Source organism: Ligilactobacillus aviarius subsp. aviarius DSM 20655, assembly GCF_001436315.1.
Classification (GTDB): domain Bacteria; phylum Bacillota; class Bacilli; order Lactobacillales; family Lactobacillaceae; genus Ligilactobacillus; species Ligilactobacillus aviarius.
In genome coordinates this window covers 1-56612 of the sequence record NZ_AYZA01000021.1, presented here as the reverse complement: position 1 = coordinate 56612, position 56612 = coordinate 1, and the positions used below count along the sequence as shown (strand labels likewise).

Annotated in this window: 55 protein-coding genes and 2 pseudogenes; 40 read left to right on the top strand and 17 right to left on the bottom strand. The window is 41.2% G+C overall.

Features of this window, described 5'->3' with window-relative positions; translation table 11 throughout:
* A partial coding sequence (locus FC33_RS05380; RefSeq protein ID WP_235803874.1) for a glyceraldehyde 3-phosphate dehydrogenase NAD-binding domain-containing protein occupies window positions 1-464 on the bottom strand: 464 nt, incomplete at its 3' end.
* A 243-nt stretch (window positions 465-707) separates the two neighbouring features.
* On the opposite strand from FC33_RS05380, the gene FC33_RS05375 reads away from it, so the two are divergent.
* The 5 genes from FC33_RS05375 to FC33_RS05355 all read left to right on the top strand — a co-directional run bounded on the left by FC33_RS05375 (window position 708) and on the right by FC33_RS05355 (window position 6825).
* Complete coding sequence (locus FC33_RS05375; protein ID WP_057827599.1) at window positions 708-950, top strand: hypothetical protein; 243 nt, start codon at window positions 708-710, stop codon at window positions 948-950.
* A 124-nt stretch (window positions 951-1074) separates the two neighbouring features.
* Window positions 1075-3246, top strand: a complete 2172-nt coding sequence (locus FC33_RS05370) for an AAA family ATPase (RefSeq protein WP_081037063.1) — start codon at window positions 1075-1077, stop codon at window positions 3244-3246.
* 113 nt (window positions 3247-3359) lie between these two features.
* Window positions 3360-4541, top strand: coding sequence for a hypothetical protein (locus FC33_RS05365; protein WP_057827598.1), 1182 nt, complete (start codon window positions 3360-3362; stop codon window positions 4539-4541).
* Window positions 4531-4965, top strand: a complete 435-nt coding sequence (locus FC33_RS05360; protein WP_057827597.1) for a zinc-ribbon domain-containing protein — start codon at window positions 4531-4533, stop codon at window positions 4963-4965. Before FC33_RS05365 ends, FC33_RS05360 begins: the two co-directional genes overlap by 11 nt.
* A 24-nt stretch (window positions 4966-4989) precedes the next feature.
* A complete protein-coding gene (locus FC33_RS05355; protein ID WP_057827596.1) occupies window positions 4990-6825 on the top strand; it encodes a DUF2207 domain-containing protein in 1836 nt (611 codons plus the stop codon).
* 51 nt (window positions 6826-6876) lie between these two features.
* On the opposite strand, the gene FC33_RS05350 is transcribed toward FC33_RS05355, so the two are convergent.
* On the bottom strand, window positions 6877-7542 hold the full coding sequence (locus tag FC33_RS05350; RefSeq protein WP_057827595.1) for an NAD(P)H-dependent oxidoreductase: 666 nt from the start codon (window positions 7540-7542) through the stop codon (window positions 6877-6879).
* 288 nt (window positions 7543-7830) lie between these two features.
* Between FC33_RS05350 and FC33_RS05345 the strand changes: the two genes are divergently transcribed.
* The 3 genes from FC33_RS05345 to yjeM all read left to right on the top strand — a co-directional run bounded on the left by FC33_RS05345 (window position 7831) and on the right by yjeM (window position 10983).
* Window positions 7831-8574 (top strand): deoxynucleoside kinase, encoded by a 744-nt coding sequence (locus tag FC33_RS05345; protein WP_057827594.1) that lies wholly within the window; start codon window positions 7831-7833, stop codon window positions 8572-8574.
* A 243-nt stretch (window positions 8575-8817) separates the two neighbouring features.
* Window positions 8818-9324, top strand: a complete 507-nt coding sequence (locus tag FC33_RS05340; protein WP_057827593.1) for a universal stress protein — start codon at window positions 8818-8820, stop codon at window positions 9322-9324.
* A 156-nt stretch (window positions 9325-9480) separates the two neighbouring features.
* Window positions 9481-10983, top strand: a complete 1503-nt coding sequence (gene yjeM, locus FC33_RS05335) for a glutamate/gamma-aminobutyrate family transporter YjeM (protein ID WP_268888911.1) — start codon at window positions 9481-9483, stop codon at window positions 10981-10983.
* Between the two features lie 52 nt (window positions 10984-11035).
* Here yjeM and FC33_RS05330 read toward each other — a convergent pair whose 3' ends face one another.
* Window positions 11036-11275: a hypothetical protein gene (locus tag FC33_RS05330; RefSeq protein WP_057827592.1), complete on the bottom strand. Its 240-nt coding sequence runs from the start codon at window positions 11273-11275 to the stop codon at window positions 11036-11038.
* A gap of 15 nt (window positions 11276-11290) precedes the next feature.
* Window positions 11291-11632: a hypothetical protein gene (locus FC33_RS05325; protein ID WP_057827591.1), complete on the bottom strand. Its 342-nt coding sequence runs from the start codon at window positions 11630-11632 to the stop codon at window positions 11291-11293.
* Between the two features lie 121 nt (window positions 11633-11753).
* On the opposite strand from FC33_RS05325, the gene FC33_RS05320 reads away from it, so the two are divergent.
* The 4 genes from FC33_RS05320 to FC33_RS05305 all read left to right on the top strand — a co-directional run bounded on the left by FC33_RS05320 (window position 11754) and on the right by FC33_RS05305 (window position 16496).
* Window positions 11754-12569, top strand: coding sequence for a Cof-type HAD-IIB family hydrolase (locus FC33_RS05320; RefSeq protein WP_235803895.1), 816 nt, complete (start codon window positions 11754-11756; stop codon window positions 12567-12569).
* Between the two features lie 282 nt (window positions 12570-12851).
* Window positions 12852-13604, top strand: a complete 753-nt coding sequence (locus FC33_RS05315; RefSeq protein WP_186806292.1) for a DeoR/GlpR family DNA-binding transcription regulator — start codon at window positions 12852-12854, stop codon at window positions 13602-13604.
* Window positions 13601-14512, top strand: coding sequence for a 1-phosphofructokinase (gene pfkB, locus FC33_RS05310; RefSeq protein ID WP_057827589.1), 912 nt, complete (start codon window positions 13601-13603; stop codon window positions 14510-14512). The genes FC33_RS05315 and pfkB overlap by 4 nt, the downstream gene beginning before the upstream one ends.
* 19 nt (window positions 14513-14531) lie before the next feature.
* A complete protein-coding gene (locus FC33_RS05305; protein ID WP_057827588.1) occupies window positions 14532-16496 on the top strand; it encodes a PTS fructose transporter subunit IIABC in 1965 nt (654 codons plus the stop codon).
* 145 nt (window positions 16497-16641) lie between these two features.
* Here the strand turns inward: FC33_RS05305 and FC33_RS05300 are convergent, their stop codons facing one another.
* Window positions 16642-17685: a DUF1002 domain-containing protein gene (locus FC33_RS05300; protein WP_057827587.1), complete on the bottom strand. Its 1044-nt coding sequence runs from the start codon at window positions 17683-17685 to the stop codon at window positions 16642-16644.
* A gap of 200 nt (window positions 17686-17885) precedes the next feature.
* On the opposite strand from FC33_RS05300, the gene pnuC reads away from it, so the two are divergent.
* The 6 genes from pnuC (at window position 17886) to FC33_RS05270 (ending at window position 24739) form a co-directional block, all read left to right on the top strand.
* Window positions 17886-18656, top strand: a complete 771-nt coding sequence (gene pnuC / locus FC33_RS05295; protein WP_057827586.1) for a nicotinamide riboside transporter PnuC — start codon at window positions 17886-17888, stop codon at window positions 18654-18656.
* A gap of 220 nt (window positions 18657-18876) precedes the next feature.
* A complete protein-coding gene (locus tag FC33_RS05290; protein ID WP_057827585.1) occupies window positions 18877-20901 on the top strand; it encodes a DHH family phosphoesterase in 2025 nt (674 codons plus the stop codon).
* An 11-nt stretch (window positions 20902-20912) separates the two neighbouring features.
* A complete protein-coding gene (gene rplI / locus FC33_RS05285; protein WP_057827584.1) occupies window positions 20913-21362 on the top strand; it encodes a 50S ribosomal protein L9 in 450 nt (149 codons plus the stop codon).
* Between the two features lie 137 nt (window positions 21363-21499).
* A complete protein-coding gene (gene dnaB, locus FC33_RS05280; protein ID WP_057827583.1) occupies window positions 21500-22891 on the top strand; it encodes a replicative DNA helicase in 1392 nt (463 codons plus the stop codon).
* Between the two features lie 584 nt (window positions 22892-23475).
* The gene (gene jag, locus FC33_RS05275; RefSeq protein ID WP_057827582.1) at window positions 23476-24222 is read left to right on the top strand and encodes an RNA-binding cell elongation regulator Jag/EloR; all 747 of its coding nucleotides are present in this window, start codon (window positions 23476-23478) and stop codon (window positions 24220-24222) included.
* Between the two features lie 52 nt (window positions 24223-24274).
* Window positions 24275-24739 (top strand): MarR family winged helix-turn-helix transcriptional regulator, encoded by a 465-nt coding sequence (locus tag FC33_RS05270; protein ID WP_057827581.1) that lies wholly within the window; start codon window positions 24275-24277, stop codon window positions 24737-24739.
* 31 nt (window positions 24740-24770) lie between these two features.
* On the opposite strand, the gene FC33_RS05265 is transcribed toward FC33_RS05270, so the two are convergent.
* On the bottom strand, window positions 24771-25025 hold the full coding sequence (locus FC33_RS05265; protein WP_057827580.1) for a hypothetical protein: 255 nt from the start codon (window positions 25023-25025) through the stop codon (window positions 24771-24773).
* A 204-nt stretch (window positions 25026-25229) separates the two neighbouring features.
* Between FC33_RS05265 and FC33_RS05260 the strand changes: the two genes are divergently transcribed.
* Complete coding sequence (locus tag FC33_RS05260; protein ID WP_057827579.1) at window positions 25230-25472, top strand: PspC domain-containing protein; 243 nt, start codon at window positions 25230-25232, stop codon at window positions 25470-25472.
* Between the two features lie 60 nt (window positions 25473-25532).
* Window positions 25533-26024, top strand: a complete 492-nt coding sequence (locus FC33_RS05255; protein WP_057827578.1) for a hypothetical protein — start codon at window positions 25533-25535, stop codon at window positions 26022-26024.
* 40 nt (window positions 26025-26064) lie between these two features.
* Here FC33_RS05255 and FC33_RS05250 read toward each other — a convergent pair whose 3' ends face one another.
* The 3 genes from FC33_RS05250 to FC33_RS05240 form a co-directional block, all read right to left on the bottom strand.
* Window positions 26065-26313 (bottom strand): hypothetical protein, encoded by a 249-nt coding sequence (locus FC33_RS05250; protein ID WP_057827577.1) that lies wholly within the window; start codon window positions 26311-26313, stop codon window positions 26065-26067.
* Between the two features lie 229 nt (window positions 26314-26542).
* Window positions 26543-27310 carry a DUF4811 domain-containing protein gene (locus FC33_RS05245; protein ID WP_057827576.1) on the bottom strand — a complete coding sequence of 256 codons (768 nt, stop codon included), beginning with the start codon at window positions 27308-27310 and terminating at the stop codon, window positions 26543-26545.
* A 3-nt stretch (window positions 27311-27313) separates the two neighbouring features.
* On the bottom strand, window positions 27314-28810 hold the full coding sequence (locus FC33_RS05240) for an MDR family MFS transporter (RefSeq protein WP_057827575.1): 1497 nt from the start codon (window positions 28808-28810) through the stop codon (window positions 27314-27316).
* 219 nt (window positions 28811-29029) lie between these two features.
* Between FC33_RS05240 and FC33_RS05235 the strand changes: the two genes are divergently transcribed.
* Window positions 29030-29572, top strand: coding sequence for a TetR/AcrR family transcriptional regulator (locus FC33_RS05235; protein WP_057827574.1), 543 nt, complete (start codon window positions 29030-29032; stop codon window positions 29570-29572).
* A 21-nt stretch (window positions 29573-29593) separates the two neighbouring features.
* On the opposite strand, the gene greA is transcribed toward FC33_RS05235, so the two are convergent.
* A complete protein-coding gene (greA, locus tag FC33_RS05230; RefSeq protein WP_057827573.1) occupies window positions 29594-30070 on the bottom strand; it encodes a transcription elongation factor GreA in 477 nt (158 codons plus the stop codon).
* Window positions 30071-30075: 5 nt separating this feature from the next.
* Window positions 30076-30456 carry a type II toxin-antitoxin system RelE/ParE family toxin gene (locus FC33_RS05225; RefSeq protein ID WP_057827572.1) on the bottom strand — a complete coding sequence of 127 codons (381 nt, stop codon included), beginning with the start codon at window positions 30454-30456 and terminating at the stop codon, window positions 30076-30078.
* Window positions 30457-30561: 105 nt separating this feature from the next.
* On the opposite strand from FC33_RS05225, the gene FC33_RS05220 reads away from it, so the two are divergent.
* The 10 genes and pseudogenes from FC33_RS05220 (at window position 30562) to FC33_RS05180 (ending at window position 38824) form a co-directional block, all read left to right on the top strand.
* Window positions 30562-31899 (top strand): MATE family efflux transporter, encoded by a 1338-nt coding sequence (locus FC33_RS05220; protein WP_057827571.1) that lies wholly within the window; start codon window positions 30562-30564, stop codon window positions 31897-31899.
* An 80-nt stretch (window positions 31900-31979) separates the two neighbouring features.
* Window positions 31980-33098 (top strand): DUF805 domain-containing protein, encoded by a 1119-nt coding sequence (locus FC33_RS05215; protein WP_057827570.1) that lies wholly within the window; start codon window positions 31980-31982, stop codon window positions 33096-33098.
* An 18-nt stretch (window positions 33099-33116) separates the two neighbouring features.
* A complete protein-coding gene (locus tag FC33_RS05210) occupies window positions 33117-33683 on the top strand; it encodes a DUF805 domain-containing protein (RefSeq protein WP_057827569.1) in 567 nt (188 codons plus the stop codon).
* 116 nt (window positions 33684-33799) lie between these two features.
* The gene (locus FC33_RS05205) at window positions 33800-34285 is read left to right on the top strand and encodes a DUF805 domain-containing protein (RefSeq protein WP_057827568.1); all 486 of its coding nucleotides are present in this window, start codon (window positions 33800-33802) and stop codon (window positions 34283-34285) included.
* A 20-nt stretch (window positions 34286-34305) separates the two neighbouring features.
* Window positions 34306-34722 (top strand): annotated as a pseudogene (locus FC33_RS08475) (DUF805 domain-containing protein); the annotation flags it as partial.
* Window positions 34723-34815: 93 nt separating this feature from the next.
* Window positions 34816-35397: a DJ-1 family glyoxalase III gene (locus FC33_RS08470; protein WP_057827600.1), complete on the top strand. Its 582-nt coding sequence runs from the start codon at window positions 34816-34818 to the stop codon at window positions 35395-35397.
* 96 nt (window positions 35398-35493) lie between these two features.
* A complete protein-coding gene (locus tag FC33_RS05195; RefSeq protein WP_057827567.1) occupies window positions 35494-36198 on the top strand; it encodes a YoaK family protein in 705 nt (234 codons plus the stop codon).
* A 51-nt stretch (window positions 36199-36249) separates the two neighbouring features.
* Complete coding sequence (locus tag FC33_RS05190) at window positions 36250-36927, top strand: hypothetical protein (protein ID WP_057827566.1); 678 nt, start codon at window positions 36250-36252, stop codon at window positions 36925-36927.
* 108 nt (window positions 36928-37035) lie between these two features.
* Window positions 37036-38423 (top strand): annotated as a pseudogene (locus FC33_RS05185) (MFS transporter).
* A 38-nt stretch (window positions 38424-38461) separates the two neighbouring features.
* Complete coding sequence (locus FC33_RS05180; protein ID WP_057827565.1) at window positions 38462-38824, top strand: iron-sulfur cluster biosynthesis family protein; 363 nt, start codon at window positions 38462-38464, stop codon at window positions 38822-38824.
* 40 nt (window positions 38825-38864) lie between these two features.
* On the opposite strand, the gene FC33_RS05175 is transcribed toward FC33_RS05180, so the two are convergent.
* Together FC33_RS05175 and FC33_RS05170 are read right to left on the bottom strand one after the other, a co-directional pair.
* Entirely contained in the window at window positions 38865-39533 is a 669-nt protein-coding gene (locus FC33_RS05175; protein ID WP_057827564.1) for a class A sortase, read from the bottom strand.
* Between the two features lie 196 nt (window positions 39534-39729).
* Window positions 39730-41334, bottom strand: coding sequence for a S8 family serine peptidase (locus FC33_RS05170; protein ID WP_057827563.1), 1605 nt, complete (start codon window positions 41332-41334; stop codon window positions 39730-39732).
* A 182-nt stretch (window positions 41335-41516) separates the two neighbouring features.
* Here FC33_RS05170 and FC33_RS05165 point away from each other — a divergent pair, with 182 nt between their 5' ends.
* The gene (locus FC33_RS05165; RefSeq protein ID WP_057827562.1) at window positions 41517-42401 is read left to right on the top strand and encodes an Rgg family transcriptional regulator; all 885 of its coding nucleotides are present in this window, start codon (window positions 41517-41519) and stop codon (window positions 42399-42401) included.
* A gap of 46 nt (window positions 42402-42447) precedes the next feature.
* Here FC33_RS05165 and FC33_RS05160 read toward each other — a convergent pair whose 3' ends face one another.
* Window positions 42448-43446 (bottom strand): D-2-hydroxyacid dehydrogenase, encoded by a 999-nt coding sequence (locus FC33_RS05160; protein ID WP_057827561.1) that lies wholly within the window; start codon window positions 43444-43446, stop codon window positions 42448-42450.
* A 175-nt stretch (window positions 43447-43621) separates the two neighbouring features.
* Here FC33_RS05160 and FC33_RS05155 point away from each other — a divergent pair, with 175 nt between their 5' ends.
* Both FC33_RS05155 and FC33_RS05150 read left to right on the top strand, forming a co-directional pair.
* On the top strand, window positions 43622-44413 hold the full coding sequence (locus FC33_RS05155) for a sulfite exporter TauE/SafE family protein (RefSeq protein ID WP_057827560.1): 792 nt from the start codon (window positions 43622-43624) through the stop codon (window positions 44411-44413).
* Between the two features lie 16 nt (window positions 44414-44429).
* The gene (locus FC33_RS05150) at window positions 44430-44777 is read left to right on the top strand and encodes a DsrE family protein (RefSeq protein WP_057827559.1); all 348 of its coding nucleotides are present in this window, start codon (window positions 44430-44432) and stop codon (window positions 44775-44777) included.
* 586 nt (window positions 44778-45363) lie between these two features.
* Here FC33_RS05150 and FC33_RS05145 read toward each other — a convergent pair.
* The 3 genes from FC33_RS05145 to FC33_RS05135 all read right to left on the bottom strand — a co-directional run bounded on the left by FC33_RS05145 (window position 45364) and on the right by FC33_RS05135 (window position 49415).
* Window positions 45364-46896, bottom strand: coding sequence for an MFS transporter (locus FC33_RS05145; protein ID WP_057827558.1), 1533 nt, complete (start codon window positions 46894-46896; stop codon window positions 45364-45366).
* A 235-nt stretch (window positions 46897-47131) separates the two neighbouring features.
* Window positions 47132-47563, bottom strand: coding sequence for an Hsp20/alpha crystallin family protein (locus FC33_RS05140; RefSeq protein ID WP_057827557.1), 432 nt, complete (start codon window positions 47561-47563; stop codon window positions 47132-47134).
* Window positions 47564-47651: 88 nt separating this feature from the next.
* Entirely contained in the window at window positions 47652-49415 is a 1764-nt protein-coding gene (locus tag FC33_RS05135; protein ID WP_057827556.1) for an ABC1 kinase family protein, read from the bottom strand.
* A gap of 204 nt (window positions 49416-49619) precedes the next feature.
* Here FC33_RS05135 and FC33_RS05130 point away from each other — a divergent pair, with 204 nt between their 5' ends.
* The 6 genes from FC33_RS05130 (at window position 49620) to FC33_RS05105 (ending at window position 56352) form a co-directional block, all read left to right on the top strand.
* The gene (locus FC33_RS05130) at window positions 49620-52439 is read left to right on the top strand and encodes a sigma-54-dependent transcriptional regulator (RefSeq protein ID WP_057827555.1); all 2820 of its coding nucleotides are present in this window, start codon (window positions 49620-49622) and stop codon (window positions 52437-52439) included.
* 205 nt (window positions 52440-52644) lie between these two features.
* Window positions 52645-53145, top strand: coding sequence for a PTS sugar transporter subunit IIB (locus FC33_RS05125; RefSeq protein WP_057827554.1), 501 nt, complete (start codon window positions 52645-52647; stop codon window positions 53143-53145).
* A 39-nt stretch (window positions 53146-53184) separates the two neighbouring features.
* Window positions 53185-54180, top strand: a complete 996-nt coding sequence (locus FC33_RS05120) for a PTS sugar transporter subunit IIB (RefSeq protein WP_057827553.1) — start codon at window positions 53185-53187, stop codon at window positions 54178-54180.
* Between the two features lie 15 nt (window positions 54181-54195).
* Window positions 54196-55002 (top strand): PTS mannose/fructose/sorbose transporter subunit IIC, encoded by an 807-nt coding sequence (locus FC33_RS05115; protein WP_057827552.1) that lies wholly within the window; start codon window positions 54196-54198, stop codon window positions 55000-55002.
* A gap of 20 nt (window positions 55003-55022) precedes the next feature.
* Entirely contained in the window at window positions 55023-55949 is a 927-nt protein-coding gene (locus tag FC33_RS05110) for a PTS system mannose/fructose/sorbose family transporter subunit IID (protein ID WP_057827551.1), read from the top strand.
* 28 nt (window positions 55950-55977) lie between these two features.
* Entirely contained in the window at window positions 55978-56352 is a 375-nt protein-coding gene (locus tag FC33_RS05105) for a DUF956 family protein (RefSeq protein ID WP_057827550.1), read from the top strand.
* The last annotated feature ends 260 nt before the right edge of the window (window positions 56353-56612 follow it).

Sequence of the window (56612 nt, the reverse complement as noted above, 5' to 3'; positions counted from 1 at the left end):
TTTGTTGTACATGAAGCAGCTGAGATGATGTCTGCATCTGGTGTGATGATGTCATCGTTTACGCCGTATACAACTGTTGGCATGTCACCAGCTGGTGCTGATACAAGTACCTTCTTTGCGCCAGCCTTTAAGTGAGCTGATGCCTTTTCTTCTGATGTGTAGAAACCTGTTGATTCAAGTACTAATTCAACACCATCGTTCTTAACCCAAGGAATGTTTGTTGCATCTGCTTCTGCGTATACAGGGATTTCCTTACCGTTAACGATAAGTGAATGATCTGTTGCAGAAACTTCTGCATCAAATTGACCATGAGCTGTGTCGTACTTCAATAAGTGAGCCAACATAGCTGGTGATGTTAAATCGTTGATAGCAACGATTTCCAAGTCATCTGAAACTTCAGCAATCCGACGGAATGCTAAACGGCCGATACGACCAAAACCATTAATACCTACTTTTGTAGTCATATTAATATTCCTCCTAAAAGGTAAATTTGAATGATGTAAACATCATCCTTAACACGTTTTTAATTATAACTCTTTGTTAAAAAATTTAAAAAGAAAAACGCTTTGAATCTTGAAAATAAATTTGGACCATCGTCTATATATAGGAAGAAAAAATAAAATCAAAAATATTTCACTTTTGTGAAGTTCCACACTTGTAATATATTACATATGTGATATACTAATAAACGTAGGGATGTGATAGAGATGAAAATCGATATTAAAAGTTACCTCGATCACCAAGATTTGACGATCTACCGCGTAGCTAAAATATCGGGCTACGGTTACACAACTCTACACAAGTCATTCAATAAGGAGCAGTCGAAGGCAACGTCGATGAATCTTCGCGACTTGGATGCGCTGGCACAGGCGCAGCACAAGATGATGTGGGAGGTTCTCAAGGAGCTGGAAGAAGGCTACTTACTGAATGACGAAGAAAATGACGAATAGTAAGGTTTTGTAACCGCGGAAAGTCTTGGTTGAGTCACTTTAGGTTTGTGTATCAGTCGGACTTTTTTGTTGGAAAATCTCACTGACAGAATATGTTAAGAAAGAATTTTTGGAGGGATAGACTATGGCTAACATGGGACCATTTGATAATATGGATGATATTTTTAATGAATTAATGGGTGGCATGAACGGATTTAACTCAGAAAATAAACGTTATTTAATTAACGGCCGGGAAGTTACCCCTGAAGAATTTGCAGAATACCGGAAGACTGGCAAGTTACCAAAGGGCGTCAATGCTCAACAAGGTAAAATGGCTGGCAAAGGTAAAAAAGATGGCATTCTTGAAAAATTAGGCCGGAACTTAACGCAAGAAGCACGTGACGGTAAACTTGATCCGGTAATCGGCAGAAATAAGGAAATTCAAGAAACCGCTGAAATTTTATCACGGCGGACAAAGAATAACCCTGTTTTAGTCGGTGATGCGGGTGTTGGGAAGACTGCCGTTGTTGAAGGCTTAGCTCAAGCAATCGTTAATGGCGATGTTCCCGCAGCAATCAAGAACAAGGAAATTATCAGTATTGATATTTCAGGCCTTGAAGCCGGAACACAATTCCGGGGCAGTTTTGAAGAAAACATTCAAAACTTGATCAAGGAAGTTAAGGAACGTGGCAACGTGATCTTATTCTTTGACGAAATCCACCAAATCTTAGGTGCCGGTGGAATGGGTGACGGCAGCGGTTCAAAGGGAATGGCTGACATTTTGAAACCTGCATTGTCACGTGGTGAAGTCACGGTCATTGGGGCAACGACTCAAGATGAATACCACAATACGATCATGAAGAACGCGGCATTAGCACGGCGGTTTAACGAAGTAACGGTGAACGCGCCATCTGCTGAAGATACATTCAAGATCTTGCAAGGAATTCGGCCATTATATGAAAAACACCACAACGTTGAATTACCAGATAAGGTTTTAAAGGCTGCTGTGGATTATTCAATTCAATACATTCCGCAACGCAGCTTACCAGATAAGGCAATCGATTTGATCGATATGACCGCTGCTCACTTGGCAGCTCAACATCCGGTAACTGACGTGAAGGAAATTGAAAAGGAAATTGCTGCTCAAAAAGAAAAGCAAGAAAAGGCTGCTGAAAAAGAAGACTACGAAGCAGCTTTGAATGCGAAGACCAAGATCAAAGAGTTGCAAAAACAAATTGATGATCACGCTGAAGAACAAAAGGTAACGGCAACGGTCAATGATGTGGCCGAAGCAGTTGAACGGTTAACTGGAATTCCGGTTTCAAAGATGGGCGCAAGCGACATTGAACGCTTAAAGGAAATCGGAACGCGGTTGAAAGGCAAGGTAATTGGCCAAGACGAAGCGGTCGACGCAGTTGCACGGGCAATTCGGCGAAACCGGGCCGGCTTTGATGAAGGCAACCGTCCAATCGGAAGCTTCTTGTTCGTTGGACCAACAGGAGTCGGAAAGACAGAATTGGCTAAACAATTAGCCTTGGACATGTTCGGTTCAAAGGATGCCATCATTCGGTTGGATATGTCAGAATATTCAGACCGGACAGCGGTATCGAAATTGATCGGAACATCTGCCGGATACGTTGGCTATGATGATAATAACAACACCTTAACCGAACGCGTACGGCGGAACCCATACTCAATCATCTTGCTTGATGAAATTGAAAAGGCTGATCCGCAAGTAATTACGTTATTACTTCAAGTGTTAGACGATGGTCGGTTGACAGACGGTCAAGGGAACACCGTTAACTTCAAGAATACTGTAATTATTGCAACTTCAAATGCTGGATTCGGCAACGAAGAACCAAACGGCAATGAAAAGAAGGACGAAGACATTATGAAACGGATCGCTCCATACTTCCGTCCAGAATTTTTGAACCGGTTCAACGCCGTAATCGAATTCTCACATTTGACAAAGGACGACTTGAAGAAGATCGTTAACTTAATGCTTGACGAAGTTAACCAAACATTAGCCAAGAAGAACATTGATTTAACGGTTTCAGACAAGGCAAAGGATTACTTGATCGAACAAGGTTACGATGAAGCAATGGGCGCACGTCCATTACGGCGCGTAATTGAACAACAGATTCGTGACAAGGTAACTGATTTCTACTTGGACAACCCCGATGTTAAACACTTAGCTGCTGACATGCAGGATGGTCAATTAGTGATCAGCGAACGGTCAGCCGAAAAAGCCGATGATTCAACAAAGGATTCAAAGGCAGAACCATCAAAGAACGATGATGAAAAAGCTGATAAATAGTTAAGAATGAGAATAGCAGTGTCATTTCAGACACTGCTATTTTTTTGTCCCGAATTCTCAAAATGAATCTGTTATAATGAAAAACAGATACATTTCAGAAAGGAAACCTTAAAATGGCGAAAATCAAGATTTCAGTGCCTGATGAACTGGTAAAGAAATATGACTTGCATAACGATGATGATTTTAAAATTACGGCGCGAAATGGCGAAATTCGGTTAAAAAAGAAAAATCATGACAGCAACAAGCGGCAATTTAATGTGATTTGGATCTTAATTGCTTCAATTTTAACGAGCATTGCGTTCTGGATCTTCATTAACGCGATGCATTTGCACCAGGTCCCATTGGTTGGAACAAATTCGATTGCCAGTGGACTGATCGTTTTTGGCGGACTGTCAGGGATGATCCTCTTTAGTGCGTATTTCATTTCCAACCGGAAGAAAATCACGGTCGCGTATTCGGCAAAGACCTTTTGGCGAACGTTCCCGGTCATTGTAATTTCATTTGTGTTGATTTTATCCTTGGCATTAATGGGAATTGCGTGGGGCTTAAGCCGGTTATTTACCGGGATCACCTTTGGCCACGTGGTCGCAATGATGCTGTTTTTTGTTTTTGTAACGGCAATCAACTACATCATGGTCCGGATCGGGTTGGCAGTTAATTATGGCATGCTGACAACGATCATGATCTTAGTGATCACCAGTGGCGCAGTCATGTCGATGGCGTCAAACGGCCGGAATTGGTGGCAGCACAATCTTAGTTTTTTAGGGACCAAACATGCTAATAATAGCTGGCAATTTAACTTAACACTGGTCTTCTCATCATTATTGATGGTTGCACTGGTTGATTATATTTTCGTTTCGTTGCGGGCAGTTGTGAAAAATACATGGCGGACGATCACTTTACGGATCATTTTAACCGTTACGGCCCTTGACGTTGGCGCAGTCGGCTTATTCCCAAACAATGCTAATTTCCACGTTTTACACGACAAGGTTGCCGGCTATTTGGTTTACTTGATTATTATTTTGATTATTGGAATTCGCTGGTTATTGCCGGAAGTCGGTAAACGGTTCTTGGCGTTGTCATACGGAATGTGCGTTGGCCTGGTGGTTATTGATTTAATGTTTAAACCGTTGCATATCATTTCGCTGACGGCCTTTGAATTGATCGCATTTATCTTGGCATTTGGCTGGATCTTGATCCTTTTTGATACGATGATTGGGATCGTTGAGGACGAAGATGATAAGTATAACGTCAAAATTGAAATTGATGAGCAGGTGAAGAAGAATGCTGATTAATCAAATCGCCAGCGTTTTAAGAATCCTTGCGTTTATTAACCTTTTTGGCTGGATGCTGTATTTGGGAGTGGTAATGAACGCCCAATCAAAAGCCGTCAAGGTATGGCTGAAGTGCAGGCATTGCGGTCAAGAATTTTCAAAAACGAAAAGGGAAATTGAAGAGTTCCAATACCAGTTAGTTGATAACCAGCTGGCATATCAGTGCGAATGCCCGCATTGCCACCAAACAGAAAGGCAAACGGTCGTTCAACATCACCCGGGAAATGATCAGGAAGCGATGGCAAAGGCTAACCAGAAAATGTGGCAGCGAGCATTATGGATCGCAATTTTACCCGCTATCTTTGCGGTGCTGCTACCAATCATTTTGATTGGTTATGCGCCGTTGTTGGTGATCGTGTTAATAATTAAAAAGGTTCGAAAATAACTTGGAAAGCAAGGAGTAAGTTAGTTGAAAAAGAAGAGTAAGCGATGGCTCACGATTTTGATCGTGGCCTTTTTAGGAATAATCGGATTGAATTTTGGACACGTTCATGCCGATGACGATGATGATTATAAGATCAATCAGATGGACGTTGACGTTATAATTCTACCCAATGGGGATGCTGAAGTGACCCGTTCGGTTTTGTATGATTTTGAAAATGACTTTCATGGTGTTTATTATCGTCAGGAATTGCCAGGTAAAGGAGCATCAGGTATCAGCGTTGATTTGAATTATAATGATGACGATTCAAAACCTCACCATTTGAACGTTCCGATTAATGACTCTGGTAAAAATAATACTTGTAAAGTTGTCCAAAATAATAATCTTTTAAAATTCAGGGTTTATCATGAAGTTTCGGATAATGATCTTACCGTTACTTATCATTATATAATTCATGGAGCAGTAACAAATTATAAGGATGCCGCTCGGTTGAATTGGAAAGTAATTGGTAATCACTGGGATGTTCCGTTGCATAATGTAACAATCAATATTTGGCTTCCAGGAAAACTTCCTCGAAAATGGGCAGCAAATTATGTATGGTATCACGGACCAATGTTTGACTATCATGCAACGGTTAATTCGGATTTCAACGGGGTACAGATTCAAAATACAAAGATTCCTGAAAATGATTTTGTTGAAGCTGATATGTTGATTCCGCTAAGTTTGATGAAGGATAATTCAAACAAGAAAGACTCATTCATAATAAAGAAAGTTGTTAAACAGGAAAAGAAAATTAGTCAAAATGAGGCATTTCGAAAATACGGCGGATTGTATGGAATTCCGTTATTAATGGCCTTGTTTATGATTGGCGAGATTATTTTCTTAAACTGGAAAGGACGAAAAAAGAAAGTTGTTAGTTGGCCACATTTAAGTCGGATTCCGCACAACTTTGAAATCCCAGCGGTTTCAGTTCCGCTTGCACAAATGATTTGGCGCAAAGGCGATCGCCCAGACGGAAAAGCTTTTTCAGGATATTTGTTGTCATTGGTTGCTGAACATCGAATTAGTTTTGACGAGCAAAATGGGGATTATCGAATTAGTATTCACGATGATGAATGGATACAAAATTACTATCAGACGAATACAGCTGATGCCAAGCTGCTTAAGAGTTTATTTGAAGATGTTGGCGATGGAACATCATTTACTTTAAAAGCAATCAAGGATTATGATGATATTAGTAACTTAGCGGAAAAATTCAGTGATTGGCAGCAGGATAAGATTGATCAACTACAAGCGTTAGATGTCTTTAGTGAAGATGAAAATAAGATTGAATATAGTTTGCGGCTGACTTTGCTGCATGCAATCGGTATTGCAATTTTAGTTGCATGGGTATTTGAACCATTTAAAATCGAGTGGGTTACGTTGGCAATCCCAATCGTTGTGCTTGGAATTTATTATTTATATTTTAAATTCTTGAAATGGCGGTTAACGGCTAACGGAAAAGAGTTATACGTTAAAGTTGTTGGATTTAAAAAGATGATTGACGACATTACTCATTTTGATACTGCTCAAATGGGGGATTTAACGTTATGGGCGGATGTTTTACCATACGCAACGGCATTTGGAAACGCAAAAGAATTATCACGAAAATTAAGAATTGATTTTGGCGAAGATCTTGGTACGTCAGCGTTGTACAATTATTTCTACTTTACAACCATGTACATTGATGTTTTTTCAAGTGCTTTCCATAATGTAAGTGTTAATAGTGGAAGTTCTTGGAGTGCTTTTGATGCTTGGGGCGATTCCTTTGGTGGAGGCAGTTCCGGCGGCTTCGGCGGTGGCTCTGGTGGCGGAGCGTTTTAACAAAAAAGATTGGATTTCAAAACGAAACCCAATCTTTTTTTATCAATAAAACTATTTAATGACTTCCAGTACTTCATCCATTGGTTGCCGGGTCTTCTTTGGTTGTTCCTGATCACGGTAGCCAAGGCCAAGCATTACTGAAACGCCGAATTTATTTGGATCAATGATTCCCTTATCAGCTAAATACTTGTCGACCTTTGCCCGGTTGAAGCCTTCAATTGGACAACTGTCAATTCCAAGTTCAGCGGCGACCGTCATCATGTTGGTCAACGGAATGTAAGTTTGTTTGCTTGCCCAGTCAAATAATGCCCGGTCGCTGTTTAAATCAAAGTCGTTTTCTTGGAAACTCTTGAATTTTTCACTGCGGGGTGAGTGAACGTCGAAATTAACGCCCATCACGTCTTCAATCATGTGTTTAACGTGCGGGCTATTGATCGTAACGTTCTTCCGGGCAAGGATGATTACAAAGTGACTGGCCCCGTTCAGACTGTTAACTGCGCCCCAGCAGATTTTTTTCAAATCTTCCTTGATTTTAGGATTTTCAATTAAAAGAAATTTCCATGGTTCATAGCCAAAGGAACTTGGGGATAACCGTCCAGCCTCAGTGATCGTTTGCCAATCCGCGTCACTGATTTTCTTATTTGGATCGAACTTTTTGGTTGCATACCGCCGGTGAAAAACATCGATAATATGTTGGCGTTCTTCTTGTGTACTCATAATAATTACCTCACTTACTTTTTGTTAGAGCTATTTTACCATATTGAATCAGCAATGAATGCAAAAAAACTGCGAATAAATTTTTAAAATTTGCTAACGGGATTTCCGAAAAATCCGCTTTCTTACTTACCATATCTAGTGATTGGATGAATTGCGACCCCCAAAATGTAGCTTTATTTTTCATGGGAATCGGCGTATGATTAAGAGTGCTTGTTAACGGAATTATGAATCGCAAACAAGAAAATCAAGGGAGACAATGAACCCGGAAGAAAGGATGCATCTATCATTTTGATTACACTTTCAGGAATTATTGGGTCTGGTAAATCAAGTTTAACGGAAATTTTATCAGATGAATTAGAGACTAAGGCATTTTATGAACCGGTAAAGGACAATCCGGTCTTACCGCTTTTTTATAAGGGAAACGAAATTGCCGCTAAGAAACGGGCAGCCGGCGATGAAGAAGCAACTAACCCATATGCATATTTGTTGCAAACATTCTTCTTAAATCGGCGGTTTGCAATGATCAAGCAAGCAATGCAAGAAGATAACAATATTCTTGACCGTTCAATTTACGAAGACGAAATCTTCATGCGGATGAACACCGAAATGGGCAATGCGACGGAAGTTGAATACGATATTTATAAGAGCTTGCTTGCAAACATGATGGAAGAACTTCCATTTGCTTCGCACAAAAAATCACCGGACTTGATGATTACGATCAAGGTTTCATATGATACGATGCTCAAACGAATCGAAAAGCGCGGCCGGGAATATGAATTGGTTGAAAACGATCCGTCATTGGTTGACTACTATCACCGGTTGCTTAAGCAATACGATATTTGGCGTGATGAATATGATGCATCACCAATGTTAGTGATCGACGGTGACAAGTATGACTTTGTTACGAACATGGAAGACCGGGTCGAAGTCTTAGAAATGATCGAAGACAAGTTAGTTGAACTTGGCAATTTAACGGCAGAAAAGGCTGCTGAATTGAAAGAAAAGCATAAGATTTTGCTGGATGAAGAATAGAAGGTGTGACAAAACATCGAAAACGAGCGTGGTGGAAGCAGAAAAGCGAACGAATCGCGCAGCATAGATTCGGAGGTTTGCGCCCTTCCACGTAGTTCGTTTGTTTTGGAACCCGATTATGATAAAGAGGTTGAGCATTTACTCAACCTCTTTTACCATATTTAAATAAATGAAAACCTTTACTTGAAAACTCAATATGATAAAGTTATCATAAAAATAGATAAGTGGATGGGAGTGTTGGTCATGGCATTAGGCTACAAAAATATTTTAGTTGGAATCGACGGCTCAAAGGGATCAGAAATTGCATTGATGGATGCGTTAAACATTGCTAAGCGGAATGATGCTCACCTTGATGTTTTATGGGTGCTTGACATGAATTCGTTAGAATACGGTAATGCAGGAATCACCCTTGATGGCGAACGCATCTATAAAGAAGAACAAGAATGTGAACAATACATCAATGATTTGAAAGAGCACCTGATCGAAGAAGGGTTGCCAAAGGACAAAGTTTCCGTTCACTTGCGGTTCGGAAATCCGAAAACCGTTATTGTTGAAGATTTTCAACCGGAATATAAGAACGATTTGATCATCGTTGGGGAAACCGGGAAGAACTTCTTTAAGCGGATCATTGTTGGTTCCGTTGCATCATACGTAATGCGGACCGCGAAGTGCGATGTCATGATTGCGCGGACACCGGAATCAACGGCTAAAGAAATCCAAGCAGATATGGAAGATATTGAAGACGAATAACATTAAAAAGTAATAAGCATTTGAGCGAGACTGGATCATAAGCTCCAGCCTCGCTTTTTTATCAATAAAAATTAAAATTGTCAATGAATTTTGTCATCTTTTCTTAGAGTGCTATAATTTTACCTGTATATTTTAATTTGAAGGGAATTTTAATTCGTGGAATCATCATCGAAAACGAAAAAAATCGGTTTGGCGACCCTGGTAATGATGATTATTTCATCAATCTACGGGTTTGCCAACACGCCCCGGGCATTTATGCAGATGGGGTACGCAAGTATTATTTGGTACATTTTAGCTGCTCTGGTCTTCTTCTTACCGGTCAGTTTGATGTTAGCCGAATACGGATCATCTTTTAAAGAAGCAAAAGGTGGAATTTATTCATGGCTTGAAGGGTCGATTGGTGAAAAATGGGCCTTTGTTGGGACTTTCATTTGGTTGGCAGCCTGGATCGTTTGGCTTGTTCAAACGGCTTCAAGTTTCTGTATCCCATTGTCATCAGTGATCTTCGGGAAAGATACAACTTCATCATGGCACTTATTCGGATTATCTTCAGTTGAAACTTTAGGGGTAATCGGAATTGTTGGGGTCTTGATCGTAACGTTCTTCTCATCCCGCGGAATGGATGCGATCGCCAAGGTCTCAACGGTCGGCGGCGCCTTTAACCTTGCTGTTAACGGTCTGTTTTTGATCATTAGTATTTTAATTTTGGTCTTCAACCACGGCCACTTAGCACAACCGGTTAGCGGAATGAGTTCATTCATTCACTCACCAAACGCCCAATTTACAACGCCAATCGCGATGATTTCATTCATCGTTTATGCAATCTTCGCATACGGCGGAATGGAAACCATGGGCGGAATCATGGATAGCTTGGATGAACCGGAAAAGACATTCCCACGCGGAATTTTGTTTGCAACGGCGATCATTGCAGTTGGTTACGCCTTAACGATCTTCATGTGGGGCTTTAGTACAAACTGGCGGCACGTCTTTGGTGGCGGTCAAGTAACCCTTGGAAATGTTACATATGTTTTGATGGGGAACTTAGGGATTGCATTCGGAAATGCAATCGGCGTTTCACATCACACTGCATTGCTATTTGGAAGTTTAATGACCCGGTTTACTGGTTTCAGCATTTTACTTGCCGTTATCGGAAGCTTTTTCATTATGACTTACTCACCGATCAAGTCATTCATTATGGGTTCAGACCCAGACTTATGGCCTGAAAAGGTTACGAAGTTGAACAAGGCTGGAATGCCGGCATTTGCAATGTGGATCCAAGCAATCGTTGTTTGCGTCTTTATCTTCTTTATTTCATTTGGGGGTTCAGCTGCAAGCAAATTCTTTACGATTTTGACAAATATGTCAAACGTCTCAACAACGTTCCCATACTTGTTCTTAGTTGGGGCCTTCCCATTCTTTAAGAAGTTGAAGGACATTGACCGTCCATTTGAATTCTTCAAGAATAAATTCTGGACAAACCTGATCGTTGCATTGTGCTTGATCGTTCTTTCGGGTGGAATTTTATTTACGATTATCCAACCAATTCTTGTTCATCAGTACAGTACAGCGTTCTGGACTGCAATCGGACCGATCTTCTTCGGGGCCGTTGCGTTGATCTTCTATGAAGTTTCAAGCCGGAAAAGGGAAAAGAAAAATTAGAAAATAGATGAAAGAAAAACGGTTATGGCTTTCAAACCATAACCGTTTTTTTCTATTGTTCTTCTTTTTGCTTTTTCCGTGCTTTGATTTTGCGAATAATGTACTGAACAGCAATCGTTAACAACGAGCAGAACGTACTTAACACGATAAAATCAAAGATCAGTAAAATGATCAGTTCCAGCGACATTTGCGGATGGTGAATGAATTTTTGAACCGTAAATGCGAGGCAAGCAATCAATAACAGGGTATCAGCAATGAAAACCAGGATTAAATTACGTTTAAGATGTTTCATTATTGCACCTGCTTTTTATTCGCTGCCGACGATGCTGCGGACTTGGGTTCCAAGGTTTTCCCAGAATTGATATGCATCATCTTTGAAATCATCTTCAAAGGTTTCAAATCCTTTCCGGGGAACGAGTTCACCAACCCGTTCGCTTTGAACACCGCGCACCCACATTTTTTTATCTTGAACATCCCACAAAACAGTCCAGTAGGATTCTTCAAGGGCTTCGTTAAAAAGGTCTTGGGTTCCTGAAAGAACCGTGTCGCGTAAGACGCCTTCTTCAGTTGCATCTGGATATCCGTGAGCTTTAAGCCAAGATAACTTGGCAATTGCTTCAGGATAATCGTCAGGAATCATTGTAAACATAAATATCCCTCCTCTAGAATATCTGTTTTCATTTTACAAAAAAATCTTAAAGAGTGAAAGATTATATGGTAAGCTAAAATTAATTAGAAAACGATTTCAAAAATCGCAGGGAGGCTTTCTGATGAAAATTAAAATGATTGCGACGGATATTGACGGAACACTGGTGACAGATGATAAGCGGATCATGCCGCGGACCGTTGCTGCTCTTAAAGAAGCCCGGAAGCGTGGAATTTATGTTGTATTATGCAGCGGCCGGCCGGTTTCAGGAATTCAAGATTACCTGGAAGAATTAGGATTAACCGGAAATGATGATTATGCGATCACGTTCAACGGAGCCCAAGCAATGAATGTTGGAAAGCACGAAGTTGTATTTGAAAATGGGTTAACTGATTTAGAATGCATTGATTTCATTAAAATGGCGGATGATTGCGGAATCAAAAGTCAAGTCGTGACGCTGAACTCTGAAATTTACGTTACGAATCAAGACATCAGCAAGTATTCGGTTGAAGATGCCTTTTATACTCACATGCCATTGAGATACCGGCGGCTTGAAGATTTACCGACGGGAATGGATGCCGCGAAATTTATGTGGGTCGACCAGGCGGAAAAGATTGCGGCGCAACTTGATCAGATTCCGGAAGAGCTTTATCAAAAGTATGCAATCGTCAGAAGTGCACCGTGGTTCTTGGAATTTAACAACGTGAACGCGACAAAGGGACACGCGGTGTTGGAACTGGCAGCCCATCTTGGAATCAAACCAGATGAAATCATGGTTGCGGGGGACGAAAACAACGACCTTTCAATGCTTGAACAGATTCCGTTCAGCGTTGCAATGGGAAATGGAAACCCGCATGTTAAGGAAGTTTCTTCAGTGATTACGGAAGATAACAACCATGATGGTTTGGGATTAGCGGTTGAAAAGTATGTGTTGAGTTAGAAGGTGTGACAAAACATTTAAAACGAGCGTGGTGAAAGCAGAAAAGCGAACGAATCGCGTCAGCATAGATTCGGAGGTTTTCGAATTAGCTTCGCGTCACCACTCAGCTCGTTTGTTTTGGAGCCCGATTATACGAAGATAGCAAAGAGGCTGTGACTTATGTTTCAGTCTCTTTTTTTGATCACTTTTGCTCATCTTTTGAATAAAAATGATTGAATTTGACCGAATGTGATTGAATTTGACCATTAATAATGCTAAACTATTGACGTGGAGGGAATGAAAATGCTTGCAGAAGAACGGCAACAAATGATTTTGGAGATGCTGAAAACCAATCAATTTGTTAAGGTTCAGGAAATTTGCGACCAAACCCATGGGTCAGAATCATCAGTCCGGCGTGACTTACAAACGCTTGAAGAAAAGGGATTGTTAGAACGGGTCCACGGCGGCGCAAAGATCAATTATATCTTGCAAAATGAACCCGATATGTTTGGCAAGGCGTCCCAACATCCGCATGCGAAGGAACTGATTGGTAAACAAGCAGCGCAGCATGTTAAACCTGAAGACGTGATTTTCCTTGATGCCGGGACAACGACCCTTGCAATGGTCGATTATTTACCGCAGAATCAAGGAATTACGGTGGTAACGAACGGAATCTTGCATGCTTCAGCCTTAGCGGAACGGCACATTAAAACGATCATGGTGGGCGGCCTTTTGAAAGAGACGACCAAAGCGATTGTGGGGGTCGATGCACTGAATCAGTTAAGCAAATTGCGGTTCAATAAAGCATTCCTTGGAATTAACGGCATTGATCAGGATGGTTATACAACACCGGATCCAGATGAAGCCGCAATCAAGGAATACGCATTGACCAAATCGCAGGCAACTTTTGTCCTTGCTGATTCATCGAAATTTAACAAGGTATCCTTTGTGAACGTTGCCCCATTAAATGCCGCAACGATCATTGTTGAAAAGCTTCCCGCAAAGCTGCTTCATTCTTTTAAGAATCAAACGAGAGTTGAGGAGGTTCAAGAATGATTTACACAGTTACGGTCAATCCATCAATTGATTACATCGTTCAGTTACAAAATTTAACGCTTGGCGAAGTCAACCGGATGGATTATGACAACATGCTTCCTGGCGGTAAGGGAATCAATGTTTCGCGGATTCTTCAAGAACTAGGTCACGAAAGTGTTGCCTGGGGCTTCTTAGGCGGCTTTACGGGGAACTTTGTTGAAGACGCGTTAAAGAAGGTGGGCTTAAAGTCTGACTTCACTTCAATTAAGGGCAATACCCGGATCAACGTTAAGATCAAGGCCCAAGAAGAAACCGAAATTAACGGTAAGGGACCGCAATTATCAGCTGACGAACTTGATCAGTTCAAGGCAAAGTTTGATAATTTAACAGCGGATGACACGGTTGTTTTTGCCGGAAGTTTGCTTCCAGGATTGGGTGATGATTTTTACTTTGATTTGATCAAAATCATCCGGTCGAAGGGCGCTCAATTTGTAATTGATACAACGGGTGACAGCTTATTAAAGACGTTGCCGGAACATCCGTTAGTCGTTAAACCAAATAACCATGAATTAGCTGAAATGTTTCACGTGAAATTCAACGGCATGGATGACATTGTTAAATATGCTAAGAAGTTGCTTGAAATGGGTGCCCAACACGTATTGATCTCAATGGCGGGCGATGGCGGCTTAATGGTTACGAAGGACAAGGTTTACCGCTCATTGGCACCCAAGGGAACGGTCATTAATTCTGTTGGAGCCGGCGATTCAATGCTTGCTGGTTTCACCGGGACGTTTGCTGAAACCAAGGATCCGGTTGAAGCATTTCGGTATGGCCTTGCAAGCGGATCAGCCACTGCATTCTCTGAAGATTTAGCAACCCGTGCCAAAATTGATGAAATTTTGCCACAAATCAAAATTACAGAATACTAATTAAAGGAGGGAAAACATCATGGATATTCGCAAGTTATTGATGAAGGACATCATGATCATGAACCTGAAAGCCACAACGAAGGCCGGGGTCATTGATGAAATGGTTCATCACTACTACGAAAAGGGAATCATCAATGATGAAGAACTTTACAAAAAAGATATTTTAAAGCGTGAAGAAGAAGGCTCAACCGGAATGGGCGATGGAATTGCCATTCCGCACGCTCACGATAAAGCAGTTAATAAACCAGCCGTAATGTTTGCGCGCAGTGTTGAAGGGGTCGACTATGACTCAATGGATGGTCAACCTGCCCACCTCTTCTTCATGATTGCTGCTCCTGAAGGCGGCGACAACACTCACTTGCAAGCTTTAGCTGCATTATCCCAAGTTTTGATGAATCCGGACGTTGTTGCAGCCTTGAAGAAAGCTGATACGCCGGACAAAGTTCAAGACATCTTTGCTAAGGCCGTTGCCGAAAAGGAAGCTGAAAACAAGGCGGAAGAAGAGGCTGAAAAACAAGCTCCGGCTTCAAGCGATAAGCCATACATCGTTGGGGTAACAGCATGTCCAAACGGAATTGCCCACACTTACATGGCTGAAGAAAACTTGAAGAAAACGGCCAAGAAGATGGGCGTTGACATCAAGATTGAAACAAATGGTTCAGAAGGGGTTAAGCATGAATTAACCGCTGATGAAATCAAGCGTGCCAAGGGGGTTATCATTGCAGCCGACAAGAAGGTTAAGATGGCCCGGTTTGATGGCAAGCACTTAGTTAACAAGCCAGTTACTGCCGGAATTAAAGAACCGGAAGCATTGATTCAAGAAATCTTGGATGAAAAAGCTCCGGTCTTCCATGCAACTGGTGATGAAGGTGAAACTGCCGAAGAATCATCAAATGGCGGCGTATGGGCTAACATTTACAAGCAGTTAATGAACGGGATTTCACACATGTTACCGTTCGTTATCGGCGGTGGGATCTTAATGGCCCTTTCATTTGTTGTTGAAAACTACATGGGCGGAAGTCACAGTTTGGCATTCAAGTTCTTGAACAATGCCGGGAACATGGCCTTTGCCTTCATGGTTCCAGTTCTTGCCGGATATATTGCTGAAGCAATCGGCGATCAACCAGCCTTGATGCCAGGGTTTGTCGGTGGTTTCATGGCAATGGTCTACAAGGGCTCATTTGGTGGCGTTTACCAGGCTAACTTCCATGCCAACGCCGGCGCATGTGCTGGATTCTTAGGCGGAATTGCAGCCGGCTTCATTGCTGGATACATCATGGTTGGCTTGAAGAAGTTATTTGCCAAATTACCAAAATCAGTTGAAGGAATGAAACCAATGCTGATTTACCCAATTCTTGGGTTACTGTTGATTGCTTTGATCATGTTCTTCATCATCAACCCAATCTTCTCAGGCATTAACTTGGTAATTACGCACTTCTTGAACAGCATGGGGACCGGAAACCTTGTTCTATTGACAATGATCCTTGCAGGAATGATGTCGATCGATATGGGTGGCCCATTCAACAAGGCTGCTTATGTGTTTGCTTCAGGTGCGTTTGCTAACGACCCGCACTCAACAACTGCTGCCATTTTAATGGCTGCCGTTATGGTTGGGGGAATGGTTCCGCCATTTGCAACTGCAATCGGAACGGTCTTGTTCAAGAACAAGTTCACTAAGCAAGAACGTCAAGCTGGGGTAACCAACTGGGTTCTTGGATTCTCATTCATTACTGAAGGGGCAATTCCATTCGCAACGGCTGATCCATTGCATGTTATCCCATCATGTATTGTTGGTTCAGCAGTCGGCGGCGCAATTGTCGGCTGGATGAAGATCGGTGTTCCGGCTCCGCACGGTGGTTTATGGGTAACTCCATTAGCAACTAACTGGTGGGCATACATCTTAGCAACCGTAATCGGTTCAATTGTTGCCGGAATCATTATGGGCTTGATCAAGAAGAAAGTTTCAGAAGATCCGTATGAATAAAAAGAAAGGGTGACAAAACGCTCAAGACGAGCTTCGTATCGCAAGTAACTCGTTTGTTTTGGAACCCGATGATATGAAAAGCGAATAAAAAGAGGATGTGACCATCAAGTCACATCCTCTTTTTATGTTTAATTAAATGAATGTATTAATTCCAACCAAATAAACTCTTGATCCAGTCAATGAACCGTTCAAACCAATTTTTGGCCTCTTGCGCAGCAGCCTGACCTTGTTTGCTGTTCATCCAGTTTTTAGCTTTATTCATCAAGTTCCCGGTTGAATTTTTAACGTTTTGAATCGTGTTATCAACGTTCTTGGTGTACGATTTATCAGCTGAAATTGGTGAATTTTGGAAATTAATCAACCCATTGGTGATCTGGTCCTTTTGGTTATTCGTTGTTTCATTTGCGATTCCATGTTCAGCTAAAGCTTTATTTAACATGGCTTGAATATCCTGCTTAGTTGCAAGATCTTGACCGTTATTTTGTTGTTTTTGTTGTGAAATTTGCTTTGAAACTTCACCAACGGCAGCCATTAACTGGCCCGGGTACTTAGTATTGTTCTTGTTGGCATCGATCGCTGATTGGGTCGCATTCAGCATCTGGTTAGCACTGGCAGTGTTTTGGGTATTCAATTGAATTCCGTTAGCTGCAAGGGCTTCATAAACGCCAGTTAACGCTGATTCCCCAGAAACGGGTCGGTTAGCAGTTACGACGATCGTTACGTCAGTTACCCCGGCCATTTGAGCAACCATGGCATACTGTTGGGCCGTTACTTCGGTAATGTTGTTATCACCCTGATAATTTTTGATATTGACTCTGACCCCTGAACCAGGATCGCTTGGGGCAATCGCAACGGAACTGATCATTGCGGCATTTGTCGTGTCAGATGTTCCGTTGGCAATGTACTTATTGTAGTCAGCAGCCGTTGCGGTCAGTTCCTTAAATGACGAGTCAACGCCAAAAATCTTGTTTAATTGTGAACGGACTTCACTTGAAGTTCCGGCCCCATAGACAACGTATGCCGAGCTTAAAGTTTTATCATTATTTGATTGACTGTTAGTGTTCGTGTTTGAGTCGGTTTGTTCGGTTTGCGCAGCTTGAATTTGGTTAAGAACCGTTGGTGCAGTTCCCATTAAGGTAATTGCCGCACTGGCAGTTACAATTGTTTTCCAGATAATTTTCTTTTTCATCGCGCTTCTCCTTTCAAATATAGTTTGATTTTATCACTTTTTGGCATTGAACGGACGAATTTTACGAACCGTTTCAAGAATAAAAATTAGGAAAGGGCCGAAAGATGATTAACACAATATATAGATTTTTTAGTTGATTGAAACACAACATGTATGTATAATGGGGAACGTTGTTTAAAAATGGAAAGGAAGTTGATTCGATGTTTAGTCGTTATAAAGATGTGCTGACGCACTTACCAGAATATTCAAAAAACATTTTTCGGAAAGGCTATTTTAAATGGTTGATCGATCAGTGCCGCGGATGGGGCTGGTTTAGTTATGGTCTTTTGATTTTTAACTTTATTTTACAAGTGTGGTCAATGGTTCAGTCATTTAGTGCCCACCCAGTAACTTCAATCATTGCGTTTATTGGCGGGAACCTTTCAGTTGCATGTGTTATCGGAATTTCAAACCGTTCAGGAATTCAAGGCTGGGCGGGATTAACAAGTGCGATCTGCATTGCAACGACCGCCTTCATTGCACATAACTATGCTAATGCGTGGGAACAGATCGGTTACATTTTATTCCTTGATATTTTTTGTATCTTAGATCCGAAATGGAATGATGATATTAAAGCTGAAAAATTTGATAGTTGGTTTGACTGGATCAAGTATGGCATCTTCTTCTTGATTGCGTGGGCGGCTTTGCATTATATTTTCAGTTTAACCAATGATCCGCGGGTCTTCCTTGATAGTATGAGTTTAGCAATGTCGGTTACTGGATCCCTGCTTGAACTTAACCGGAAGCGGGAACAATATTTTGTTTGGACGTTATCATCGGTGATCACGATTGCATTGTGGATCCAAACGATGCTTCAAGGCGCCGGCAATTTTGCGTTGATCTTCAGTTATTCAATTTTCTTCTTGAATGACATGTATGCTTTCTTTAGTCGCAAAGGCTGGTTCCGGACAGAAAAGGCGCATGAAAATTAATCATAAAAATTTATTAAATTCAATGACAAACGAATTAATGAATTGTATACTAAGAACAATCAAATAACTCATAACCAAGAAGAAGCTCCGACTATTCGGGGCTTTTTCTTGTAGTTTAAGGCTTTTGGCCGGGAGATTCTGATGGAATTCCAGAATGTGGTAAAATACTTAATGGAAGTTTATTGCTAATTTTTGATTATGAATTAAAACGAGGGAAATTATGGAAAAGCGAAAGTCAAAAAAACTTTGGCGAATCCCGGGATTTATGCAAGACAGACGGATGCGGCTGATTGCACTCTTTATTCTCGGACTAGCAATTGTAAGTGATGGACTGGCATTTTTTATAAGTCCAATCGTTGGGATAATTGTTTTAGTTTTAGCAATTGCTGCGATGGCAGTTGCATATACAATGTTGCAACACTTACAGGAAGAAACAAGTGAATATATTTCAGATCTGTCTTATCGTTTAAAACGTGGTGGCCAAGACAGTTTGATCCGGATGCCGATCGGAACGATTTTCTTTAATGATAAGTATGAGATCGAATGGATCAATCCGTACATGCAACGGTATTTCGGCAAAGAAGATGTTTTGGGCAAGAAGATCAGCGACCTGGATGAAGCTCTTGCTACGATTTTACAGGATCACTATGATGATAAGGAACGCCACCGGATTCACTGGCATGACCATGATTTTGATTTATTGATTCAAAAAGACATTGGCGTGGCTTATATGATGGATATTACCCATTACGCTGAGATTCAACGCCGGTATGACGATTCACACGTTATGATCGGGCAGATTTTCCTGGATAACTACGACGAAATTTCAAAGGCGATGAGCGATAAGGATATTTCAAACCTGAGCAACTTTGTTACCAGTGCGCTTTCAGACTGGGCCAAAAAGTTTGGAATGTTTTTGAAACGCGTTGATGAAGATCATTACGTTATGATCGGTTATACGGGAACATTGCGAAAACTTGAGCATCAAAAATTCTCGATTCTTGATAAGATTCGGGAACGGACTTTTAAGAGTAATTCGCCGATTACGTTGAGTATCGGGATTGCATATGGTGAAGACGACTTAAACGAATTGACCGAATTATCGCAATCCAACTTGGACCTTGCCCTTGGACGGGGTGGTGACCAGGTTGTTGTCCGGGAATCGGATGGCGAAGCCCGGTTCTATGGCGGAAAGACGAACCCGATGGCTAAACGGACACGGGTTCGGGCGCGGGTGATTTCCCAAGCCTTGAGCGAATTGTTGAAGCAGTCTGATCAAGTCTTTGTAATGGGCCACAAACGGCCGGATATGGATGCGATTGGGGCTTGTCTCGGAATTCGCCGGATCGCAGCGATGAATGGCAAGAAATGCTGGATCATTTTGAATCAAGATAACATTCATTCAGATGTTCAGCGGCTGGTCGATGAACTTGGAAAGTATCCTGAAATTAAGGAAAGTATTATCTCACCGGCTGAGGCGTTGGAAAAGATCACGCCAAGCAGCTTGCTTGTTTTGGCGGATCATTCAAAGCCGTCGATTTCAATCAGTCAGGAACTGTATGACCGGCTTTCAAACCGGGTCGTAATTATCGACCATCACCGGCGGGGCGAAGAGTTCCCTGAAAATCCGATTTTGGTATACATTGAACCGTATGCAAGTTCAACGTGCGAATTGATCGCTGAAATGTTCGAATACCAATCACGTGATAGTGAACCGATCAATTCACTGGAAGCAACGGCAATGCTGACGGGAATCATCGTTGATACGCAGTCATTCTCTCAAGGAACCGGGACCCGAACCTTTGACGCAGCAAGTTATTTGCGGTCAATGGGGGCTGACCTGACAATGGCCCGGCACTTCATGAAGGAAAGCGAATCAAGCTACATGCAACGGAACCATTTGATCGACCGGACGGAATTTATTGATAATGTTGCGTTATGTGTTGGTGAAGATGACAAGATCTACGATTCAGTAATTGCTGCCCAAGCTGCCGATTCGCTTTTACAAGTCAGCGGGATTCAAGCAACGTTTGCGATTACCCGGCGCGATGAACACACCGTTGGAATTTCAGCCCGCAGTGACGGGACGATCAATGTCCAGGTCATCATGGAAGAACTGGGCGGCGGCGGGCACCTTGCGAACGCTGCGACCCAGATCAAAGACATTAGTGTGCTTGACGCGCGTGAAAAGGTGCTTGAAATTTTAAATAAAGACGAAGAACCTCAACCTGAAACGGAAGACTAGGAGGAATCACAATGAAGGTAATTTTTACACAAGATGTTCGCGGTAAAGGAAAACGCGGTGAAGTTAAAAACATGGCAGACGGTTACGCCAACTTCTTAATTAAGAGCGGAAAGGCTAAACAGGCTGATGCAGCTGCAATGAGTCAACTACGCGCACAACAAAAAGCCGAAGCTAAAAAGGAAGCTGAAATTTTAGCCGAAGCAAAGGCATTGAAAGAAAAGCTTGAATCAGGAAAATACGTTGTTGAATTGAAGGCCAAAGCCGGTGAAGACGGCCGCTTATTCGGTTCAGTAACTTCAAAGCAAATCTCTCAAGCACTGCAAAAGCAATATGATATTAAAATTGATAAGCGCAAAATGGAACTTGCTCAACCAATTCGTTCAATGGGTTACGTTAATGTTCCAGTTAAGCTTCATAATGAAGTTTCAGCTAAGATTCGGGTTCACATTGCCGAACAGTAAAAAGGCTTTGAAATTGGATTATGAGGAGGTTGTGACGTGGGTCACGCCTTCTTTTTTATTTGAATGAAATGGATTGGCGCGAAATCAAATTTGCGTTATGATTTTGATAACGACTTAAAAAGAAAGGAAACAGTTCGGTGGATAATAATTCAGAAATCGAAAATGTGATGCCGCACGATGCTCAGGCAGAACAAGCGGTTTTAGGGTCAATTTTTCTTGATGAAAATGCGTTGGCTGAAGCAATTGAGTTTGTGACTCCCGATGACTTCTATAACCGTGCAAACCAAGTGATTTTTAAAGCAATGATCGCCGTGGATGATGCCGGCGATAAGATCGATCCGTTGACGGTCTCAAACGAATTGAAACGGTCAAATCAATTTGAGGATGCCGGCGGAGCAGTTTACCTTGATGAATTATTAAGCAACATTCCATCAAGCAGTCACGTGCGGGAATACGCGAAAATCGTTCAAGGCAAAGCGGCTTTACGGCGGTTGATCAATACGGCTAATAACATTAAAAATGAAGCCCAAAACGGCGATGAAGAAGTCGACGATATTTTAGCAAGTGCTGAACGGCAGATCATGGATGTTTCTGAAAATCGGAATAGTGCCGGCTTTAAACCAATCAGTCAAGTTTTAGACCAAGCGTTAGTCAAGGTTCAGGATCTTGCCCAAAGCGATGATGAAATTACGGGCCTTTCAACGGGGTACCATGACTTTGATAAGATGATCTCCGGCTTGCAACCGGATAATTTGATTATTCTTGCTGCCCGTCCAGCCGTCGGGAAAACGGCGTTTGCGTTAAATATTGCGCAAAATGTCGGGAAGGCATCAAATACCAACGTTGCGATCTTCTCCCTTGAAATGAGTGCCGAATCGTTGGTTAACCGGATGATTTGTGCGGAAGGCGGAATCAATGCCAACCATTTACGGGATGGAAATCTTGAAGGCAATGAGTGGAATGATTTGACGGTCGCAATTGGAACGTTAGCGAACACCAACATTTTCATTGACGATACTCCCGGAATCAAAATGTCAGAGATTCGGGCAAAATGTCGGCGATTAGCCAAGGAACAAGGCGGAATCGGCTTTATTGTTGTCGACTACCTGCAGCTGATCGAAGGTTCGAATAAAGAAAGCCGGCAACAGGAAGTTTCTGAAATTTCCCGGCAGTTGAAAAAGCTGGCAAAGGAATTAAATGTGCCGATTTTAGCGTTGTCACAACTTTCCCGGGGGGTTGAACAACGGCAGGATAAACGGCCAGTATTGTCAGATATTCGGGAATCAGGATCAATCGAACAGGATGCGGATATCGTTGCGTTCTTGTACCGGGATGACTATTATGAACGGGCGGATGCCGGCGACGACGATGAAGCTGATTCACCGGCAGAAGATAATGATCCAGATGCAGGTGAAGTTGAATTGATCATTGAAAAGAACCGGGCTGGAGCGCGGGGAACGGTTAAGTTGCTGTTCATTAAGTCGCACAACAAATTTGCGAACCTTTCCGCCCGGCAGGAAATGGTATAGTTAATTAATATCTTAATTATAATCAAACTTAAAGCTTATCATTGATTATTGAATGATAGGCTTTTTATGTTTTCACGCTGATTTTCAAATGAATAATTTTGAGATAAATTGAATGCTGAATGTTGATAGACCGGCATTTTACCAAATATTAATAAAAACTAAGAAATTTATTTTGGCAAAAATTTTTTTACCAGGGGCAAACGGGCAGAATTACGCTGATAATCCTGTCAAGTAAAATTTTTTAAATAATTTTAGGGCTTTTTTTTTAGAAAAAACCGCGCTAAAATAAATCAAGTAGTGATCAAAACAAACAAACGTTCGTAGTGTGGGGGCTTTGAAAGTGACGATTTCAAGTAAAATGTCAACGGAAGAATTAGTGAAGGAAGTTATGAACCAAAACCAAGTCAGCTACCAAGAAGCAATCTCAATTCTATTACAGTTGACGGAAAAATAGCGGCAAGGACTGGACGGATGACGGTCCTTTTTTTGTACCCTCAGCAATCAAAAAATACCGGACCATGATTTTGCACAATCCCGTGATTAGGTTATAATATGGAATTAGATTTACATACGGAGGGAACGCAATGAGATACTCTGGTGAAACCGTTGATGCAGCTTTAAGCAAAGGCTTAGCAGATTTAGAGGTTGGCCGTGATCAAGTTGAAGTGACTGTTATCAGCGAAGGACGCAAGGGCTTTTTAGGAATTGGAAGAAAGCCAGCGGAAGTTGAGATCACGGTTCTTGAATCCGATGATCAGATTGATGATCAATATTCAAATCAATTAGAAGATGAAATTACGGCGGAGATTCATGAAAGTGAAGATGAACCGGTAAAAGATTCACCTAAGGATGAAACTGCCACGGAAGACGAATCAGTTGACGATGTCGTTCAAGCCGTTGGTAATTACCTGGATGACATTATCAGTCAGTTAGGAATCGACACTGAGATCTCAGTGACAGTTGACCGGCGCAACGTGTACTTTGACTTTGATACCGATCAGCAAGGATTGCTGATTGGCAAGCATGGGCGGACATTGAATGCTTTGCAAATTTTGGCCCAAGCCTGTTTTGATAAGCAGGTCAAACGGCGTTACCGGTTGATCCTTGATGTCGGTGATTACCGTGAGCGGCGGCGCGAAGAATTGCAACGGATCGCGGCCGATTTAGCAGAACGGGCAATCGTTGAACGGCGGGCGTTTAAGTTAGGCCCGATGCCAGCAATGGAACGCAAGATCGTGCACAAAACGCTTGCTTCAAATAAACATGTTAAGGCGAAATCGCATGGAAACGACCCATACCGTTACATTGTGATCGCACCCAAATTTAAATAGATGATTTATAGGGATTAATTCAAATATTGGAGGATAATTTGGAGGATTTATCATGTTAGACCATAAACCATATCACCTTGAAGATGAATTGTGTTTTGCAATTTATTCAGCTCAGAAAAGTTACAATAAGTTTTATAGCGAAGCGTTACGGCAATTCGGTTTGACTTACCCGCAATACATTACGATGCTGGTTTTGTGGGAAGAACGGCGGCCGATGATGATCAAGGAGATCGGTAAACGATTAAATCTTGATACGGGGACGCTGACGCCCTTATTAAAACGGTTGGAACATAACGGGTGGATAACACGGACCCGGTCAGGGGTTGATGGCCGGCGGGTCTACTTGGAATTAACTCCAATGGCAAAGGAAAAGGAAAAAAGCGTCAAGGAAGCTGTTTCGTATTCATTCCGATTGATTGATATGGATTCGGATGAATATACGACCAGTGTGGGGCTTTTACACCGCATTGCGGCTAAACTTGATGATTTGAATAATACATTAGAAGACCATAAATAAAAGGCTAGGACGAGTTGTCCTAGCCTTTTATTTAGCTTAACCAGTCATACTGTAAAATTTGGTTTGTCCGCTGGTTGACCGGAATCCATAAGTGGTGATGCCAGATATCTTTTAAAATCTGGGTAAAAAGCTGTTTTGTTTGATGATTTTTACGTTGTTTCCGCGGATATTCAACAACGATCGTTTTTCCGTGTTCGGTCTTCAAAAAGATTCGTGATTTTAAGATTTTAGTGATTTGAGCTGATACGATGTCCTGGTTGTGTTCAATATTCATTTGATTGTCCATATTAACATCTCAATTCTATTTAATCCATGAGTAACTGGTCGCCTTTGCGACACTTTTATCGTATTCAAAAGATGTGAAGAACATATGCGTTATGTATTAAAAATTCTCCATTATTAGTTATGATTGTTTGAAAAATAAGAAGGACTAAAAAGATTTGAGTTTTAAATTTCAAAAATCATATAATGGAAGCAAGGAGGAGAGGTTATGCGAAAGAAACGGAAACGGCTAACAAAATCAAACGATAAGGTTTTTCTTGGAGTTTTTGGCGGAATTGCTGAATACTTCAACTGGGATAAGGCAATTACGCGGATCATCGGCGCATTCTTGATTATTTTTCCGGGAACGGTATTTGCAGGAACATTACTGTATTTAATTGCGGCGCTTGTAATGCCTAGTCCGAATGACCCGAATATTATCGAGGGCGAATTTCGTGAAAAAGATCGATAAATTTTAATTGGCAGGAATGCTATAATGAAAACGAATGGTTTGTGAAAGGAAGCTTGAGAAATGATGACACAAGAAATTAGTCTAACATTTGGACCATTGGAAGAATTAAAAAAGATCATCGCTGATCATCCGGACCGGCAGTTTAAATTGTTTTTAGAAACGGACAGTAATTCAGAATATATGTTGCTTGATTATTCTGGCAAGAAGACGATTTTCCATTCAGGATTAAACTATACGATCGAAGGGGTCGTTGGCGATCAAAATGAACCAAGCGGCTACATTGAATGCCGTTACGTGACCCTTAACGAAGATGAACAAAAGGTCTTCAAATCAATTTTCAAGTCATGGGTTTCAGAAGCTAAACGGCCAACCGGTTTGAATTCAAGTGTCATGGTTCATTCTGAAAAAGATAATTTCGAATTTTTATTGATCAATGCATGGGAAGATGAAAATACCTTTATGGTATGGAATAATGAACGTTCAAATCAAATGAATCAATTTGGCCATGATGGCAATGCCACGCCGGTCGTTAAGACATACCGGCCGATGTAAATATAACAAAAACGGCTGTGATGTGAGTCACAGCCGTTTTTTAAATCGCATTTTTATGTAAAGATAAACGATGGTTTAAATTTCGAAGCCACTTACTCTTTTTTACTAAATGATAATCGCTCTCAAATGAGTACCATGGGAAAAATTTCTTGATGCGCGCTTTCTTATTGCGGTATGAATTGATCGCATCAATTCGTTCAGGTGCGACGAAAAGTTGATGATGTTCTCCCGTTACATAATCAATTTCGTCAATGAGAACGTTTCTTTGATCATCAAGTAAAACGTACATTGTAAACTCCCTTTGACAGTAAGTATTTAAACAACTTTCCCATTGTACAAAAAAGATATAGATAAAACTATTTTAAACACCTTTAAAAGGACGATATTAAGAAAAATATTAATAACTTTAAACATTCGTAACGTTTCGAATTTGATTATTAAAATGATGTTAAATGAAAATGAGTAAACGAATATAAAATTAAAAGGAAACCGTGATCAATTCACGACTTCCTTTAATCTTATAATGATTCTTTTTCCAACTGCGGCATCAACTTGCCCATCATCTGCTGTTCAAGTTTAGCAACGAGTTGCTTTTCTTGTTGCGCAGTGACTTGTTTTTCCAATTGAGCTTTTTGTTGAGCGTTCATTGTTGGATTCTTTTGCAATTCCTGCATCATTTGGGCTTTAACCAGATTTGGTAATTGCGCCTTCACTTGATCTTTGATTTGGGCTTTTGCAGTGGTTTCCTGACTTTTCATTGCCTGTAATTGGCTGGTGCTTAAGACAAGCCAATTTTGCGGAACCTTAAAGATGTAAGTGTAATGGTGGGTTTCCTTATTCAGGCCTAAGCCGGCAAACAGGGTCTTCCAAAAATCGTTCTTATATGTGTAACGACTCCGTTGGATGACGACTTGCGGGGTTTGAACATTGCTGTGTTCAACCTTAGTCGTAACATCGTAATCGATCTTGGTCTTTTGATTCTTATTTGGCTGATCAGCTGTCCGATAAACAAAGACCTTTTCTTTGCCATTTCCAAGAGCTTTATAAACGGTCAGTTTTAACGGACTGTTGTTACCCGTCGTTGAAACTAAAGTTTTTGTTTGCGTTTCAGTGATATTCTTCATTCCAAGGTGATGCGAATCATTCAACATCAATGAAACTGAACATGCACCTGCAAGGAGTAAGAAGAAAATCGAAATTGGATAACGAAGTTTTGGCTTTTTAACTAATCCGATAAAGGTTGCGGCAAAAAGCACCATACTGATAAGTAATATCCATAAAACCATTTTCTAAGCCTCCTTTGTTACTTTTTGATTAACGTCTTTTTTTACTAATCCGGCGTTCTTTTCAAGGCAGAATGCAAGGATTAATCCAATTAACCCAAAGACAACGGCGGTAAAGAATGCTCCGTGATATCCATTTAAAGCAGCGGTAATTGCTTGGTGCTTGTATTCAAGCGGTGCACTGTGAAGCAATGACTTGCCAGGCATTTGCGCACTTTGAATATTTGAGTAAACCGTTGTAAAGATCGCCGTTCCAATTGCCCCAAGAGTCTGCCGTAACGTGTTGTTGATGGCCGTTCCGTCATTCATCTTATTGAGTGGCAATGAGTTCAAACCAGCCGTTGTTGATGGCATTAACACTAAGGTAATTCCCATTACCCGAACGGCGTATAACACAACGATTTCAATAATTGGCGTTGAAGTTGTTAACGTGGTGAAATTGAATGTTCCCAATGTTAATAAGGTCAACCCGGTGATTGCCAATGTCCGGGCACCTAACTTATCGAATAAGATCCCTGAAATTGGACTCATCAATCCCATTAACAAGGCTCCTGGAAGAAGCATCAAACCTGAATGGAATGCTGATTCGCCACGGACGATTTGGATGTAAAGCGGAAGAACCAATTCAACTCCAACTAAAGCGATCCGGGCAATTGAACCTAATAATGAAGCCAATGAGAAGTGCCAGTTCTTCAATAAACGCAGATCCAAGAATGGCGTTTCGAGTTTAAATTGCCGCCAGCTGAATAATGCAATGAAGATTACACCAATGATGATCGAAACAATAACGACCATTGATCCCCAACCATCATTTCCGGCTTCAGATGTTCCGTAAAGCAATGAACCAAAGCCAATTACGGCCATAATTGCTGAAAGGACATCCAGTTTAAGTTTCTTGGTTGGCAAAACCTTCTTCATAAAGAAGAAACTTAATAACAAGTCTAATCCGATGAATGGAAGGGTAACCCCGAAAATCATCCGCCAGTTAGCGTTATCGATGATCCATCCTGAAAGGGTCGGCCCAATTGCAGGGGCAACCCCAATGGCGATTCCGACCATTCCCATGATGGTCCCCCGTTTTTCAGGTGGGAAAATTGACATCGCAATTGACTGTCCTAATGGAGTTAAAATTCCACCTCCAAGGGCTGAAACGATCCGGCCCGTTAAAAGCATGGCGAAGCTGTTTGCACAGAAACAAATAATATTTCCGATAAAGAACAGGCCCATTCCAATAATGTAAAGTTTCTTTGAACTGAACCGGTTCATCATCCATGCAGTGATTGGGATCATAACTCCCGTAACCAGCATAAATCCGGTTGATAACCATTGAACGGTGCTGGCTTTAATGTTAAAGTCGTGCATTAAAGTTGGATATGCCGTCGCAAGCATTGTTCCGGCTAAGAATGTTCCGAATAGCCCGATGATGATTACCAACATAAGTAAACCACGGCTATAAGGCTTGCCATTTATATCCAAGGCACGCTTGTTTTTTGCGTTGCTCATAAAATGACCTCCTATATGATTAATATTTTTATTATCTATTAAATTAAAGAAGAATTTGTTAAAAAACGAAATTCTTTAAAATTAATTAACACATGTATATAATTACACTTGTGTTTCTTATTACACTTATATATAATAGAACATGAAAATTAGAATTGCAACATTTTTGAAAAGATATTATTAGGGTATGAAAATAATTGAAAAGGAGAAAAGGATAGGATGGATCGAAGGGTTGCACGCACAACTGGACGAATCAAAAAAGTATTTGGTGAATTGATTCAGGAAAAGGCGTTTGCTGACATTACGGTCAAGATGATCTGCGATGCAGCAGATGTTGAACGGAAGACATTTTACCTGCATTTCAAGGATAAGTATGACTTATTAGATGCAATTTTAAAGGAACATTTTGAGGCGTTTCGTGAAAATGTCCGTCAGATTCCAGATGCAAAACCGATTGACTTTTACCGGGAAGCGTTGGCAATGCTTGGCAGACATCGGGAATTTTTTAAACGCGTTTACAATGGTCAAGCCTCGGCATTAATTCGGAAGAGAATTCAATATTATGTTTTGCAACGATTGCAATTAGAGTATGGAACAGACGTTGACCCGGCAATTCAGCATTTTATTGCGGCCGGGATCGGAGGCGTTTTTGAATCATACATTAACGGTGAGATTGAGGGCAGCGATGAACAGATTGCCGCTGACATGGCATGGATGGTTGTTCAAGCCAAAAAGTATTTAAAGAAGAATTTAAACAAATAGTGGATGAGCATTGCTCATCCACTATTTGTTTACACTCACTTTAATGATCGTAACTTGGTATGACGAAGCCGGAGCAACGACATCGACGGTCGTGCCGGCTTTTTGATGCATGATTGCGCGTCCAATCGGCGAATCGAATGAAATTTTTTGCTCGTCAACGTTGGCTTCCTGTTTACCGACAATATGATATGTTTCAGTCTCGTTGTCATCTTCAAAACGAAGTTCAACGTCAGTTCCAATGTCAACTTCACCGTTATCTTCGGGTTCAATTACTTGAGCATATTGCAGTTGTTTATTGAGATAACGCAACCGACTTTCAAGGTGGCGCAAGTCCCGTTTAGCAGCACTGTACTCGGCGTTTTCAGATAGATCGCCAAGCGCCCGGGCTTCTTGCAATTGTTTGATTTTAGCCGGCCGGTCAGCTTTGAGCGCTTCAATTTCGTCAACGATTTGCTGGTGGCCTTCCGGCGTCATTTTTTGAAAATATACGTCAGCCATAAAATTTAACCTTCACTTTCTTCAAGCATTTTACGCTTCAGCGGAATGTAATGGTGCTGTTTGATTTCGCGGTCGACCTTATGAATCTCTTTATCAGGAGTTTTCTGGGTCGTTTTGCGGAAAGCGTGCATGATAAAGTAATCCCCGTCTTGGGCAATGAACATCAACCGGTATTTGCCTAACCGAATTTTGTATAAATGCCGGTAAGGAAGCCGTAAGATCATTCGTTTAACCGTTGGCCGGGTAAGCGGCAAGGTTTGTTCGTTCATTTGAGTCAGCATGTCATTGACTTTGCGGTAAATACTTTGGTCCTTTTCGCGAATTTTGCGATACCAGTCTAAAAATAGGACTTTTCCGCGATTATCTTCATACAGGTAGATTGCCATTTCAAAGATCCTCTCTAAAATTGAAACTTGACATAGCATGATATATTTTAATTATATCATGGTCGTTGAAAAATAATGAAAACGACGCGGAAAGGGAAGAATATCGTGGAAGAACTATTTGAAAAAGCACCAATTAAACAGGTCTATTTCAAGATCTCGTTACCGGTCGTAATGGGGATGCTCGCCAGTATGGTATATAACTTGGCGGACACCTTTTTCGTTGCGCAAACGGGAAATACGGACCTAGTTGCGGGAATTACGGTTTGTACTCCGCTGTTCATGTTTATGTTAGCTTTAGGCGATATTTTTGGGATCGGCGGCAGTTCCGTGATTTCGCGGTTGTTTGGTCAAAAGGAGCATGATCGCAGTGCGCGGACCAGCAGTGCATGTTTCTACTATTCAATTGGCTTGGGAATCGTCGTAACGGTTTTGCTGTTGATTTTTGAAAAGCCATTGTTGCATATGCTTGGGGCAACGGCGGCAACGTATCAGTATGCAGCAGCCTTTTACCGGGTCTACGTTTTCGGCGCACCAATTATCATTACATCACTGACGCCAACGAATCTGATCCGGACAGAAGGATTAGCCAAACAAAGTATGCTCGCAACGGTTTATGGCATCGTTGTATCTTTAATTCTTGATCCAATCTTTATTTTCGGATTGAAGTGGGGCGCTGCCGGCGTCGCATTATCAAACCTTCTTGGATATGCTCTTGAATTAGTGTTATTGATCTATTACACCATTCGCGACTGCAAGTACATTAACGTTGACATTAAGCAGGCACACATTAATTGGAAAGAATTTCGCGAAGTGTTAGCGATCGGAATTCCCGGTTCGATTACAAACCTTATGCAAAGTTTCGGAATTGCATTATTAAATAATTTCTTAGCAGCTTATGGAGCAAATCAGGTGGCTGCAATGGGAATTACGCAAAAGATCGCCTCGATCGTTACCTTAGTGATGGTCGGCTTTGCCTTTGGAGCGCAACCATTGATTGGATATAACTACGGGGCGAAGAATGTTAAACGGTTCAAGGAAGCCCTTGACTTTGATCTGCTGATCGAAGTCGGTTACGCAATCGTCTTTTCAATTCTTTTGATGATCATTGCCCCGTTCTTGATCAAAATTTTCATGAATAAACCGGTCATTGTCAGTCTTGGAACTTACATGTTGCGGGCATGTTTGACAACCACGCCATTTATCGGCGCAATCTTAGTATTTACAACGGTTTTCCAATCAGCTGGAAAGGCTTGGAGTGCATTTACAATGTCGTTTGCGCGGCAAGGAGTTGTTTACCTGATCACGATGCTTGCATGTTCTGCATTTTTCGGTTTCCATGGGGTTGTTTGGGCGCAACCAGTTGCCGATGTGATTACATTTGCAATCGGTTTGCTGTTATACCGCGGTGATTTTCATAAATGGATGCAACAAAATGAAAAATAAGTTCGAGAAACCGGCTAATTTATGTTAAGATATTGTTCGTGCGTAATAAAAAAGAATTAATGTTTGGAAAGGTGATATAGGTGAAACGGATCGAAGAATCTGGGGAAATTTCATTCAAGCAAGCTTTTGTTGATTTTTGGCGCGGACTTTTTAGTTTTGGCGGCCGGTCAACGCGGACGGGCTTCTGGTATGGAGTTTTGATGATGAGCTTGGTCATTCCTTGGGGACTCTTAGGGTTACTTGTAGTCTTAAACGGAATTGTCTATGGGATGACGGGACCTGCCGGAATATTCTGGCCTGTTTTGATTATTTCATTTCTGGTTTATTTAGTTGTTTCAATCATAATTCAGATTGGAACGTGGGCATTGTTCTTCCGCCGGATGCGGGATGTTGGCTTTAAGACCACTCCATTGGTAATTTGGGTAGTGATTTCTTTGGCAAAAGAAGCAATTCCATTTTTGCCGGTTTTAGTGGGCATTATTAATCTTTGGTTGATTTACATTGTGTCCGTTCCGGCCGGCCATTTTGTTAAGCAATATCAAAATGGATTTATGAAGTTTCTTTTTGAAAGTCCGGAGACCTTTGAATTTCATGATGATCTTCAAGTCATCGAATTTGAACCTGATGGAACAGAAGAAACCGTTGTGAAGGGCCGGATTATGGAACGCGGAAAAGTCAGTTTTAAGCAAGCATTTCATGATTACTTCCATGGAATGTTGAGTTTTGGTGGTCGGTCAACCCGGGCCGGATTCTGGAAAGTTGCTCTGATTATCCAAGTTTTAATGATGATTTTCTGGACCGGATTTTTAGGATATGTGATAATTCGGCTTTATTCTTATCCAGCTGAAGAGGCAGCATTATTAACGTTTATGACTGCACTAGGGGTAGGAATGATCATCTTTAGCGCCTTTGTTCCATTCGGATTTGCTAACTGGGCAGTGATGATCCGCCGGCTAAGAGACGTTGGACTGAAGTTGAAGACGATGTTTATTGGCTGGGGCCTCATGGCAGTGTTAAATATTATTATTTTGATTGTTTTTGCGGCAGGTTATGGATTTACTCTCGGAATGATTTGGGGAACCATTTGGAATGTCGGAATTGATTTGATTATTCAAATTGTTTTCCTGTGCCTTCCAACCGGAGCAATGGCAACACAAAAGGAAGATTCAAAATTTTTTGAAAATAAAGCATTATTTTAGAGAAAGAGGGATTTTAAAATGCGTCGAATTGAAGAACGCGGAGAAGTAACATTTGGTCAAGCAATTAAGGATTATATTCAAGGATGGGTAAGTTATGGTGGTCGCTCAACTCGTGCCGGATACTGGTGGGCTCAATTAGCTGTGGTACTCTATTTTGTTATTGGATCCTTACTCTCACTTGCATTAGTGACAACGGTTCATGTTTTAGGAATAATTGTTTTATGTATTTTTGGACTTTCAGGAATTTTCCTTGGGATTGCTAGCACCGGATTAGCATTCAGACGTTATCGTGATGTTGGATTTAAAACAGTTCCAATTATTATTTGGGAAATCTGTGCATTTATTCCAGGGTTAAATGGTATCATTGGAATTGCAAGTTTTGTCTTTACTTTACTTCCAACTGACCAATTCGTTGCCGAAAAGGAAAACTGGTTAGTGCGGGGCAAAGATAGCGTTGATGAAACGCAACCAACAGCAGCTGCCCAACCGCAATTAACAAAGGCGGCTCCAGCTGCAACGATCGCAAGTCCATCACTTCCAACCGTTGTCTTTTATCCAGACGGTCGGGAACAAGAAATTAAATAGTTAAAATGAAGATGAGAAGGCTGTGATTTACATCGCAACCTTCTTTTTTTGACCATTCCATTTTAAGTGGGGTATCATTAATAGATAAAGAGGATTGAACTGAAAGGAAAGAGGACATGAAGCTTAAACAAGTTAATGAAACTCAAGATGTCACATTAAAAGACAGCTTATTAAACTTTTGGAAAGGATTTATCAGCTATAACGGCCGTTCGGTTCGAAAGTCATTTTGGATCGGCATCGTTGAATACTTGGCAATTATGATCGTGATTGATCAACTAGTCTTAGGATACTTTGCATCGGCCTATGCTGGCGGAACAAGTGGAATCGTCGTTTTGATTATCCGGGCAATTTTCTTGTTGGCAATGTTGATTCCATTGACGGCGCTTGCATTTCGCCGGTTACGTGATGCAGGGTTAAAAACGTTGCCGATTACGATTTTGGTAATTATTAATGCTGTTTTGGCGGTATTGAACGTTTTGTTTACTTCAACGATCGCCGTTGCAGCATTAGTGGTTTGTCAGGCATTCTTAATTTTATTATTCTGCATTCCAACGGATGCAATGGCAGTTGATAAGGAAACGAAAGTATTTCGTGAAAAATAAGGCTAAAGAAGGATTTTAAGATGCGGCGAATTAATGAAAAGGGAAAGGTTTCATTTGAAGAGGCTTTTCACGATTATTGCCGGGGAATCTTAAGTTACGGCGGCCGGTCGACCCGTGCAGGTTATTGGTGGGGACAGGTTGTGTGCCTGATTTTTGCCCTTGCCTTATATACCATTTTCTATGGCAGCCTTGAATCGTCAATGGCATCGGGCCATCAATCGATCATTGCGGTCGGCAGCCTGGTCGTTTCAGTTGGCGGCTTGCTGCTATACATTGCTGAATACGCCATTTTGGCCCGGCGGCTGCGGGACATTGGGTTTCAAACTTTTCCCGTGGTAGTTTGGATCATTTTACGGTGGATGGCAGCCCTGATGGTTAAACTTTTTGGCATGCCGTTTGGAATTATTTTACTGGCAGTGTTAGCAATTCAATTAATTTTGTGTTGCTTGCCGACGGATTATTTTGCCCGTCAAAAAGCTAATTGGATTACCCGTGCAAAGGAAAACGAAGATTTACAAGGAAGCGATAAAATGACAAAAACAGCAGCAGTAATGATTGCTCCGGGGTGTGAAGAAATCGAAGCGTTAACGCCAGTCGATGCTTTGCGCCGGTTAGGGGTTAAGGTCGATATGGTTGGTTTGGAAAGCACCGATGTAATGGGAGCGCATGGCATTAAATTGACCTGTGATAAGGTAATGGATGAAAGCCTATTGGATTATGACATCGTTATTTTCCCAGGGGGTTCGAAGGGCGCTGATAACTTACGGGACAGTGATCAATTAATGGACTTGATCCAACAACGCCACGCCGCTGGAAAATGGAACGCTGCGATGTGTTCAGGTCCGGTTGCGTTTGCCCGTTACGGTTTGCTGGATAACTGCACGTATACGTGTTTTCCAGGAGTTGAAAAGCAATTTGAAAATGACATTAAGAATGCCACACATTCAGATGAAATCGTCGTTGTTGACGAAGCGGGAAAAATCATCACCAGTCGCGGCCCGGCAACTGCAATGGCTTACGCATTCAAGATTGCTGAAATCTTAGGCGTTGATTCGGCGCCACAAGAAGAAGCAATGCTTTACAACTACTTACGCGATGAAATGCGGAAATAAAAATTAAATTTTGATAATTACGAGGTTATGCAAGGGTCATAACCTCGTTTTTGGATTATAATGGAAAGTATCATTTTTTAAGAAAGGAAGAGGATTTTGCGCGCATATCGCGAAAAGATCAAGCGGCCGCACTTGTACCAATTGCGGGAATTGGCATTAGCATTTACCTTTTGCGGCGGTTTTATTGATGCATATACTTTTACGGAACGTGGTGGTACGTTGGCTGCCGGGCAGACTGGAAACATTATCTTTTTTGGAACGGATATTGCCAAGCACGATCTTCCGGGATTAACTACCAAAATTGCAACGTTTTTGGCGTATATTCTGGGACTGATCGTGGTAACGACGATTGCGTTGAAGGTAAAGTCGAAGTATAAACGAATCTTTTGCATTTTACCGATCATGTTTATTTCATTGGTTGTTGGCTTTGTTCCAACGAGTGTTCCGAACGTTTTTGTTGTTCCGTTTCTGGCGTTTGGCATCGCAATGCAGACGATCGCATTTAATAAGATCGAAGGCCTCGGTTACCGGAACACGGTTTCAACGGGAAACTTACAAAAAGCGGTAATTGCCTGGACGAAGTATTTTGTTAATCATGACAGCAGTCAAACGCGAGCGGCTTCAAACTACCTGTTACTGGTAATTAGTTTTATTTGCGGGGCAATCGTTTCGGCGTTGCTTGATAATTACTTTGGAATTCACACGATTTGGATCGCAGCTTCATTGTTAGTGATTATTAATTTCTGCTATGGATTAATGGTTTATCACCGGGATAATTTTTATCCGGGAGAGAAACTCTAACCTGGAAAATGGTATAATAAAGGTGTAATCAAAGGCCGTGAGGTGATAATGATGAAATTTAAGAAATCAAGTTTATTAGTTGTTGCTGGAATGGCGGTTTTGCTTGCAGGATGCGGCAATCAATCAGCTTCAACAAATGGAAAAAAGGCGGACAACACACCAAAAACCGAAGCGGTTAAACGCAGTCAGAATGATCAAACGCAAACCGCTGATGATCAATCAACGGCGAATACCAACACGCCGGCAACCGATAATAATTCGCAGTCAAATCAACAGGTAACAGCGCAAAATAATCGGAACGCCAATAACGCCCAAACAAAAGAATTTAATAACCAAGCTCAGGCAGCAAGCTACGTTACCAACCAACCGGGTTACACGACTGGCAATCAACAAGGGTTGCCAACCGTTAACCTTGGGGACGGCATCACAGGAACGTTGAATTCTGGTGCTGGGCAACAGATGATTCAATGGAATGAAGGCAACTGGTCATTTACGGTGCGAGCCTCGGCTGTTCAAGGGCAAGATCCGACACCAACGGCTAAACAGATCGTGAATGAATTACAAACCGTTTACCTTCCAGCACCGCAAAATCACGGGGTTGGAACGTTCGATATTGCAACGAACACGTACACGTTAACATGGCAAAAGAATAATAAGGTTTACAGTGTCAGCGGCAGCAGCCCAAGTGATGTAATCGCAAAGGCGGTTAATGCTGGTAAGAATGAATAATTTAGGGTAGAGGTTGTGACCAAGGTCACAACCTCTTTTTTCGTTCCATATGAAACATTTTCTGAAAAGATGTACAATGATTAAATAGTCTATTTTAATGAAGGAGGAATGAATGTGGACAACGCAAACGATATTGCCCATACGATTGATCCCCGAAAACGGATTGTAATTTCAGCAATTTTACTAATTTCAGATTTTATTTGCTTGATGAGTCAAACGATGATGGTGACTGCATTACCGGTAATTCAATCAGACATGCATCAAGCGATGACGACGGTTCAGTGGTTAACGACCGGATACACTCTTTTGATCGGAATCGTAACCCCGTTAGCAGCTAACTTATACGAAAAATTTACTAACCGGCAAGTATTTTTAGGGACGATTGGAATTTTTACAGTTGGAACGCTTTTAGGATGTGTGGCGCAGAACTTTTATTAGCCCGACTGATTCAAGCGGCCGCCGGGGGAATTTTAATGTCGTTTCAGATGACAACGATGGTGACGATTTTCCCGCCTGAAAAACGGGGAACGATCATGGGAATTTCAAGTTTAGTCGTTGCTTTTGGCCCGGCAATTGGTCCTACGTTAGCCGGGTTCATTCTGAGTGGACTTGGCTGGCGTTACTTATTTATCTTAATTCTTCCGGTAATGGTAATTATCCTTGTGATCGGCGCATTTGTTTTTCTAAATTATTCGCAGCCGCGGGAAATTAAGACCGACATGTTATCAGTTACCATGTCGTTATTAGGTTCAGGATTGGCCCTTGCAAGTTTAACGGTCATGCAGACGCAGTTTGCAATGGGGATTGGAATGCTTGTTGTGGGTGGCATCTTAGTCGCATTATTTGTCCGGCGGCAACTGCACTTGGTTGATCCGATGCTGAAAGTTTCGATTTTTAAAGTTCAATCATTTCGGTTAATGACGTTGATCGGAATTGTAGCCTTTATGGTTCTGTTAGGAACGGAACAAATGGTTTCGATTTTTGCCCAGGATGTTACGCATTTGACAAGTATGCAAGCTGGAATGGTGTTGCTTCCTGGTGCCGCATTAAATGCAATCACGGCGGCAATTGTTGGCCGTTTATATGATGAATTTGGACCGAAGCAGTTGGTCCTTGGCGGAACGATTTTAATGCTTTTTGGAACCTTTCCGTTTGTAATGATCAAGGCAACGATGTCGGTTTGGTTGATGACGACCGCGTATGCCGTTCGAATGATTGGAAACGCACTGGTCTTTTCACCGGTTATGTCAGAAGCGTTCAAGGATCTGGCACCGCTAGAAGTCAGCCATGCAACGTCCTTGAATAATGCTCTTCGGCAAGTATTTGGCCCGGTTTCAGTTACATTATTGATTGTAATCAGTGAAATTCCGCATTCATTTGTGATTGGAATGCGGTGTTCAATGTGGATTACGTTGATTTTAACGGTGCTCGTTTTAATTTTATTTGTCCGCTACTTAAATGTGAAGAACATAGTCAAAAATCTTCTCACTTACTAAAAGATAGGATAAAATAGAGGTGGTGAGGAGGAAGAATAATGGAATTAAAAATTACAGATGAAGCTCAAGCAAAGTTGAAACCATATTTTGAAGATTCAAACGCAGTCGTCTTATTAGACTTTGATGACGGCGTTGGCTACCGGCCAGAAGAAGCAATTTCATGCACGTTAAACCAGGAATTTCGGTTATTGATCGTGCGTAAAGACAGCGATTATCATGAATATAATGCTAAATTGTCAACGGCCTTAGGCGATTTTTACTATAAGGATTATTCAAAATCGTTTATGGATGAGGAAATGACGATTGCGGTTAATTCATATCAGCAATTAACGTTAAAGGGCAAATACCGCGGGCAATTAACGCCGGCGTTGAATGTTCTTGATTTGAGAAATGAGAAGTAAATAGATAAAAAGCGACTGCGGTTTTTGCCGCAGTCGCTTTTTAATATTCAAATTTTTGTCTCAAATACCTTTTAGTATGATTTGGAAGACACTTAAATTTTTCGACTTTAATCAGTTTTCCGCGGTAAATTATCCGCTTTTGGTTTGTTTGATCGCAAGTTATTAAAGTTAACGTTGCATTGTGAGTTGGATTTAGGGCTAAAAGATTTTGAGGCGAAACAATTTCTCGGGAAATAATTTGGTACGTGTAGTTCTGGCTAAAGTCAGTGACGTTAATTTTATTCCCAGAGGTAACATACCGGAATACAGGACTAAATAAGGCTTGGCGACTAAAATGTAAATTATGAGCTGCGAGGATATAATTTCCTTTTCCCATTTGCTCATTTGGATAAAGGGTCGATGCGCATAAAGCGGCAATCGGATTATTAATTCCTTCAGCAATTGGGGTGTTTAAACCAATTCTTTCGTTATAGATTGCTCCAATTACATGAATTGATGCGGAATCAATTCGTGCTTGAGCAACATTGAATAAGTTGATGAGCCGAACACTGTTCCAATCGTATGGAATATTTGATGGCTTTGATTTTAAGTGTTCAACGGTGGGATGGAAGCTGGTAATCATATAATTGGTAATTGGAACTGAAAAAATGAAGGTTAATCCAATAACTGCGATGATTGCTCCCAGAAAATGTCTAACGGTTAATTTCATCGTTAATCCTCCATAAAAAGAGGTTGTGACATAAGTCGCAACCTTTTTGTTATATCAGCATAATCGGATTCCAAAATAAACGAGCTGAGTGGTGATGCGGAGCTAATTCAAAAACCTCCGAATCTATGCTGCGCGACTCGTTCGCTTTTCTGCTTCCACCACACTCGTTTTTGACGTTTTGTCACACCTTGGTTTGTTATTCAGCAATTTGTTGTTGGAATTGTTGCCACCAATCACTTTGTTCTTCTTGTTGTTCCTGTTGTTCAAAATGACTTGAAGAGCGTGAGCTTGATGATGAAGACGATGAACTGCTGCTTGAACTTGATGAATGTCGGCTACTATCATTGGTTGCCGGCGCATGATCATCATTGATCAACTTGTCTAAGATCACGCATGGCAATCCGTGATTGTTGGTTTCCAATGATTGGCGTAACTTCGCGATTACCGCATCTGATTGGCCGTATAAATTATTCTTTGAAATTTCATGGGCAATCATTCCCGTTACTTCAGGGGCAGCGAAGGAAGTTCCAATGCCAAAGTTATATTGGGTTCCGTGGCCGCCGTAAGTTAATAACCAATCAGTTGGAATAAAGGCTTGGTTTGGATTGTTGATCCCTGTCCGGTTGGAATCTCCGCCGGGTGCATATACCGAATCCTTTGAGTAGCATGAATATTCAGCCCGTTCACCTTGATTACCAGTTGCGGCCACTTGGACAATGCCCGGAACGCTTGCTGGTAAACTTACTCCTTGGCCAACCGCATGAAGTTGCGGATTATTTTTATTGATGTACGCCGTCATTGCTTGCGGATCGTTTAAATTAATGTTTTCATTTCCCGCAGCGACGACGACGGTACTGCCATGCTGCTTAGCGTATTGAACGGCCCGGATCCATGCTTGGTATTCAGGCATATCGTTATTTGCCCGACCGTTCAAGTAACCGCCAGTCAAAAGGCCATAACGTCCTAAACTCAAGTTGATAACGTCATCGCCATTATTAACGGCTTTGATCAACGCCTTTAAAACCCATGAAGAACTGCAGCCTTTGTGTGAAAAGACCCGGTATTCATCGATCGTTGCATTTGAATTGACACCGACCATTTCATTGGTACCGGCAATTAAGCTGGTAACCGATGTTCCGTGGCCAGTCCGGTCGTTGGTATCATATGGATTACCCGTTTCATCGTGATCCATGTAATTGAAACCGCCCCGTGGAACAAAGTTTTCGGCATACCGGATCCGCGAACCTAACCGATGACGATATTCATCGGTAATCCCGCTGTCAATGATCCCGATTTTGACATGCGACTGCGTATCATTCGCATAGTTGTCCGGATTTTTGGTCATCATGTGCATGTTCCATTGCCGGTTCCAGAAATACTTATTTACTGGACTGTTAAAGGTTGATCGCGATGGAATGGCCGTCGGGGTATACGAGTTGTTTGCTTGATTATCAGGCGTTTGCACATCAGCATGGGTATCTTTTTCAATTTTCTTTTCTTGATGTTGATTTGTCCGGTCAGTTTCGATCCAGCCAATTTCAGGAACAACGGATTTAACCTTGATTCCTTGGTTTTCAATGTATTTCACCGTGTCATCGACCGTTTGTTTTTGATTATTTTTCGTCAAAACAAAACTGGTCGTTGTATTCGGGATTACCGATTCTTTCTTTTCAATTGGCATTTGCGAATTTGGTGAAAGGTGACCACGGTGAGCTTCAGCCGCTGAAACTGGAGCGGTCATCAAGAGTGATGAACAAACAAGTGATGTTGATAATAAGTTAAACAGTTTGATTTTTTTCATATGACCCTCTCTTTGAAATTATTAGTTGATTAAAGGAAGAAAAGTAAAAATAACATCCAAAATCACTTCCTTTTTATGGATTTCTCCCTTAACCTTAATTTAAGGGTTGAGGGTTAGCGAAAGGAAAAATTCACACAAAAAAGTGAATTTTGACACTTTTGTGTGCATAGGGAGGATGCTTTTTGGAAGAAAATTATGGCAAAATTGTTTCAAATATTCGGACTGCGAAGGGCGTGCCGATCGGTAAACTGATCTCTGGCGTTTGCAGTCGAACAGCTTACCGGAATTTTGTGATGAACCAGACGGGAACGTCGGTCGATAATTTTATGCGGCTTCTTGCTAAGCTGCATGTAAGTTACACGGAGTTCAAATACATTGCGAATGGGTTTGAAACGGATTATGAACAGCGGTTTGTAATTGATTTGCAAAAGGCGATCGCTCAGGGAAATCTTAAACGGTTGGATGCTCTTTTACAGCGAACGCTTAATTACTGTGCGATTTATGAAAATGATGAGAAGTACCGTCATTTAGCATGCATAACGCAGTTAACGATCGATAAGATGAAGGGCAATCAGCTTGATGAAAATGCGCGCCAAGTGGTTACCAACTATTTGATCAGATGCGAAACTTGGACTCATTATGAGCTGATGATGTTTAACAATGCAATGTTTGCTTTTTCGCTTGATCAGATTCGCATGTTTCGGGAAAAGGTGATCCATAACCTTGAAAAATACCAGAATTTGAGAGTTTATGGCAGTGAAAGTTTTCGGGTACTGATCAATATGTTGATGGTTTTTATTGAAAGTCGAAACCATCGGGATATTCGTATTATGATGGGGTTGATCAACAATTATCAGCTAAACGAAGATATGTTGTTTGAAGAAACACTGCGTCTTTACTTTACCGGAATTTTGGATTTGATCAATCAAAGGATTTCGGTTGGAATGACTAAGGTTAAGCAAGCGCTCGAAGTATTATCGATTCTGAATGCGAAAGACTATCATCAAAATTTAAAACAGTATTTAGATCAGATCATTTTAAAATATGACTTGGATGTAAAAGGATAATTAAAAAGGCTGCGATTTTAAAACCGCAGCCTTTTGAGTATCAAATTTATAATTTAACTGGTGTATTTGGTTCTTTGCCTTGAATCATCAACAAGTTGTTGTCAAATGCTTGCATCACCATTTCACGAACAGCGTGGGTTGTATAGAAGGCAGTATGTGGAGTTACCAAAACATTGTCCCGGTGAATCAAATCATCTAAGCGAGCATCCGGAACACCTTTCTGATCCCAGTTAGCGTTGAAAATTCCAACTTCATCTTCGTAAGTATCAAGAACAGCCCCAAAGACCTTGCCGCTGTCTAATCCACGAAGAAGAGCATCGGTATCGATCAAATCGCCCCGTGAAACGTTCATGATCACAACGTCGTCTTTCATTTTAGCGATTGATTCGTCGTTGATCATGTGAATGTTTTCTGGAAGAGATGGAACATGCAATGAGATGACATCTGCTTGTGCATATAATTCATCTAATGAGTTAACGTAGTAACCCTTCTTTTCAACTTCATCGTTGTGGAACTTGTCGTAAGCAACGATCTTTGCTCCAAAGGCTTCAACTAAGTTCATGAACACGCGGCCGATGTGGCCTGTTCCGATGATTCCGAATGTTTGGTCACGGACTTCACGGCCGATGGTTGGAGCCCACCGCATATCGCCCCGGGCCATCTTGTCATCCATCCGCTTGTCTTGCCGCAAGATCCGTGCAGCTTGAACGATTGCGTGTTCAGCAATTGCGTTTGGTGAATATACCGGAACGTTTGTTAATGTAAACCCTAATTCTTTTGCTTTCTTTAAATCAATGTTATCAATTCCGATGTTCCGGAGTGACCATTTGCTGATGCCGGCTTCATGCAAAGCTTCAATGGTGTCAGCCTTGTATGGTAATTGTTGGTAAGTAACGACTCCATCAGCCCCCTTTGCAAGGTTAGCATTTTCGGGAGTTAATAAGGCATCAGTGTATTCAACTTCAACATCGGGATGAGCTTTTTTCCATTCTTCAACGTAAGGAGCTTCATCTTTCCGAATACTATATGCAAAAATTTTTGCCATAAGTAAATCCTCCAAAATAGTTATGATTCATGGATTTCCATGTAGCTTAATTATACACTTTTTGGAAAATGGAAATTAGTAAAATGAAGAATAAATTTTTTTACATAAAGTCAAGCAGATTATTAGGAAGAATCAAATTTGAAAAAGTATACTGATAGTGAAAGAAGGGTTTCAAATGGGAGATTTATTGATTTACGCGTTAGTGGTTCTGTTGGCGACCGCTTCAGGATCATCAACCGGCTTAGGCGGCGGAGTGGTAATTAAACCGCTGTTTGATATTGTCAGCAATGCACCGACCGCAACGATTAATTTCTATTCGTCGTTGGCAGTTTTTGTTATGGCAATCGTGGCGCTGGGGAAACAGTTGCGGCAACGGTTCAAGTTTGATGTCAAATCATTACTGACGATTTCAGTTGGTTCAGTGATCGGCGGATTTATTGGTCAACGCTTACTGCGGCTAACCGTTACGGTCATGCCGGCAGCTCACGTGAAAGTTTTGCAATCAGCGATGCTTTTTATCATGCTGGTTTCGGTTTTAATTTATAACTTTGTTAAAAAACGACTGGTCAGCTTCCATTTGAAAAACATTCTTGTGATTTTGATTGTTGGAATTGGATTAGGAACTTTTTCAGTCTTTTTGGGGATCGGCGGGGGCCCAATCAACGTGGCCTTGACGATGTTGTTGTTCTCATTTAGTTTGCGTGAAGCGGCCGTTTACTCGGTGGGAATTATTTTCTTCTCCCAATTAACCAAGATGGTCACGATTGCGGTCAGTCCGGTTAAGCCGACGATTAGCCTGATAGTTGCTGCTGTCGTTGTAGTTGCAGCAGTTACCGGCGGCTTTTTGGGAACATGGATCAACCGGCATGCATCGTGCAGGGTTCTTAATCAAATTTACAATGTTTTATTATGTGCATTGGTTTGTGTAACGCTGTTTAATACGTTCCACTATGCAGGTGTAATTTAGAAAGAAGGATTTAGTTATGAAGATTTTACTTCATATTGATCAAACTGAACGGTGGGATGCCGTTCAAGGAAACTTAACGAATTTGGCCAACGCCAAGCAAAATTTGCGGCCGGATTTGGACATTGAAGTGGTTGTTACCGGGAAAGCAATTCAACAATTGGTTGATAATGACGATAACCGTGCATTGAAAGAAACGTTGAAGAAGGCAACGGATGCGGGCTTTGTAATTGCCGGCTGCAATAATTCATTGAACCGGTTTAAGATTGCTCCCGAAGATCTGTTTTCATTTGTTCGGGTCGTTCCTGCCGGACTGATTGAAGTTGCTGAAAAGGAAAATGAAGGATTTGCATACGTTAAACCGTAAAATTAAGTGCTTGCCCGAAGAAGACGCTTACCGTTAAAAATGTGGAAGCTGGTAAGCGTCTCAGTGAGTAAGATAACTATATGGGACCAAAAGAGGGTTTGCTTTTGGTCATGTGTAAGTGTTGTGGAAAAAGGGTTAGTAGATTTCCACGCAATGAGTGTATCGGATTCGGTAATATTTGTCAACCATTAAATTAATCTTTTTTTAAACTGTGAGAAAGTCACAGTTTATTTTTTTACTTTGATAATTAAATAATAATTTGATAAATGGACTAAATTGTGATTGATAATATGGAATTTTAAGCATATATTTCTAATTTAATTAGCGATATATTTTGAAATTCAAAATGAAATTACATTTAATATTATTGTTAACAATAGATTTAATTTAAGTTAACAATGATAATGGAAAGTTTTAAAAATGATAAGCAATCAACTGATCGGCTTAAATGAAATTTAGACTGACCTTTAATAGGTGGTACAAGCTAATCAAGCGATAAATTAGGCGAAATTTCACATAGACTTTATCTTTATCGGCCGATGAAGAAGTGATAAAAAAACTGTGCCATCATTGGCACAGTTTTTTGTTAATTTTTCGAATTAATATCTTTTTTCGGGGCGTTTTTAATTAAGAACCAGCATAAAATTCCTGAAATAATGAAGATTCCAAATGTTAACCAGAGCAATTCGTGAATTCCGTTATAGTATGCATGTCTGATGATGGTCGTGATGTGAGGAATCTGATGAAATTTTTGAACCATTGTCATTCCTGAAAACGGACCGGCTTTAATGATGATCCGGGCAGCTTCAGTGTTTCCAAGATGAGCAGTTAAACTGCGTTGGTAACCATCACCGACTACCAAGCCAAGAATAACGACACCAAGGCAATTCCCGAACTGCCGGCAAACATTATTGATCCCGGATGCCATTCCCATATTTTGCGGCTTGACCCCAAGAAGGGCAGCGTTTGAAATTGCGGGGTTGATTCCAGCGTTTCCTAATCCCATAAAGATGAATGCAGGAATTAAGAATGTCCATTTAAGATGATAACCAAGCATTAAGTTCATTGTAAGAACCCCAACGGCTTCAATTAACAATGATCCGCTGGCAAATAACCGGCTTCCGATCTGGCCAACTGCATAACCGACAAATGCTCCTAAAACGAGCGGAAATGCACTGATAATTAATCGTTGGAGACCAACTTCAAGCGGAGAGTATCCCATGTAGTCTTGCATCAAGATCGTTAAGTATGTGAAGAATGAGAATAATCCGATCGCAATCGTGAACCCAGCAATGCATGATCCAACGAATGAAGGGTTTTTGAAAAGTTCAAGGTTCATCATTGGATGCGGAACATGTTTTTCCCACAAGATGAAGACGATCAGTAAAATGATTCCGGCGATGATCCAGCCGATAATATTCGGTGTCATCCAACTTGTGGTAATGTTATTTTCTTTATTTAATAATCCAAGAACTAAGCAAAAGACCATTGCGGTACTTAAGACCATTCCTAGTAGATCAAGGTGGCGGTCAACTTCATGGTGTTTTTCGGTAATGAACTTGATGCCGATTCCAATGGCAATGATTCCGATCGGAACGTTGATCAAGAAAATCGAACGCCAGTTGATGTATTGAACGAGCAGGCCACCGACAAGCGGTCCGATCGATGTTCCGAAGCCAACGATACTTCCCCAGATTCCAAGGATAAATGCCCGTTGTTTTCCTTCATAGTTATCACCGATCAACGCCATTGATAATCCTAAGATCCCGGCACCGCCGACACCTTCGATTCCCCGGGAAATATTTAAGAATAAACTATTCGGGGCAATTGCACACAATAATGATCCGGCGGTAAAGATTCCCATTGAGAGGAGGAAGAAAAGCTTCTTCCCGTACATATCACCGAGCTTACTGATCAAAAGAATCGAAATGGCATACGTTGCAGTATAAGCATTTACGATCCATTGCGTTGAAACGTAACTGGTATGAAATTCATGTTGAATTGTCGGAAGCGCAACGTTGACGATCGTAATATCAAGCATTGCCATTAAGATCCCCATGCCGATTGCGATCAAAACAAGCCAACTTGTTTGCTTCTCTTGTTTTTGTTTTGCAGCCATCTTTTACCCACTTTCCATAGTAAATTTGACTAAGTTATTATAGCCCTTATTTTTAATAAGTGAAACGTCCTTCAAAATGGAAGAATGTTCACGTTATCGAATCACATTTGACGCAACTTATTATATTTTCAATTATGTTGCTTGTCAACAAAAATGAATAAAAATAAAAAGACTGGATTTTGATCCGGCCTTCTTATTAGTAGATTAATTCTAACTTAGAGGATTTTCAAACCAATTAGTCAATTTGAATGTTGTGATTCTTGTCAATTTCTTCCTTGGTTTTTGGTAATGTAACCGTCAAAACACCGTCTTCATATTTGGCAGAGATTGCCTTGCCGTCAACTTGCGGCAACCGGTATGAACGGCTGTAAGTTCCATAATCGCGTTCACTGGTGATGATGTTGCCTTTTGGATCACTTTCATCACTGAATGAGTCGCGTTTGGCATCAACCGTTAAGACATCATCCTTAAAGTTCAATGCGATGTTTTTCTTATCAACCCCTGGCATATCGATTTTAACGATGTATTCTTTATCTGTTTCTTTAATATCACTCTTTAATGATTTCATTTCATTGTTCCAGCTGTTAAAGAATGAACGACCGAAATTATTGAAGAAATCATCACTGTTTGCTAACCGATTAAACCGATTCATTAAATCATTACTCATATGATTACATCCTTTCCTATATCCCTTACATCTTTATCATACCGCGGAACGTAAGCGAATACAATTAATCAGCCTGGCACAATTTATTTTACTTCAATTTCTTTTTATCTTTTAAATGCCGATGAATTCCCCCAAGGGTCATTAGAATAATAACGATCAGTGAGACGATAAAACCAGTCACTCCAAGGTTATAGACGGGGGTGTTTCCGTGACTTCCCTGAACAAGCATTGATGAGCCGAGGATAACGGCCGCAAGAATAATTGTCACCATAATACGGTTAACGATTTGGTCCAGCCGGTAAAGAATTTTATTTTGATCTTTCAGTTTAAGGGTTAGCCGGGCTTGATTAGCATTCATAATATCAAGCAGCTGGTTTAACTTTTGGGGAACGGCTGGAAGTTCCTTAGCTGTTTGCAGGGTTTGCCATGCAAGGTCTTCAACTGAGTTTTTAAGGTTGAATTTTTGTTTTAAATATTTGACTCCAAACGGCCGGGCGATATCCATGATCGATAATTCAGGATCAAGTTGGGCAACGATTCCTTCAAGGGTCCCAAAGGCTTTGAACAGAAGGGTAACTTCCGGCTTCATTTGAAGGTTATTTTGGTGACAAAGGGTAATGATCTGGTACAGGGTCGTTGCAAAATCAATTTCCCCCACGCCCATTTTCAAATACGGCGTGATAAAGTTTCCCAAGTCTTCATAGAAGCTTTCTTCGTCAACGTCGCCGACCCGGTTGCAGACATTTAAAACCGCCTCGCCGATTTTACGCGAATTTTTAGTATTCAATGCCAAAATAATGTTGGCGATCCCGTCCACCAAAGCGGGGGTCAGCCGCCCCATCATTCCGAAATCAAGGTAGGTCAGCCGGTATGGCGGAAGTGATTCACCGGTTTCAACTTGAATTTCGTTTTTGCCGATTTTCTTCGCATAGTGGTGCTGCGGTTCGAAATTTTGTTTTTCATTAACTTCTTCACGATAACTTAAACGGTGAAAAAGAATATTCCCGGGATGCGGGTCGGCATGAAAGAAATTATCAACGAAAACCTGTTTAATAAAGTTTTGAACGAGCGTTTTCGCAACGTACTTTTTCGTTGCTGTCAGTTCTTTTGCTGCTTGGGTCTCAGGTTCCGCCGTTTGTTGAATAAGATACTTAATGCTCTTTCCGCGCATTGCTTCGTTAACAAGGATTTTTGAAGTTGAGTATTGTTGATACACTTTTGGAACGCGAATGATCCCATCCCGGTTGTTGAGCTGATAAAATTCAATTCCGTTTTGGATTTCGACCTGCGTATTGATCTCATTCAGCAATGCGGTTCGAATTTCATCAAGGGTTTCGTTGACGTCAATGACTTCAATGTCCGGTACAAATTTTAAAATCGAAAGGGCCTTGCGGAAAAGGGCCAGGTCCGTTCGAACCAATTCTTCAACGGCGGGATGCTGGATCTTTACCACAACTTTGGTTCCATCTTTAAGGGTTGCGTGGTGGGTTTGACCGATCGATGCGGAAGCAAACGGCTTTTTGTCAAATGAGGCAAACGTATCGGCAATTGACTTTCCAGTTTGCTTTTTAAAGGTTGCGGCAACCGTTTGAAAATCGTCGACTTGGACGTTATCCTGCAATTTCCGCAATTCTTGAATATATTCGGGTGAAATTAAATCCGGCCGGGTTGAAAGCAACTGGCCGGCCTTGATAAAGGTTGGCCCCAGCTCTTCAAGCGCTTCGCGAAATTCGGCTGGATGAGTCTGATGGACAAAGTTATGAAGCATATTGTAGTTGCGCATGATCCGAATAATATGAAGAAGCCGGGTTCGTTTATCTTTGCGCGTAATTGTAACTGCCGTTTCGGTCATTGTTAAAACCCCTTTAAGATCAATTTTGTTAAACTAATTTTACCATTTAATTAAGAGCCGCGAAAAGGCAAACGCTTGATACACAAAGATGAAAACGGTTCTTTAATTTTAATAATGAAGATGATACACTAGAATAGTAAACGCTATCATAGCAAAGAACGATGAATTTAATACACAAAAAGGAGTCATTGAGGAGGTAAAATTTTGAAACGCAAAGAAAAGGTTTGGGAGTATTTGAAAACCGTCTTGCCGGATGCACCTCAAGGAGTAACGACTTCAAAGGTCGCAATGGATCTGGATTTGGTTCGAACAAATGCCAGTAAAGAGCTGAATGTTTTGGTAAAGGAAGGTAAACTTGCGAAAACGGCGACCCGGCCGGTCAAATACTTTTTTGCTGATCAGGCCCAGCCGGCGATTGCTTCAGCTTCAAAAGAAAAGAAGGCCAAGGATCAGGCACCGAAAATTGCGAATAAGGATCAAAAAGATCATCAAGATGATATTTTTGACCACTTAATTGGAAGAACGAGCAGTCTTAAAAATCAAATCGAACAGGCGAAGGCCGCCATTTTATACCCGCCACATGGCTTGAATGTGTTGATCACGGGGCCGACCGGATCAGGGAAAACGTACTTTGCGAATGCAATGAACCAGTTTGCATGTAACCAGGGAGTGATCAGCAATCCGCACCTAACAACGTTTAACTGTGCTGATTACGCCCATAACCCGCAACTTTTAATGTCGCATTTGTTTGGGTATGTTAAGGGTGCGTTTACCGGGGCAAATGAGGACCAGGAAGGGTTGATCCAAAAAGCTGATGGTGGAATCTTATTCTTAGATGAAGTTCACCGGTTGCCACCCGAAGGTCAAGAAATGATTTTTTATTTAATGGATCATGGAACATATTCACGGTTAGGGGAAACAGACAAAGCGCACCATGCTAATTTACGATTGATCTGCGCAACGACGGAGGATCCTGAAAGTTCATTGCTCGCGACGTTTGTGCGCCGGATCCCAATTGTTGTTCAAATGCCGAGCTTTAATTCCCGGACGATGCGGGAACGGTTTGGTTTGTTGAAACAAATGTTGTTGATCGAAGCTAACCGAATCCATAAGAAAATTTACTTTGATGAAGACGTTGCCCGGTCATTGATTGGCAGTGTAACTTATGGGAACGTTGGTCAATTAAAATCAAATGTTCAATTAGTATGTGCGCAAGGATTCTTGAATAATATTCAGGAAAAGGATGCCATTTACCTGCACTTTGAGCAGCTTCCGCCAAATATTAAAGATGGTCTTTCGCGCCTGGCAAATGATCGGGAACAATTTGGCGACTTGGCCAAAATGATGGATCCGCAAATGGTAGTTGCGCCGGATGATTCGACTGCGTTGATCAATGATGAAGATAACTATGAATTACCATATAATCTGTACGAAATCATTGGCGATAAAGCGGCATTGTTGAGTAAAGAGGGGCTTGACCAAGAGGCAATCAATAATTTCATTATGACGGATATCAATGTTCACCTTAAAGGGTTCTATTCTGATAAGCATTTGGAGCGGGATCAAGATGACCTGTATGAAATCGTAGATCAGGATGTCGTCGATTTGACGAATCGGTTAAAGCAGATTTTAAAGGATGCCGGTTATCAGATTTCAACGAATTTCCTTTATGCAATGAGCTTGCATATCAGTTCATTTATCAAGCGGGTCGAATCAGGAAAGCCATTGCGGAAAGTTGCCCCGAATATGATTTCGATGGTTCAGGACTATCCGCAAGAATTTGAATATGCCAAGCTTGTCAAGGATGAAATTGAGAACCATTATCATTTGCCGGTTCCAGATTCGGAGCTGTACTATTTGGCAGTTTTACTGATCTCCCTTCAGGCTGAAAAGCAAAACGGGAAAGTCGGGATCGTGGTTGCCGCTCATGGAAACAGCACGGCTTCTTCAATGGTTCAGGTTGTTGACCAGTTACTGAATCCGGATAACTTAACGGCGTTTGATATGTCGCTTGATATGAGCCCGCAAGAAGCGTTAAAGGGGATCGAAGAGAAGGTTCGCCAGGTGGATTCGGGAAATGGTGTGATTTTGCTGGTTGATATGGGGTCGCTGAGTACCTTTGACGAAAAAATCAGCGAGCATACCGGGATCAAAGTTAAATCTGTTGATATGGTAACGACGGCGTTGGTTTTGGAAACGGCCCGAAAAACGTCGCTGATCGATAGTGACTTGGAAAACGTTTATCGGGAAATTTCAGAATTCAGTGGGTATTCACGGACAACGGAACGGGAAAAAACCGAGGTTCAGCATTTACCAAAGCAGACCGATGTGATGACTGACCAAAAACCGAAGGCCATTTTAGCAATTTGTTCAACTGGTCAGGGAACGGCAGTCAAGATTAAAAAGATGCTGGATAGTATTCTGGTGGATCATTTGATTGACGATATTGTTGTAATACCGATTTCAGTTGTTGATATGGAACAGCAGATCGCAAAAATTCAGAAAGACTACCGCATTGTTGCGGTTACGGGAATTGCCCGGCCGCATCTGAGTGTTCCATTCGTTTCGCTTGAAAAACTGCTTCAAGGCGGCGGTGAACAGTTTATTACGGCAATCGAAAACTTTACGAATAATATCGAAGCCGAAAACCAGTTAGAGACTTCGGAAGAAATGGCAAAGGAAAGAATTCAGCATTATTTAGGACGGTATTTTACTTTTCTTAACCCTGAAAAAGTTACGGAAGTTCTTTGGGAGTACTGTAAGGTGATTGAAAAGGGTCCGGTAAAGTTGAAAAATTCATTAAAGGTTAATTTGAGTATGCATTTGGCCGGGGTGATCGAACGAATTTTAACTCAAAGCGAATTGACGGTTCAACAGGATATTCAAATTGAAGAGGTTCGGAATGATCCGGTTTATCCAATGGTGGTCAAAGCTAACCAAATGCTAGCGGAAAGTTTGAACATTACTTTACCTGAAGAAGAAGTGTATTATGTTGTCAAATTGATTGATACACAAAAACAATAATGATTAGTGAATTGCTTGATACACAATCAAAAGTGTATCAAGCATTTTTTATCGTTGATATAAAAGCGTTTTCAAGAGATACACAAAGTTGGCACGCTTTTTGCTTATTGTTTAGTGTAAGGCAAAACAATTTGGTGATTGGCTGATCGTTAGCAATTATTCTATTCATTTTAAGCTAATTCCAAATAACGAAAGTGTGATCCTTATGCTTCAAGTTCAATTACTTCGAATTGATAGCCGGTTGCTGCATGGTCAGGTTGCAACGAATTGGGCACGGGTTCTGAAAATTGACAGAATCATCGTTGCGTCGGACGGCGTGGCTCAGGATGCAATTCGAAGAACGCTGATTAAGCAGGCTTCACCGCCTGGATTGCGAACACACATTGTTCCGATTCAGAAGGTGATCCGGATTAATCAGGACGCACGTTTTGATGGAGAAAAAGTTTTATTACTGGTTGAATCTCCCCAGGATGCTTTGCGATTAATCCTCGGCGGAATTGAAGTTTCAAGAATCAATATCGGTTCTTTGAGCTTTGACAATTCCAAAAAGATGATCAGCGATACTGTCGCTGTTAGTCAACGAGACATTCAGGTTTTTCAGCTTATTCATCAGCATGGAATTCAGCTTGAGATTCGGAAAGTATCAAGTGATAGTCCGAAAGATCTCTGGCAGATTTTGATTGATAAGCATTTGATTACCGAGTAGGTTTTGCAAATTAAGAATACACCAAAGGAGGAAAACATTATGGTAGGAATTATCCTTGCTAGCCATGGCGGATTCGCTGAGGGAATTTATCAATCTGGCGAAATGATCTTCGGTAAACAAGAAAATGTTAAGGCATGCATCTTGAAACCAAGTGAAGGCCCAGATGATATTCGTAAAAAGATGGAAGACGCCATTGCTTCATTTGATGATCCAGAACAAGTATTATTCTTAATTGACCTTTGGAGTGGTACTCCATTCAACCAAGCAAGCAATCTGTTTGCTGAACACAAAGACACATGGGCAATTGTTACCGGCTTGAACTTACCAATGCTGATCGAAGCATACGGTGCCCGGTTGCAGGATGGAATTACGGCCCGTGAAATCGCCAAACAAATCGTTGGTTCTGCCAAGGACGGAATCAAGACCTTACCTGAAGGACTTGTTCCAAAGAAGGAAGCACCAAAAGCTGCTGAAAGCAACCAACCAACCGGTGCAATCCCTGAAGGAACGGTTTTAGGCGACGGTCACATCAAGTTCGGTTTAGTTCGGATCGACTCACGGTTACTTCACGGCCAAGTTGCTACTGCTTGGACAAAATCAGTTCGTCCAGACCGGATCATTGTTGTTTCAGACAACGTTTCAAAAGACAAGTTACGGAAGAACATGATTATTCAGGCTGCTCCTCCTGGTGTCCGGGCAAACGTTGTTCCAATTAAGAAAATGATCGAAGTTTCAAAAGATCCGCGGTTTGGAGCAACGAAGGCATTGGTCCTCTTTGAAAACCCAGAGGATGCCTTGAAAGCAATTGAAGGCGGCGTTGACATTAAGACGCTGAACATTGGTTCAATGGCTCACTCTGAAGGTAAGGTTGCCGTAAACAAGGTTCTTTCATTAAACGAAAAGGATGTTGAAACATACGACAAGTTGAATGAAATGGGAATCAAGTTTGACGTTCGGAAAGTTCCAAATGATTCACCAGAAAACATGATGGATCTTGTTAATAAGGCTCGTGAAGAATTAGCCAAAAAGAAATAGTAAGGAGGAAGACAAATGTCTATCATTCAAGCAATTTTAGTAATTATCATTGCATTCTTTGCCGGGATGGATGGTATTTTAGATGAATTTGAATTTTATCAACCGCTTGTTACTTGTACATTGATCGGTTTAGTAACAGGAAACTTGACCGCCGGAATTATTCTTGGTGGGACATTACAAATGATCGTTTTAGGATGGGCTAACATCGGTGCGGCCGTTGCCCCAGATATTGCCTTTGCTTCAACTGCATCAGCAATTGTTTTAGCAATGGGTAACCTAGGTGTTAAAGGGGTTGGAACCGCTGTTGCCATGGCTGTTCCATTTGCCGTTGCCGGATTAGTTATGAACATGATCGTGCGGACAATCTGTGTTGGGATCACCCACGCAATGGATAAGGCTGCTGAAGAAGTTAGCTTTAAGAAGATGAACATGTGGCAAACAGTTGCAATTATTTTACAAGGTTTACGTGTTGCTATTCCTTGCGGATTATTACTTATTATCCCAACTCACACAGTTCAACACATGTTAAATGCAATTCCTTCATGGTTATCAGCCGGAATGACAATCGGTGGTGGCATGGTTGTTGCCGTTGGTTACGCAATGGTTATCAACATGATGGCTACTAAGGAAACATGGCCATTCTTCATTGTTGGTTTTGTAATCGCTGCTTTAACAAAATTAACATTGTTAGCAATCGGTGCTTTAGCTGTTGCAATTACATTGATGTACTTGAACCTTGATAAAAAAGGTGGCAATGGCGGTAACGGCGGTGGCGACAGCAATACCGGCGATCCGTTAGGCGATATTCTAGATGACTACTAAAATGAAGGAGCGTGAAAAGAATGACTGAAAAAGAAAATCGAATTAAAGTTGATAAGAAAACACGTTTCAAAGTTGCAGCTCGTTCACAATTCTTACAAGGATCATGGAACTATGAACGGATGCAGAACGGCGGTTATGCATTTTCAATGATTCCTGCAATCAAGAAATTATATAAGACAGATGAAGATCGCCAAGCAGCTTTAAAGCGCCACATGGAATTCTTTAACACGACCCCATTTATGGCTTCACCAATTATTGGGGTTACGTTAGCCCTTGAAGAAGAACGCGCTAACGGTGGTGATGTTGATGACGAAGCAATCAACGGGGTTAAAGTCGGAATGATGGGCCCGTTGGCCGGTGTCGGTGACCCAGTCTTCTGGTTCACGGTTCGTCCGATCTTAGGTGCTTTATGTGCTTCACTTGCGATGAGTGGAAACGTTTTAGGGCCGATCATGTTCTTCGTTGTTTGGAACTTGTTCCGTTGGGGCTTCCAATGGTACACCCAAGAATTTGGCTACAAAGCTGGTTCTGCAATTACCGACGACTTATCAGGAACAATGATGCAAGACGTAACTCGTGGGGCTTCAATGCTTGGGATGTTTGTCCTTGGTTCATTGATTCAACGGTGGGTTAAGATTGATTTCAAGCCGATTGTTTCAAAAGTTCAATTACAAAAAGGTGCTTACATTGATTGGCATTCACTTCCTTCAGGTCATGAAGGAATCCAAAAAGCACTTGAACTTTATAACAATGGTCAAGGTCAAGCTTTATCATCCGTTAAGATCACAACAATGCAAAATGTTCTTGATCAATTGATTCCAGGATTAGCTGGATTACTTTTGACATTCCTTTGCATGTGGTTACTTAAGAAGAAGGTTTCACCAATTTGGATCATTATCGGAATCTTCATCGTTGGTATTTTAGGCCACGTCGTTGGTTTACTTTAATAATTACTTTGGAATAGAGGAAAAATGAATGGTTGAATCATTAAATTCGAAAGCAGATGTTGTTGAAAAAGCGGTTTATCACCATGGAACTGGAACGTATGGTCAGATTATGGTTGGGAACAAAGCGTTTGAGTTTTATGGGGATAACGTAAATCATTATTTGCAGATTCCGTGGGATGAAGTTAATAGAGTTATTGCTTCATTATATTTCAAGGGGAAGTATATTCCGCGTTTTGCGGTTCAGACCAAAGAAGGAAAAATGTACATTTTTTCATCAAAAGAACCAAAAAAGGTATTACGTGCTTGTCGAAATTATATCGATTCAAATAACATTGTTCGTTCATTAACTTTCTTCCAAGTATTAAAGCGAAACATTAAACGAATAATTAAGGCGAATAAATAGACTTTAAAGGTATCTCTGAATTTTGATTATTCAGAGATATTTTTTTATTCAAACAAATTTAAATTTATTTGAATAAACATCTTGACCTTAAGACGTAAGGTTGGTAGAATATAAAAGTCGTCATTAGACAGATGGCTTTTCAATAATTAATTTTTAAAATTAGTTATTGACATCGCATTTATTAAATGGTACTATTTAATAGTCGTCTTTTGACAAAAGTTGTAGATCTTTGAAAACTGAACAATGTTTCGACACACAAA

Excerpts from the sequence above, each read along its gene's own strand:
- FC33_RS05375 (WP_057827599.1), top strand. The coding sequence starts at position 708 with ATGAAAATCGATATTAAAAGTTACCTCGATCACCAAGATTTGACGATC.
- FC33_RS05370 (WP_081037063.1), top strand. The coding sequence starts at position 1,075 with ATGGCTAACATGGGACCATTTGATAATATGGATGATATTTTTAATGAA.
- FC33_RS05365 (WP_057827598.1), top strand. The coding sequence starts at position 3,360 with ATGGCGAAAATCAAGATTTCAGTGCCTGATGAACTGGTAAAGAAATAT.
- FC33_RS05360 (WP_057827597.1), top strand. The coding sequence starts at position 4,531 with ATGCTGATTAATCAAATCGCCAGCGTTTTAAGAATCCTTGCGTTTATT.
- FC33_RS05350 (WP_057827595.1), bottom strand. The coding sequence starts at position 7,542 with ATGAGTACACAAGAAGAACGCCAACATATTATCGATGTTTTTCACCGG.
- FC33_RS05340 (WP_057827593.1), top strand. The coding sequence starts at position 8,818 with ATGGCATTAGGCTACAAAAATATTTTAGTTGGAATCGACGGCTCAAAG.
- FC33_RS05330 (WP_057827592.1), bottom strand. The coding sequence starts at position 11,275 with ATGAAACATCTTAAACGTAATTTAATCCTGGTTTTCATTGCTGATACC.
- FC33_RS05325 (WP_057827591.1), bottom strand. The coding sequence starts at position 11,632 with ATGTTTACAATGATTCCTGACGATTATCCTGAAGCAATTGCCAAGTTA.
- FC33_RS05320 (WP_235803895.1), top strand. The coding sequence starts at position 11,754 with ATGAAAATTAAAATGATTGCGACGGATATTGACGGAACACTGGTGACA.
- FC33_RS05315 (WP_186806292.1), top strand. The coding sequence starts at position 12,852 with ATGCTTGCAGAAGAACGGCAACAAATGATTTTGGAGATGCTGAAAACC.
- pfkB (WP_057827589.1), top strand. The coding sequence starts at position 13,601 with ATGATTTACACAGTTACGGTCAATCCATCAATTGATTACATCGTTCAG.
- FC33_RS05305 (WP_057827588.1), top strand. The coding sequence starts at position 14,532 with ATGGATATTCGCAAGTTATTGATGAAGGACATCATGATCATGAACCTG.
- FC33_RS05300 (WP_057827587.1), bottom strand. The coding sequence starts at position 17,685 with ATGAAAAAGAAAATTATCTGGAAAACAATTGTAACTGCCAGTGCGGCA.
- pnuC (WP_057827586.1), top strand. The coding sequence starts at position 17,886 with ATGTTTAGTCGTTATAAAGATGTGCTGACGCACTTACCAGAATATTCA.
- FC33_RS05290 (WP_057827585.1), top strand. The coding sequence starts at position 18,877 with ATGGAAAAGCGAAAGTCAAAAAAACTTTGGCGAATCCCGGGATTTATG.
- rplI (WP_057827584.1), top strand. The coding sequence starts at position 20,913 with ATGAAGGTAATTTTTACACAAGATGTTCGCGGTAAAGGAAAACGCGGT.
- jag (WP_057827582.1), top strand. The coding sequence starts at position 23,476 with ATGAGATACTCTGGTGAAACCGTTGATGCAGCTTTAAGCAAAGGCTTA.
- FC33_RS05270 (WP_057827581.1), top strand. The coding sequence starts at position 24,275 with ATGTTAGACCATAAACCATATCACCTTGAAGATGAATTGTGTTTTGCA.
- FC33_RS05265 (WP_057827580.1), bottom strand. The coding sequence starts at position 25,025 with ATGGACAATCAAATGAATATTGAACACAACCAGGACATCGTATCAGCT.
- FC33_RS05260 (WP_057827579.1), top strand. The coding sequence starts at position 25,230 with ATGCGAAAGAAACGGAAACGGCTAACAAAATCAAACGATAAGGTTTTT.
- FC33_RS05255 (WP_057827578.1), top strand. The coding sequence starts at position 25,533 with ATGATGACACAAGAAATTAGTCTAACATTTGGACCATTGGAAGAATTA.
- FC33_RS05250 (WP_057827577.1), bottom strand. The coding sequence starts at position 26,313 with ATGTACGTTTTACTTGATGATCAAAGAAACGTTCTCATTGACGAAATT.
- FC33_RS05245 (WP_057827576.1), bottom strand. The coding sequence starts at position 27,310 with ATGGTTTTATGGATATTACTTATCAGTATGGTGCTTTTTGCCGCAACC.
- FC33_RS05240 (WP_057827575.1), bottom strand. The coding sequence starts at position 28,810 with ATGAGCAACGCAAAAAACAAGCGTGCCTTGGATATAAATGGCAAGCCT.
- FC33_RS05235 (WP_057827574.1), top strand. The coding sequence starts at position 29,030 with ATGGATCGAAGGGTTGCACGCACAACTGGACGAATCAAAAAAGTATTT.
- greA (WP_057827573.1), bottom strand. The coding sequence starts at position 30,070 with ATGGCTGACGTATATTTTCAAAAAATGACGCCGGAAGGCCACCAGCAA.
- FC33_RS05225 (WP_057827572.1), bottom strand. The coding sequence starts at position 30,456 with ATGGCAATCTACCTGTATGAAGATAATCGCGGAAAAGTCCTATTTTTA.
- FC33_RS05210 (WP_057827569.1), top strand. The coding sequence starts at position 33,117 with ATGCGTCGAATTGAAGAACGCGGAGAAGTAACATTTGGTCAAGCAATT.
- FC33_RS05205 (WP_057827568.1), top strand. The coding sequence starts at position 33,800 with ATGAAGCTTAAACAAGTTAATGAAACTCAAGATGTCACATTAAAAGAC.
- FC33_RS08470 (WP_057827600.1), top strand. The coding sequence starts at position 34,816 with ATGACAAAAACAGCAGCAGTAATGATTGCTCCGGGGTGTGAAGAAATC.
- FC33_RS05190 (WP_057827566.1), top strand. The coding sequence starts at position 36,250 with ATGAAATTTAAGAAATCAAGTTTATTAGTTGTTGCTGGAATGGCGGTT.
- FC33_RS05180 (WP_057827565.1), top strand. The coding sequence starts at position 38,462 with ATGGAATTAAAAATTACAGATGAAGCTCAAGCAAAGTTGAAACCATAT.
- FC33_RS05175 (WP_057827564.1), bottom strand. The coding sequence starts at position 39,533 with ATGAAATTAACCGTTAGACATTTTCTGGGAGCAATCATCGCAGTTATT.
- FC33_RS05170 (WP_057827563.1), bottom strand. The coding sequence starts at position 41,334 with ATGAAAAAAATCAAACTGTTTAACTTATTATCAACATCACTTGTTTGT.
- FC33_RS05160 (WP_057827561.1), bottom strand. The coding sequence starts at position 43,446 with ATGGCAAAAATTTTTGCATATAGTATTCGGAAAGATGAAGCTCCTTAC.
- FC33_RS05155 (WP_057827560.1), top strand. The coding sequence starts at position 43,622 with ATGGGAGATTTATTGATTTACGCGTTAGTGGTTCTGTTGGCGACCGCT.
- FC33_RS05150 (WP_057827559.1), top strand. The coding sequence starts at position 44,430 with ATGAAGATTTTACTTCATATTGATCAAACTGAACGGTGGGATGCCGTT.
- FC33_RS05145 (WP_057827558.1), bottom strand. The coding sequence starts at position 46,896 with ATGGCTGCAAAACAAAAACAAGAGAAGCAAACAAGTTGGCTTGTTTTG.
- FC33_RS05140 (WP_057827557.1), bottom strand. The coding sequence starts at position 47,563 with ATGAGTAATGATTTAATGAATCGGTTTAATCGGTTAGCAAACAGTGAT.
- FC33_RS05135 (WP_057827556.1), bottom strand. The coding sequence starts at position 49,415 with ATGACCGAAACGGCAGTTACAATTACGCGCAAAGATAAACGAACCCGG.
- FC33_RS05125 (WP_057827554.1), top strand. The coding sequence starts at position 52,645 with ATGCTTCAAGTTCAATTACTTCGAATTGATAGCCGGTTGCTGCATGGT.
- FC33_RS05120 (WP_057827553.1), top strand. The coding sequence starts at position 53,185 with ATGGTAGGAATTATCCTTGCTAGCCATGGCGGATTCGCTGAGGGAATT.
- FC33_RS05115 (WP_057827552.1), top strand. The coding sequence starts at position 54,196 with ATGTCTATCATTCAAGCAATTTTAGTAATTATCATTGCATTCTTTGCC.
- FC33_RS05110 (WP_057827551.1), top strand. The coding sequence starts at position 55,023 with ATGACTGAAAAAGAAAATCGAATTAAAGTTGATAAGAAAACACGTTTC.
- FC33_RS05105 (WP_057827550.1), top strand. The coding sequence starts at position 55,978 with ATGGTTGAATCATTAAATTCGAAAGCAGATGTTGTTGAAAAAGCGGTT.